Consider the following 57,671-nt stretch of genomic DNA (forward strand, 5'->3'; position numbering starts at 1 on the left):
AGAAATTACAATAGCCTCTTATAAACAAGAAAGTTTACAAGGCGATTCAGTCTTAGCAGATATTTATAAAAGTTTTGGGGTAAGCACGCAATTTAAAGGACATGCTATAACGTTAAAGAAGGAAAGCATTGTAGAGGCTAGCGTTAAAATAGAACGCGACCTTAAAAATGCACCAGATATTGCGCAAACTATTGCAGTTACAGCATTTGGCTTAGGTTTAGAATGTTTTATGGAAGGCCTACATACTTTAAAAATTAAAGAAACGGATCGTTTGGTGGCACTTAAAACGGAATTAGAAAAGTTAGGTGCAGACGTTATTATTACGGATAAAACCTTACATCTAAAAGCCTCTGAAAGTATCAACTCCAATGTAAAAATACCAACCTATAACGATCATAGAATGGCTATGGCTTTTGCCCCTTTAGGATTAAAAGTGCCATTAGTTATAGAGGATGCCAATGTGGTGAGTAAATCTTATCCTGAATTTTGGAAAGATTTAGAAACTATTGGCTTTCAATGGGCCAAAAAGGCATAAGAATTTGGGCCGCTTTTAGACCTTGCAATATCAGTAAGACCCTTGTTGTAAAGTAAAATAAACCTTTATTTACTTGACAAGGCCTATGTTGAGATTGTATATTTGCAGTTCGAGATAAAATTACAGATTTGAAACCTAAAGAAGGGAGAAGCAAAGTCTTCTTATATGCCTATTGAAGTTTCATTTTATTCAATTAATCTATTAAAACTAATACATGAAATTATCCCACTTTAATTTTGAGCTTCCAGATGAATTATTAGCAGAACACCCTGCAGAACACAGAGATGAAGCAAGATTGATGGTGTTAAATAGAGCAGAACAAACTATTGAACACAAACAATTTAAAGATATTATAGATTATTTTGATGAAGGTGATGTAATGATCATGAATGATACCAAGGTGTTTCCAGCACGTTTATTTGGTAACAAAGAAAAAACGGGTGCGCGTATTGAGGTTTTCTTACTGCGTGAGCTTAACCAAGAACAACGTCTTTGGGATGTGTTAGTAGATCCAGCACGTAAAATTAGAATAGGAAATAAACTTTACTTTGGTGATGACGAAACTTTAGTTGCTGAGGTTATAGATAACACAACCTCTAGAGGTAGAACTTTACGTTTCTTATACGATGGGTCTTATGCTGATTTTAGAGCAAAATTAACGGAACTTGGAGAAACACCATTACCTAAGTATATTAACAGAGAGGTAGAGCCAGAAGACGAAGAGCGCTACCAAACAATATATGCTAAAAATGAAGGTGCAGTAGCCGCGCCAACAGCAGGGATGCACTTCTCTAAACATTTATTAAAGCGTTTAGAAATTAAAGGTATAAAAACAGCAGAGGTAACTTTACATGTGGGATTAGGAACCTTTAATCCTGTTGAAGTAGAAGATTTGTCTAAACATAAAATGGACAGTGAAGAAATTATTATTAACAAGCAAGCTGCAGATATTGTTAATGATGCTATTGAAAATAAAAAACGTGTGTGTGCCGTGGGGACAACATCGATGCGAACCATAGAAAGTTCTGTATCTTCTAACGGGCGCTTAAATGAGTTTGAAGGATGGACCAACAAGTTTATCTTCCCGCCATACGATTTTAGCATTGCCAATTGTATGATTACTAATTTTCATACGCCAAAATCTACTTTATTGATGATGACTTCAGCCTTTGCAGGTCACGATTTTATAAAGAGAGCCTATGAAGAAGCGGTAAAAGAAAAATATAAATTCTACTCTTACGGTGATGCCATGTTAATCATCTAATCGTAGGTAATAGAATCATAAAAAAGTCTCTTCATTGAGGCTTTTTTTATTTATAACAAAATCAAAATTCATTTAAGTACTTTTGCATAAGATGGAAGTAAAAAAGAAAGATATACGCGCCTTAACAAAAGAACAACTCAGAGAATTCTTTGTAAAACAAGGAGATAAGGCTTTTAGAGGCAATCAGGTTTACGAGTGGCTATGGCAAAAATCGGCCTATAGTTTTGAAGATATGACTAACATATCTTTAGAAACACGGCAAATGCTAGAAGCTAATTTTGTAATTAATCATATTAAGGTAGATCAGATGCAACGTAGCGCTGATGGTACTATTAAAAATGCCGTTAGGTTACATGACGATTTAATTGTAGAATCTGTTTTAATTCCTACAGCAACAAGAACGACGGCTTGTGTGTCGTCTCAAGTGGGTTGTAGTTTAGATTGTAGGTTTTGTGCAACCTCACGTTTAAAGCGCATGCGAAACCTAAATCCAGATGAAATCTACGATCAGGTTGTCGCTATTGATAACGAGAGTCGTCTTTACCATAACAGGCCTTTGAGTAATATTGTATTTATGGGAATGGGAGAACCGTTAATGAACTACAATAATGTTCTTAAAGCCATAGATAAAATAACATCAGCAGAAGGCTTGGGGATGTCTCCAAAGCGTATTGTTGTTTCTACCTCTGGGGTGCCAAAGATGATAAGAAAGATGGCCGATGATAAGGTGAAATTTAAATTAGCCGTTTCCCTACACTCTGCTATCGATGAGATCCGTACATCTATTATGCCATTTAATGCAACGTTTCCGCTTAATGATTTAAGGGAAGCCCTACAATATTGGTATGCAGCCACTAAAAATAGAATTACTTATGAGTATGTGGTTTGGGATAAAATAAATGATAAACGTAAGGATGCAGAAGCCTTGGTAGAGTTTTGCAAGTTTGCACCAAGTAAAGTCAATTTAATAGAATACAATCCTATAGATGATGGGGAGTTTCAACAAGCTAATTCTAAAGCGATAGATATGTATGTGTCAGTGTTAGAGGCTCATAATATAACAGTTACCGTAAGGCGTAGTCGCGGTAAAGATATTGATGCCGCTTGTGGGCAGCTGGCTAATAAAAGTTAAAGTGTTTTTATTCTTTTTTCTTACAAAATATTTGCTATATCTTTCGCTTTAACTTAAAAAAAAAACGATTTATTATGAGAACAAAACTACTTTTTAGTTTTTTATTTGCAACTAGCCTAACGGCATTTTCTCAGACTTTTACGTCTGAAAATTTTGATGGTTTAACCATTGGTAACGTCTCAGAAGACCTTACAGGTGCTACTGCCGGACAAGGAGGGCTTTATATCTATGGAACAAATGGTGATGCGCCTTCAACAACAACTAATTCTGCTGCAACGAACTTTCAGGTAGTTGCTTCTGGATATAATGGAACTCAAGGAGTTCAATTTACTACTCCTAATGGAAATGGTGGTATTAATTACTTATTTGATGTTATTGCCACTGATTGGACATCGAGAACTGTTGGGAATGATATTGTTGAGGTTGAATTTGATTTTTATACAGGTAGTACAACGAGTTTAGCGCCTTTTAGGGCTTCTGTATTTGCGGATAGTGCAGGTTCGACTTACGAAGCCGTAGCCGTGGAGTTTGATCCATCTACGATGGTCCTTTCTGGTGTGGCAAATTTATCTGTAAATGGTGTTGTTGGGCTTTACGGGTTGAGCTTGGGGGCAAATAATTCTGATTTGGTTTTGCCAGCTAATACGTGGTTAACAATAGGGATGTCATATAATTCGGTAACAGGAGAATTAAGATGGAAGTCGAATTATAACAATGTTAATGTTAGTTTTGGTGATGCCGCTAATGTTATTACAGGAATGGTGCCAGGTGAATTTGATTTTTATAGTTTCGGTGTTGATTTAAATACTGTTGCAGCTTCTTATGTTATTGATAATTATTCTGTTAGAGCAACGGCTACAGATCAGTTACTAGGTTTAGATGATGTTGCTGAATTAGAACTTTCTAGTGTTTTTGTTTATCCGAATCCTGCAAAAGAGTCAATTACATTATCAACTGATGTTTCAGTAAGAAGCGTTGAAATTTATAATAACTTAGGGCAAGTTGTATTACAGAAGAACTCTAATTTTAGCAATACAAATACATTTGATATTTCTAACCTAACTTCAGGAGTTTATATTATGACTATTAACTCAACTGATGGAGCTTCACAAACGAAGAGATTTATAAAAGAATAATTTATCTACGTTAAGATATCCTATAACAGAGCGCTTAGATTTTAAGCGCTCTGTTTCGTTTATATCAATGGGACTTATACTTATTATTCACAGTGGAGGATATTTAAATACGAAGCATAAAAAAAAGCGGCAAGTGCCGCTTTTTATTTTTTGAAGGAATTAATTAGTGTTAATTCTTCGAGAATTTAATGGTCTCAGTAGATCCGTTAACACTAACCTTAGCTAAATACACTCCACTACTTAATTTAGAAACATCTATAGCTTCAGTTGTACTTGTTAATGATTTAGAAATTACCTTATTTCCTAAAAGTGAATATATTTCTACATTTGTAAATGGTGAATTTACAGTTTCAATATTAAAGGTTTTAGTTGTTTGATCATAAAAATGTGATACTTTATCTTTAGAATAATCTTCAACAGAAAGTTCTTCGTTATTGATTCTTATGTTATCAATATAGGCATCACCACCATAGTTGTCATGAATAAATCTTATACTAGTAAGGTTATAATTACTAATTAAAGTCGCTTGTCCTATTTCAACATCATCTAAATAGTAGGTCGCATTAGTTCCAGAGACTTCAACTCTAACGTTATACCATGTGTTAATTGCCCATGTTGAAAGATTTTCGTAGCCTGTAGCAGTAGAATTTACAACTCTAACATTGTTTTCCCAATCAAATTCAACTAGAAAGACATTAAAGAGATCTCCTACTGCATCTTCTCCAAGAGCTGAGAATCTAAAATTAGAAAGACCTGCTGCCGTGGCATATATATCAAAGGAAATAGTGGCATCTGAATAAGTTACAGGTGTCGCTAAATCATAAAACCCACCCAATATTGGGCCAGCTTGAGTACCATAATTCGTGTCAGGTGTAATTTTAAATGAATAGGTCCCGTCAGAAGCTTGTTCGTTTGAAATTAGTTGCGTACTAAGATTACAATCTGTTCCACATGGCGTAGAAATCCATCCACTTTGTCCATGTATATCTCCTAAGGTAAAGCCTTCTGCACTTTCAAAAGAAATAGTTTGTTGTGCTGAAAGCCCCAATGAGAGCAATGAGCAAATTGATAAAAAGGTAATTTTTTTCATTTGTTTTAAGTTTTAAGTTTGATTGGCCTAAAACTACATTATTTCTTAATAAATCAAAGCTAATGTGGCGAATTTGAATCCTATTATGCCTTGTGCTGAATTGGTTTTAAGAGTTAAAAATAAGATAAAAGTGATGTGTTAAGACTGTGAATGAGGACTTTAGATTTAATTGATTGCTGTTGATTCTTTGTGTAAAATATTTTATAAGAATGACGTTAGGAGTATTTTGAAAATGTCCATGCATTTTAAATTTTTCGGTGTTTAGATTAAAGGGTGACGTTGTGCCGTCTATAGTCTTAAGTTTTCCGCTTTACAGAAAGTTTAACAAGACGCTATAAGGCTTTGTGGTTTAGTAGCCAGTAGGAGTGTATAGTGCGCTCTGAAATTATTCTTGTTTTATTTTGAAGGGATATTGCGCCATGCCAGGCCTTATTCCTTTCTACGGTGTAATGACGTTGTCTGTTATAGGGCAAATTGGAGATCTAGGGTTAGTCTAATGGTATATCATATACTTGAGGTTTGGCTATCGCAAAGCGTAATTAAAGATAACAAGCTATAGTTTATTAGGAGGTGACGATTTTTAAAACAAATGGATTAAGAGGTAGTGTTAAACATAAAAAAAAGCGGCAAATTGCCGCTTTTTTCTATAATAGATTGTTTTATTAACTTTTAATAAACTTAATGGTCTTAGACTGACCGTTAATTTTAATCTCTGCTAAATAGATCCCATTTGTTAGGGCTGATAAGTTAATAGATTCATCAGCTTTTGATAATGATTTAGACATTACATTTTGTCCCAAAACAGAATGGATATCAAGACTTGTTAAAACACTTGTGCTAGACTTTAAATTTAACGTCGTAGAATTGTTGTCGTAATAATAAGTAAAGGTGTTACTATTAAATTCATCGACGCTTAAAGTCTCTGCTGTTACCGTTAGATCATCTATTGATATATAATCTTGGTCAACGCTATCCCAATGTCTAAAGGCAATATAAACTTCAGATTCACCTGCTAAACTGCTAATATCTAATGATTTATTTTCAGGCGTTCCTAGGTCGTCTTCCGTACCTAACGTTTCGGTCATTGAAGTTGTGGAAGTTAATAATGTAGCAATATCACTACTAGTACCAACATGTATACTGTACGTTTCTTGGTCCCAACTTGCTGAAGCAACCTGAGTGATCCATTCTACGGATATTGCACCGCTAGCAGCACTTAAATCTATAGCAGGAGATATAGCCCAGTTGTCAGGTGTTAACGCAACAGATTGCCACGATCGCGAAATCAGAGATACTGGAGTTGCAGCTTGGCCTAGCTCATTGGTAATAACAAAAGCATCCCCCCAATTGTTGGTGTCTCCATCAGAATCAATTAAGGTCCAATCGGATATATCTTCATCATTAAAATCATCTGACCAAACGACTTCTTGAGCATTTGCTGTGCTGTACAACGCGATAACGCAAAATAATAGAGTAATTTTTTTCATATAATTATAGTTTTAAGATTAATGCTATTAAATTACAAATATTTATTGGTTTTTAGTGTTAAAAAAGCATTATTCAGTTTTTACTAATTTGCAACCATGATAATTCGTAATATTGCAATAGCAGCGCGTATTTTAGAATAAAATGAAAATAACTGAACAAATAAAACAACCCATTGCTTATGAGATGGAGCTTTTTGAACAAAAGTTTCAGCTCTCTATGGCAAGTAAAGTGGCGCTACTCAATAGAATAACCCATTATATTGTTAACCGAAAAGGAAAACAAATGCGACCTATGTTTGTGTTTTTGGTCGCTAAAATGATGAATAACGGTGAGGTAAGTGAACGTACTTACAGAGGGGCTTCGGTTATTGAGCTTATTCATACGGCAACTTTGGTTCATGACGATGTGGTGGATGATAGTAACCGCAGGCGAGGTTTCTTTTCTATTAATGCGCTTTGGAAAAATAAAATTGCCGTTCTTATCGGTGATTTTTTATTGTCTAAAGGGCTGCTACTCTCCATTGATAATAATGATTTTGATCTTTTAAAAATTATTTCTGTTGCGGTAAGAGAAATGAGTGAAGGCGAATTACTTCAGATTGAAAAAGCCAGACAATTAGATATTACCGAAACTGTTTATTACGAAATTATCCGACAAAAAACAGCCACCTTAATTGCCGCTTGCTGTAGTTTGGGCGCCGCTTCTGTAAAGCCAAATTCGCCAGAAGTAGAAGCGATGCGAAAGTTTGGAGAATTGATAGGGATGGCTTTTCAGATTAAAGATGACCTCTTTGATTATGGAGATGATGCCATAGGGAAGCCTACCGGAATAGATATTAAAGAACAGAAAATGACCTTGCCGCTAATCTATGTGCTTAATCATTGCACAAAAAAGGAAAAGTCTTGGCTAATTAATTCCGTTAAAAACCATAATATGGATAAGAAGCGGGTTAAAGAAGTCATTGCTTTTGTAAAAGAAAAAGGAGGCTTAGAATATGCCGTTGCAAAAATGAAAGCATTTCAAAAAGAGGCTTTAGATATCTTGGCCACCTATACAGATTCAGCTTATAAAGCGTCACTAAAACTTATGGTGGACTACGTAATTGACAGAAAAAAATAAACTTTATACTACTGTATTATAGGGTTTTAATTTTTATTTTGATCTTTTTTTATTCCCCAGGCAACCTTTGGTCCTTAAATTGCGTCTTTATAAATAGAAGCGTAATTGTACTTACAGAAAATGAAAGTTATTCAACTTTATAAGGATGAAACTCAACTCTTAAAAAGGGCAGCGAAAAACAATCGTGAAGCGCAACACCTGCTTTTTGAGTTGCATGCTCCTAAAATGCTTAGTGTCTGTCGGTTTTATATTAAAGACGTACATCAGGCGGAAGAGGTCATGCTAAATGGTTTTTTTAAAGTGTTTCAATCTTTAAAAAAATTTAAGAATGCTGGAAGTTTTGAAGGTTGGGTGAGACGTATTATGGTCAGGGAAGCCATTTCGTACTTAAGGCAGAAAAATAATCTAGAGTTTCCTGTAGAGGCTGATCATTTAGAAACCGATCAAACTTCAAATAATATAAATACGAGCATTGAGTTGGCTGAAATTCAACAACTCATTGACAATTTACCTGAAGGGTATCGGATTGTGTTTGTAATGTACGCTATAGAGGGCTATAAGCATCAAGAAATTGCCAGCCTATTAGAAATTTCTTTAGGAACCTCTAAGTCGCAATTATTTAAAGCGCGACAAATGCTTCAAAAGCGAATTATTGAATTAAATAACCCCAATTATGGCACCCCTTAAGTTTGAAGATACTATAAAATCTAAGCTTGAAGAGCGTAGCTTAAGTCCTTCGGCTGAAGCATGGACAAAATTGTCTGATCGGCTCGATGCGGAAACTCAGTCCACTAAAAAATCGAAGTATTGGTGGTGGAGTATTGCTGCTAGCTTACTTATAATGCTTGCTGTTTCTGTGCAGTGGTTGCAAAAAGAGGAAACTAAAAAATTGGCTCCGGTAGTTGTGCAAGAAGCAATAGCGATACCAACACAAGAGTCGCCTAAGGCCTTAAGTTTTGAGCAAATTACAACAGATGTTATAGAGGATACTAAACCAAAGCAGGCTAATAAGGTGCGTATCAACCGTGAGCAACCTTCAAATTTAGAAACTAAGACTCCGGCAGCTCTAAAAGCGCCTTCGTCTTTAGAATTGACCTCGGAAACTCAAGCGTCTCCTGCTAACGATAGCTTACTTTACGATGAAGCAGAAGCTTTGTTAAGAGCAGCGCAAATAGAAATTGCTATAGGAAGCGCTAAGGAGGCTATAAAATTAGAGCATAGTGCGGTTTCAGATGCAGAAATAGATGCTTTGTTAAGTTTAGCCAGTCAAGAACTTTTTAAGGAGCAATTGGAACCTGAAAGGGTTCAAACAGCAGATGCAACCCGTTTATTAGAGCGTGTAGAAGCTGAAATGGGACAGTCGTTTAGAACCAAGGTTTTTGAAGCGTTAAAGGAAAGTTTTGAAACGGTACGTACGGCGGTGGCACAACGTAATCACTAAGGTTTTTCTTAAGAATCATAATAAGGAACTCGGACTGAAGTTCGATAAGGAATTCAATCAAAATTCATCATAATCATCATCATTAATCAAAAAACGAACATTTATGAACATCATTACAAAAGTTGTAGCCTACGTCATCTTAATAACCCTTTTTGGAAAATTACAGGCGCAAACCACCCCGTTAGATAGTATTGGATCGGCAGAAGTTGCTGTTAAAATTCAACATTTAAAACAGCAAAAATCGACGATAGAAGAAGAGGAACGAGAGATTTTAAAAGGCAAAATTGCAAAAATAAATAAGCAATTAGATCTTAAAGAAATTACCGCTGAAACTGCAGAAACATTAAAAAAAGAGGCAGCAAAGGTTGCCGTCTTAAATATTGAAAATCGCATTGATATTTTAGATAAAAGAATAGCCTTATTAGAACGCAATGGATACGGTGGAGAGCGCTCAGTTGAGACGATAGATGAAGGCTATACCCTGAGAATTGGAGGCAACGAGGAAATAAGTGATAGTTTTATTTATCTCGGCAAACCTTCAGGCGATGAAAACAGAAAATACGACAAGCGGACCTCTACAGATATTGTCTTTGCATTCGGATTTAATAATGCCTTAATTGAAGGCGAATCATTAAGCGATTCTCCCTACAAAATAGGTGGGTCTGGTTTTATAGAACTCGGCTATGCATGGAAAACAAGAATTTTTGAGAATACTAATTTTTGGCGTTTAAAGTATGGGTTTTCATTTCAGTGGAATAAATTAAATATTAAAAACAATAAGTATTTAGTGAACATGGATGGGGTTATTGCCTTGCAAGAGTATCCAACTGATGTTGATAAAGTGAAATTCAGAACTACAAACTTAGTGTTCCCAATGCACTTAGAATTTGGGCCTTCTACTAAGATTGAAAAAGATAATTACTTTAGATATTCTACCGGTGAACACTTAAAAATAGGTTTAGGAGGTTACGCCGGAGTTAATTTGGGGAACATGCAAAAAGTAAAATATAAGGATAATGGCAAGCGCGAGAAAGATAAGCAACGTAATAAATTTGAAGTGAATGAATTTGTTTACGGGGTCAGTGGCTATATCTCATTAGGTGGGGTTGCTTTATATGCTAAATACGACCTCAATCCCTTATTTAATAATCAAGCGGCAGATCAGAATAATGTTTCTGTAGGGTTACGCTTTGATATGGACTAAATCAATCAATCAATCAATCAATCAATCAATCAATCAATCAATCAATCAATCAATTTTTGAGTAGGAAAAGGCCTCTGTCTGTTTTAGATGAAGGTCTTTTTTGTGTTAATGTACTACCAGTTTTAAGACTATTATTGAAATACTAAGAGTAGACGTAAAGAAAAGACCTTAAAAGAGGTAAAGGATAGTTTAAATAATCCTGCTATAATGCGTGCAATTTAACTCATAATATTAAGAGCTTTTAGAAAATTGGCATTGAACAAATAAGTTCTAATTTTTTCCTTTAGGATAAAAATAGCGGTTTATTAAGAGGATAAATTTTTAAAACAATTTCTTTAGCTTAAATTTGTTTTTTACAAGTCTTTTAAGGGTGAAAAATCCTGAATAAGACATCGTTAAATTTCTGCTTCTAAAGGAATAACTAAACCTATGATATCACAAAATTCTATAGCCAAAGTATTTGAAACCGCTCGTGTGGAAGAGGTGATAGGCGATTTTGTTCAGCTTAAAAAAGCAGGGACAAACTTTAAAGGCTTAAGTCCGTTTAGTGAGGAGCGTTCTCCGAGTTTTGTGGTTTCTCCAGTAAAGCAAATTTGGAAGGATTTCTCAAGTGGAAAAGGGGGAAATGCAGTGACATTTTTAATGGAACACGAGCATTTTACCTATCCGGAGGCCATAAAATACCTCGCCAAAAAATACAATATTGAAATTGAAGAAACGGAGCGTACAGACCAAGAGAAAGCTCAAGCAGATACCCGCGAAAGTTTGTATTTGGTCAGTGAGTATGCCAGTAGTTATTTTCAAAATGTATTACATAAAACAAACCCTGGGAAAGCCATAGGTTTAAGCTATTTTAAAGAACGTGGTTTTACAGAAGAAACCATAAAAAAGTTTGATCTTGGTTATTCCTTAGATGAGTGGCAAGGCTTTACAGATGATGCTTTGGGTAAAGGGTATAAGCTTAAGTTTTTAGAACAAACGGGTTTAACGATTGTTAAAGGTGAAAAGCGTTTTGACCGTTTTAAAGGCCGTGTCATGTTTCCTATTCATAGTATGAGTGGACGTGTTCTTGGTTTTGGAGGACGAATTTTAACCAATGATAAAAAAGCGGCTAAATATTTAAACTCACCAGAGAGTGAAATTTACCATAAAAGTAAAATTCTTTATGGCTTGTACCATGCCAAACAAAGCATAGCAAAAGAAGATAATTGTTATTTGGTTGAAGGCTATACGGATGTTATTCAGTTTTCTCAAACTGGTATTACCAATGTGGTTTCTTCTTCGGGGACGGCCTTGTCTCCAGATCAAATACGATTAATCAATAGGTTAACCAACAATATTACCGTACTTTTTGATGGTGATGCCGCCGGAATTAGAGCCTCAATTCGTGGAATTGACTTAATCCTAGAGCAAGGGGTTAATGTGAAGATCTGTACATTTCCTGATGGTGAAGATCCTGATAGCTTTTCAAAATCGAATACCTTAGAGGAACTCAAAGCGTATTTAGAGGAGAACGCTAAAGATTTTATTCAGTTTAAAGCGTCTTTATTGGTCCGAGAGGCCAATAATGATCCTATTAAAAAAGCAGAGACCATACGCGAAATTGTAAATAGCATTGCTAAAATTCCAGATCAAATAAAACGTGAAATCTACATTCAAGAATGTGCGCGTATTATGGATATTAGTGAGAACGTACTATTCACCACTTTAGCGCAAATTAATAATAAAGGCGCGCAAGAGAGTTCTGGAAAATCAAGGTCTTTTAATCCTGAACAGCCACCACCATTTGAAGTGGTTAAAAACGAGCCGACTCGTAAACCCAAAATAGATGTTCAGTATGAACTTGAACGCAAAATAATTGAGATTCTGATGCTTTACGGCGATCGGGTAGAGCAGTTTGAAGATGTGGTCTTGCAGGTTGATGATGCCACTGGCGATTTAGTATCTAAACCAACCCAACATGAGGCTAGAGTTTTTGAAAAAATATACTTAGACCTCCAAGAGGATGAAATGCAATTTTCTAACCCACAGTTTAAGGCCCTTTATTACGCGATTATTGATAAATTAAATCAAGATGAAAATTTTTCAACTAAAAACTTTATCAATCAACTCGATCAAGATTCGGCCAGTGCTGTAACCAGTATTTTAATGGAAGATGAGCGCTATTACCTCCATGATTGGGAACGCAATCTCATTATTCCTAAGAATAAAAAAGACTCCGTAGCGCAATTGGTGAGTCAGACCATTTTAAGTTTACGTTGTCATCTAATTGACAAGAAGGTGATAGAGTATAAAAATGAGACTTTAAAAGAAAATGTAGACACACGGGCTATTATAGAAGATGTAAAAGACTACGTGGGTTTGAAGATGTTATTATCGCGTAAATTGGGGAAAGTAGTAGGTTAAATTCAGGTTTGGGCTTAAGCTAAATTATGATGTTTAGCTTGGTGTATTAAATCGACAATATTAGTGACATTTAATTTTTTGAATAAGCGCGCTTTATAGGTGCTTACCGTTTTTTCATTAATGTCTAACTCCTCGGCGATCTCTTTGTTTTTTCTACCAATAGAAAGCAGTTTTAAAACTTCAACTTCTCTCGTAGATAGTTTTTTAAACATACGGCTTCGGCTTTTCCTCGTGTCTTCATAACGGAAATGTTTATCCATTTTCTCGCTAAGTGACGTTTCGCCATTGCTAATTTTTCGGACAGCCGCTTCAATGTCTTCTACACTGGCTTCTTTGTTTAAGTAGCCTGAAGCTCCCGCTTTAATAGTGCTTATAGCATAAATTTCTTCAGGTTGATGACTGAACATCAAAACCTGGACGGATTTGTTCTCCTTCTTTATGGCTCTAAGAGCGGTTATTCCGTTAAGTTCTGGTAAATCTATTTCAGAAATAATAACGTCTACATTGTGGCGGCGTACAAATTCGAAAATTTCTATTCCACTACTTAGACTACCAATGACCTTGAGGTCTGGCTTACTATTTAAAAATAATTCTAATCCGGTTCTGACAATGGGGTGGTTGTCAACAATCAAAATCTGTATCATGACAATTGTATTATGGGTTTAAATGCTTAGGGTAATTTATAATCTCAATACAATGCAAGGGGATATGTATAAAAATAGTAATAAATTAACTAATTTTATTAAATTTACTCTTTTTATTAATAAAAAGCAATAATTATTTTAAATTTTTAGGAATATCGCAAACGGGGATCGCGACCATCTTGTGTTTATTAGCGGTATTGTAGCGTTTAAAAATCTCAAAAACCTCACGTTGACGTCCTTCAAAGTCGTCGGCAGTTTTGCCTTCGTCCTTCATTTGCATTGCCCATTCTAACTCTGGGTAGGTCGCGCCAATTTGGTCTTCGTCCGTTCTGTCATCACCCCAAAGTCCATCGGTAGGGGCAGCCTCTATAATTTCTTGATTAATGCCTAAGAACTTAGCGATTTCGTAAACTTCACTTTTTAGTAAATCGGCAATAGGGCTTAAATCTACACCGCCATCGCCGTATTTGGTGTAAAAACCAACACCGAAATCTTCAACCTTATTTCCGGTACCGGCAACAAGATATTTTTTTAAAGCTGCAAAATAATAAAGGGTGGTCATTCGTAATCGTGCTCTAGTATTCGCTAAGGCCATAAAACGACTCTCTTCATTATCTACTCTAGGTAATTCAGAAATTAACTGATCAAATACTGGGGTAAGATTCACGGGAGTCATGCTAACAGCAGGGTACTTGGCTTTTAACCATTCAATATGATTTAAAGCACGGTTAACCTGACTTGGAGCTTGGTGAATAGGCATTTCTAAACACAACAAGTCCAAACCTGTCATAGCACATAGGGCAGATGTTACAGCAGAATCTATCCCGCCAGATACACCTATTACAAATCCATTCATTTTTGCACTGTTTGCATAATCTTTTAGCCAACCTACAATATGTTCTACAACCTTTTCTGTCTGCATAATTTTTAATTTTTAATACAAAGAAGTGTACCTTTGCGTAACAAAAATAGCGGAAACGTATTAAGTTTAAAAATGTTTTACCAAATGAAAGTAAGAATTTACATTATTTTATGCCTGGCGTTTACTTTTATGGCTTGTGAAGAGGAATCTAAAGTAGAAGCAGCAATTGCTAACATTGAGGTTGATTTTAAGGTGGAGCGTTTTGATACTGATTTCTTTAAGGCTAAAGCCGAAGATTTACCACAATTAAAAACCGACTATCCGTTTCTGTTTTCTAAGCGTATCCCAGATTCTGTTTGGGTAGATCAGTTAAATGATACGCTACATGATGAAATTTTAACGGAGGTGAATGATAAGTATGCTAACTTTGATAAAACCACTTCGGAGCTTCTAAGTTTATTTCAGCATTTGAAGTACTATGATCCTGTATTCTCTGTGCCTCGAGTAGTCACCTTAACCAATTATGTACAGTACAGGGACAAGGTTGTTGTAACGGATACTATAGCGCTTATTGCTTTGGATAATTATTTAGGAGAAGATCACCGCTTTTATCGCGATGGTAACATCCCTGTATATTTATCTAAGAATTTTAAACAAGAACAGATTGTAGTGGATTTGGCAGAAGCCTATGCTGAAAAATACACCTTTCAGCAACAAAGAAGATTTTTGCTAGATGAAATGATCTACTATGGCAAATTACTCTACTTTAAAGATAAAATGATTCCGTTTAAATCTGATGCTGAAAAAATAGGTTATACCAACGATCAGCTGCGTTGGGCAGAAGCCAATGAAAGTCCTATGTGGAGTTATTTTATAGAAAAAGAATTGTTGTACAATACCGATAATAAACTTTTAAGTCGTTTTATAACGGATGCCCCTTTTTCTAAATTTTATTTAGAATTAGATAACGAATCTCCTGGTCAAGTGGGGCAATATATAGGCTGGCAAATTGTAAAAGCTTATGCCGATGCCACAGGTGAGAACCTCATGACCATTTTACAAAAAGAACCTGAAGAAATTTTTACAAAATCTAAATTTAAACCAAAGAAATAATGTCTAAAGTTATAAAATCTAAAATCGTACTCAACGTAGAACTTGATGAAAACCGAGTGCCAGAAAAATTAAATTGGTCGGCTCAAGATGGAGGCGTCAATAACGAAGAGGCGAAAGCCGTTATGTTATCCGTTTGGGATAGTAAGGCTCAAGAGACCTTAAAGATTGACTTGTGGACTAAAGATATGCCCGTAGATGAAATGAAATTATTTTTTCATCAAACCTTAGTAACTATGAGCGATTCGTTTTTTAGAGCAACCCAAGATCAGAAAATGACCGATACTATGAAGGATTTTTGTGATTATTTCGCGGAAAAATTAGAGCTTAAAAAGCAATAATTACTCTAATTTTTTACTTAACGCATTGGTCACCTTGTAATAAGGTTGAATATCAAAACTATCTGAATTTACATTCATATAGTTTTTTTTATGCCTTCTTTTATGGATGAAAAAATTAGTAGGGTCGTAAACTTGCCAAACGGTTAATTCATTATTGCGTCCTGTGGTCGTTTTCATGTCCGTTTCTATTTTGAGGATTAAACGATCTACCGTCTTTTGGTCAGCCATTTTAAGTAAGGTCTCCGAACTAGATCCGTTGTTCACTTTATAATGAATCCAATATTTAGCTGCGGATACCTTTGGTTTAGCAGGCCTTGCCATGTGTTTTGAATTTAGAACATTGGCTTTTTTTCCAGCTAACCTTAAATCACTCGCATACCTCGCATTTTCAGAGCCATAAACCTTGGTTTTAGGAGCTGTAAGATCATCAGGTAAGGCTGTTGTTGCCTTTGGTCCATGAGAAGTGTTCGGTGTATTTGGGTTAAAGGAGCTGTTGCTAGCTAAGAGATCCGGATTTTCTATTTGTAGCTCTGGTGCCGGTGGAATATTAGAGAAAATCTCGTGTCTTAATAAAGTGATGACAATCAGTTTGTCTCTTAAAACGGCTTCTATGGCATAACGTCCCACAGGAATATCTCCAATAAGTAGCTTTGCTTTAGAATCTTTAACTTTAATAATACGCTCAAAATCATCATTAAAAATCATGACCTCGTAAATGGTGCGTTCGCCCTCAAAAACGATACTGTCTTGTGTGGTATTTAAATAATGTCTTAATTCTAATGCTCTTGAATTGTTGTTTTTAAGCAATACCGATTTTTGACCATACAAAAATGTGGTCAAAAGTAGGAACACCGATGTATATAATAGTTTCATGAGTAGGATATTAAGTGTTTGGGTAACAAATGAATACTATGCCGTTATCTTTTGTAATTTTAATAGATTACAAAGGTAGTGGGTAAAGGGTTAAGCGCATTGTAAATCAGATGTGTAACCCCTTTTTATGGTTGAGTTGTTAGGTCTATCGATGTAAGTCAAAAATCCACGCGGAAATGTAAGTTGACCGTCTGTTTACATTATGTGATATCGCTTATAAAGCTGTTGTAATTATGGGGCACTACCGCCTACGAGCACTAAATTACATTGTGGATATTTAGGGTTTCTGAAATTATAAATTAATAGATTTTGTACGTGTTTTGTAATACGGGGTAGGGTTAAACACTTCAGTCGATTGGGAATACACAAAATTTGAATTAGACATTTGAGACTCTATAAATTTTCTCGTATTGTAAACTTCCCATACCGTCAATGTATTTTGTTTCCCGGTATAACATTTTATTTCTAGTTGATGCTTTAATATCAGTTTGTCTACGAGTTGTTGATCGGCGAGTCTCATGGTTTTGCTCGAGCCCACTTCATTTACCGTTAGGCTCTCAATCCAAAAATATTTTTTCGCTTTTGGCGCCTGAGGCGATTTTTTAGTCCGTGTTAATAGAAACTCTATACTTTTATGAGGTGAGGCTTTAACGATTTTCAGGTTCTCATCAATCATCATACCCATGCCTTCTGCTATGGGTTCAGATTTGAAAGCTGATAAAGGGCCTTCATTACCCCGTTTCACCAAATTCATGCTAATAATTTTATCCGGAAGTTGTACTTCAATTACAAATTTCCCAGAAGGAAGATCATTAAGGGGAATTTTAGTATTCGGGGTGTTTACGGTTATACTGCTATCGTAATCTTCATTGAAAATTTCCACCTTCGCTAAGGTGCTCGAGCAGCGTAATATTAAACTGTCTTTAGTGGCATTTAAAGTATGGTGCAATTCTTTAGCTTTAGGATTCGTGTTTTTTAATAAAATGGCGTTCTGGCTAAAGCTAAATACAGAACATAACAGAACAAGTAGCGTGCTTATGTTTTTAATCATAACGTTCACTTTTAGGGGTTAGAGAATAGAGATGTGAAACGCCCACTGTAGGGGTTCATATTAGTTTATATCCTAAGTTACAAAACAGTAGGCTAAATGTTAAATTTTAAAGATGTTCGGTTTATTTAATAGATAACCGACTGTTTATGACCTAATAATGACTAAAAAAGAGGGGTGTTTAGACTATTTTAAGAGAAATTCACTTCTAATTTTAGTACATTCGCTTATGCGAAAAATACTACTCGGTGTTGTTATTAGTCTCGTTGTTGTATTCACATTTAGATATTGTGAAAACAAACAAGAAGATGAAATTATGCTCAAAGAAAGCAGTGCGCTCATTCAAGAGCAAATAAAAAACGTTGGTAAACTGGTGGTTACTGAAGGTCACTTCAGTGAAGTGTTTACCTATAAGAATTCTAAAGGTGTTTTTGGAGATTTAATTTCAGCAGAAAAGAAAGCCGTTGTCATTGTCAATGCAGAGGTGACTATAGGTTACAATTTAAGTAAAATTGAATACCATATTGATGAGGTGAATAAAACACTTCAAATTCTAAGGATTCCTGAAGAAGAAATAAAAATTAGCCCAGATTTTGAATATTACGATATGCAGGCAGATTACCTTAATCCGTTTGAAGCTAAAGACTACAATAGTATTAAGAAGACCGTCCGAGAATCGTTAATGAAAAAGGTCGTAGCGTCCGAGTTAAAATCTAACGCTCAAAATCGGCTTATTAGTGAACTTTCCAAGTTTTTTATAGTAACACGTTCGCTGGGTTGGACGCTAGAATACAACCAAAAACCGATTTCTAGTTTAACTGAACTTAATAATATAGACGCTATACTTCAGTAAGAGTTAGGCTAATTTTCGTTGTAAGCTACCTATTCCTCCTCCGTTTATAGCATCAACAGCTTTAGATTTTAATAAACTAGCGGCACTAGCAGAACGCATACCACTAGCACAATAGGTAATCACGGGTTTGTTTAATTTTTTCACTTCGTTAATGCGCTGTCCTAACTCCTGAACCGGAATATGAATGGCATTCTTTATATGACCACCTTGGTATTCACTAGCCGTTCTTACATCTAATAACACTGCACCTTTCGCAACATATTCCGCAACGTTGTTTGTCGATTTTCCAAATAAAGCATTTAATAATCCCATAGTATTTATTTTTTGGCAAACTTCTGAAAAGTTCACGGAAACATTGGTAACCAAAGTTACATTATTATAACGTGGCACATAAAATTCTTGCTATTTTAGTGGTTTAAATACTTATGGAAAACGAAACACGACAAGAGGAAATTATAAGAGTCGCTGCGAAGCTTTTTAAAGAAAAGGGCTATAGTGCGGTGACCATGCGCGATTTAGCGACGACCATGAATATGAAAGCCGCGAGTCTTTATAATCATATCAGTTCTAAGCAAGAGATTTTAGAAAAGATTATCATGAGGATAGCGCGCAAATTTTCAGTCGGAATGACCGCTGTAAAATCTAGTAATGATTCGTGTATCGTAAAATTAAAGAAAATCATAGCACTTCATGTTGAAGTGTCGAGTCAGAATATCTATGGTATGGCAGCTCTAAATCACGATTGGATGCATCTCGAAGCCCAATTGGGACCTTATAAAAAGTTGCGTAGTGATTACGAAAATGATTTTAAAGAGATTTTAAAGGAAGGCATAGCGGCAGGAGAAATTAGCCCTATAAAACCTGATGTTATGATGTTCTCCATACTCACAACCCTACGTTCCTTATATCTGTGGATTCCTAAAAAGGAGGTGATTCATCTTGAAGAATTAACAAATAACCTGAGTAAAATTCTCATAAATGGCATCATAAAGGAGAATTAAATTTATTTCTTAACTTTGTCCAACAGACTAACAAGTGTTAGTTTCATGTTTTAAACATTCGTATGGCAGAGTTCTATAAACTAAAGATTAAAGAAATATATAAGGAAACCAATGACACTTCGGTGATTACTTTTGAGGTTCCGCAAGCATTACATGAGACTTTTAAGTTTCGTCAAGGGCAACATTTAACCTTAAAGGCAGACATTAATGGCGAAGATGTTCGTCGTTCGTACTCGCTTTGTTCAAGCCCTTATGAACAAGAATGGAAAGTCGCAGTAAAGGAGATTCCTGGTGGTAAATTTTCTACCTATATTAATGAAACCTTAACGGCAGGAGACGAACTAGAAGTGATGTCGCCAAGCGGAACTTTTGGTGTGGAATGCAATCCTAACAAAGCAAAAAACTATCTCTTTTTTGCAGCAGGAAGTGGTATTACACCTGTTTTATCCATGTTAAAAGCGCATTTACAAGCCGGATCGAATGCAACTTGTAAGTTGTTTTATGTCAATAAAACCGCAAAATCCATTATCTTTAAGGAAGAGCTAGAACAATTAAGAAATACTTATTTTGGAAGATTAGAAATCTATTATTTCTTAACCAAAGAGCGTAGAGATATCGAGTTGTTTAATGGAAGATTTGACGACGAAAAAATGCAAGTCCTCACAAAAACCTTTATCGATATTCCAGATACCAGTGAAGTGTTTTTATGTGGACCAGAAAAGATGGTCAACTACGTGAGCGAGTACCTTATAAATGAAGGATTGCCAAAAGAATTGGTGCATTTTGAGCTCTTTGTAACTGGGCTTTCAGAAGAAGACATTAAAAGAGCTGAGCGCTTATCGCAGCAAAATGTAGAAGGAACAGAAGTTGTTATTGTAGATGGTGGAAAAGAATTTGCGTTCACCATGACCAAAGCATATGATAATATTCTCGACGCAGCCTTAGGCGCAGGAGCAGACTTGCCATTTGCCTGTAAAGGCGGTGTGTGCAGTACCTGTAAATGTGAAGTCAAAGAAGGTAGCGTTGAAATGAAAATAAATTACGCACTAGATGATAAAGAAGTATCACAAAACCTAGTTCTCAGCTGTCAGGCTGTACCAACATCAGACAAAGTTATCGTTGATTTTGATGTATAATAAATTCCTTAGAAAAAAGGAATTTCAACAATTTGTCATTCCTGCGTAGGCAGGAATCCACTAATCACTAAATACGATTCACTAACAACTATATATTATGAGTGAAGAACAAATAAAAAATCTAGAAGCGCAATTCGAAGCACGTATTGCCAGAGACGAGAAGGTTGAACCAAAAGATTGGATGCCAGAAAAATATCGTAAAACGCATATTAGGCAAATGTCGCAACACGCACATTCCGAAATTGTAGGTATGCTTCCAGAAGGTAATTGGATTACAAGAGCACCTTCCTTACGTCGTAAAGTCGCCTTGTTGGCAAAAGTACAAGACGAAGCAGGACATGGTTTGTATCTGTATTCTGCATGCGAAACCTTAGGGGTTTCTCGTGAAGAACTTTATGAACAATTACACTCTGGTAAAGCTAAATACTCTTCTATATTTAACTACCCAACCATTACTTGGGCAGATATGGGAGCTATAGGTTGGTTAGTAGATGGTGCAGCAATTATCAACCAAGTGCCCTTGTGTAATACCTCTTACGGACCTTACGCTAGAGCCATGGTACGTGTGTGTAAAGAAGAAAGCTTTCACCAACGTCAAGGTTATGAAATCATGATAAAATTGGCAAACGGAACAGCAGAACAAAAGGAAATGGCACAAGATGCTCTAAACCGTTGGTGGTGGCCAAGTTTAATGATGCTAGGCCCAACAGATGCCGAGTCTATTCATACCGAACAATCCATGAAATGGAAATTAAAACGTAAGTCTAACGATGATTTACGTCAGCAATTTATAGATCAAACCGTACCACAAGCCGAGTTAATCGGACTTACCATTCCAGATCCCGATTTAAAATGGAACGAAGAAAAAGGCGTTTACGATTTTGGTGAAATCAATTGGGATGAGTTTTGGCAAGTAGTAAAAGGGCACGGACCAATGAATAAAGAACGTATGAAAGCAAGAGTTGATGCTTGGGAAGAAGGGCAATGGGTACGTGATGCCGCTATGGCTTATGCCGAAAAGAAACAAGCAAGAAAACAAAAACAAGTAGTTTAAAAGTGTTGTCAGTTCGAGTGAAATTGCCTCAAAGCAATTTTGTATCGAGAACAATATCTTATCATATAACAATAATATTATGTCAAACAAAAAAAACTGGCCACTTTGGGAGGTCTTCGTAAGAAGTAAAAACGGATTAGAACACAGGCACTGCGGAAGTTTACATGCCGCAGATGAAGAAATGGCATTAGAAAACGCACGCGATGTTTACACAAGACGTAGCGAAGGCGTTAGTATTTGGGTGGTAGAATCGAAACACATCACAGCATCCAATCCAGAACATAACGGCGAACTGTTTGAGCCCGCTCAAGACAAAGTCTATCGTCATCCCACGTTTTACGATTTACCAGATGAGGTGAAGCATATGTAACAAATTCCTACGAAAGTAGGAATCTCATCAACTGAAAGTAAATCATCAATTTAAAAACAAATTTTGATGTTTAGGATTGTCCCCTTGAGGATTAGTGAGAAACAAAATATTTTTTGTTTTAAAACTACCGAGCGAAGCTCATAAGGGTGTTAAAACAATAATAGTTCGATTTTGAAAATAAATCAGAAATAGAATCTAAATGTCACTCTAGCGCAGTCAAAGCGCCTCATCAGAACATCAAAACGTCACTTCGAGTGATTTGTGAGGAACGAGCAAATCGTATCGAGAAGTAATTAAAAAGTTACCCACTTTCGTGGGCCATTAAGATGAATAACAATTTATACAAATACATCCTTGGCATTGCCGATAATTCTCTAATCTTAGGACAAAGATTAGGAGAACTAACAGGGCATGGACCAAGCTTAGAAACAGATATTGCTTGTACCAATATATCATTAGATTTATTTGGTCAAGTACGAAGCTATTTTCAATACGCAGCAAAAATTGCAGGAGACCAGAGAACCGAAGATGATATTGCAATGCTTCGTAAAGAAAGAGAATATGTCAACGTTTTATTGGTAGAACAACCCAATAGAAATTTTGCCTATACCATGGCACGTCAGTTTTTATTTGATGTATATCACTTGCTTTTTTTACAAGAATTACAGAAAAGTAAAGATTTAACATTGGTAGCAATAGCTAATAAATCTATAAAAGAAGTGAGTTATCATTTGCGTTTTTCTACCGATTGGATCAAACGATTAGGTGATGGTACCGAAGAAAGCAAAGCAAAAATGCAAGACGCTATAGATGGTTTATGGACCTATACAGATGAATTGTTTCATCAAACCGAAGCTGATAAAGTTATGGTTCAAGAAGGGATTGGTGTAGATGTTACGGGGTTGAAAGAAGCCTATTATGAAAAAGTAAATGCTGTTTTAGAAGAAGCGACACTGGAGATACCAGAATCTAAATGGTTTCAAAAAGGTGGAAAACAAGGGATTCATACCGAACATTTAGGGTATTTGCTAGCGGAATTACAATACATGCAAAGCGCTTATCCTAATATGGAATGGTAAAATTCCTGCCAAGGCAGATAAACCTTTAGGTTCAGCGAAGCTAATCTCATGAATCAAAACTAAACGTCACTTCGAGTGATTCCGATTTTTTTATCGGAATCGTATCGAGAAGCAATAAAACAAGATTCCCGTTTTCAGGGGAAATGAATATGACAACAGAACAAAACATAGACGATATCTTAATTCCAATCCTGGAAAAAGTTTCCGATCCCGAAATTCCAGTATTATCCATCATGGATATGGGAGTTGTTCGTAAAGCTGTTATAGAAAATAAGATGGTGAAGGTGCAAATCACACCAACCTATAGTGGTTGTCCAGCAATGGATGTTATTGGTGACGATATCAAAGCAGCATTAAAAACAGCAGGATACGATTCTGAAATCGAATTAATTTTAGCACCAGCTTGGACAACCGATTGGATAACACCAAGAGGTAGAAAAGCATTAGAAGATTACGGTATTGCAGCACCTTTAGATGCCGAAGCAGATAAAAGTGTATTGTTAGAAGGAAAAAAAATGGTAAAGTGTCCACAATGCGGTTCCACAAATACCAGATTAGTAAGTCAGTTTGGGTCTACAGCATGCAAAGCACAATTTCAGTGCGACGATTGCCAGGAGCCATTCGACTATTTTAAATGTTTAAAGTAACAAATTCCTGCGTAGGCAGGAATCTATAATAAGATGTCATTCAGAGCAAAGCGAAGAATCTCAGCTTATAAAACATAGCGTAGGTTCAAGAGAAGTTCTTTTTTAGAATTTTGTATCGAGAACATATCAAAGCATTGTCATTCCTGCGAAAACAGGAATCTTATAAATAGAAATAAAATGTCACCTTGAGCGCAGTCGAAAGGTCTCAATGTAAAGAAATATGAACAAAAGTATTCAGCTTAAAATTGAAAACAAAGTAGCAACCATCACATTAAACCGACCAGAAGTATTCAACAGTTTCAATCGTGAAATGGCATTTTTACTGCACGACACTTTAGATGCCTGTGAGAAAAATGAAGACGTTAGAGCTATAGTGCTTACAGGAAACGGAAAAGCATTTTGTGCAGGTCAAGATTTAAAAGAAGTGACGGACCCCGAATTAAACCCTGGATTCAAGAAAATACTAGAAGAACACTACAATCCAATAATCACTAGAATTAGAAGTATTAAAAAACCTGTTATTGGTGCTATCAACGGTGTTGCTGCTGGAGCAGGAGCAAATATTGCTTTAGCATGTGATGTGGTTGTAGCGCATGAAAAAGTAAGTTTCATTCAAGCGTTTAGTCTCATAGGTTTGGTTCCAGACAGTGCAGGAACCTTCTTTTTACCAAGATTAATCGGATTTCAAAAAGCATTGGCATTAGCCATGTTAGGCGATAAGATTTCTGCAGAAGAGGCTGAGAAAATGGGCATGATTTATAAATGTGTTCCTACGGAAGAATTTGAAGAAACGATTTCGAAGCTTGCTGTAAAACTAGCAAATATGCCAACCAAAGCATTGGGTATGATTAAAGAACTATTTAATAAATCGATGACGAACGATTTAGAATCGCAATTAGCCTTAGAATCTAAATTACAAATCGAAGCCGCGCAAAGTGAAGATTACAAAGAAGGTGTTGCAGCCTTTATTGAAAAACGTCAACCAATTTTTAAAGGAAACTGATTAGCATTCAGAACGAAGCGTAAATTCTGATTACATTTAAATGAACGTCAGTTCGAGTGAAATTGCTTTTTCGCAATTTTGTATCGAGAACCATATGAACAAAGAAACCCTCATACAAACCCACAACCGAATAAAACCCTTTATTCACAAAACACCTGTCTTAAGCTCGAGCTTAATAAATGAAATGGTAGGTGCTAATATCGTGTTTAAATGCGAAAATTTTCAAAAAATGGGCGCCTTCAAAATGCGAGGCGCAGCGAACGCGATTCTTTCACTTTCTGAAGAAGAACGCCAACGAGGAGTCGTAACCCATTCCTCTGGAAATTTCGCTCAAGCGGTGTCATTGGCGGCTCAGACTTTAGGTGTGAAGGCCTATATCGTAATGCCTGAAAATGCACCACAAGTCAAGAAAAATGCCGTAAAAACCTATGGGGGTGAAATTATAGAATGTGAGGCGACCCCTCAAGCACGCGAAGCTACAGCCAACCAAATAAAAGAAGATAAAGGCGCAACATTTTTACATCCCTCGAATCAAGATGAGGTTATTTATGGCAACAGTACAGCAGCCATAGAATTTCTAGAAGAACAACCGAATTTGGATGTGATGATAACACCAGTTGGTGGTGGCGGACTCATTGCCGGAACAGCATTAGCAGCGCATCATTTTGCTAAAAACTGTAAGGTCATCGGAGCCGAACCCAAAGAGGTTGATGATGCCTATCGGTCGTTGATTTCGGGTCATATTGAAGCAAATACCAGCTTTAACACCGTTGCAGATGGTCTAAGAACCCATTTAGGAGATTGTAATTTTCCCATCATTCAAAAGCACGTTGAGAAGATTATTTGTGTTGAAGAAGATGAAATTATAACGGCAATGCAATTAATTTGGGAACGCATGAAGATTATTGTAGAACCCTCAAGTGCTGTGGCTTTAGCAGCCGTATTAAAACATAAAGAAGAATTTACAACTAAAAACGTCGGCATTATTTTGTCTGGCGGCAATGTAGATGTGAGAAATTTACCATTTTGATTAACGATTGAAGATTGTTGATTTATGATTATTGAACTTAAACAGAATAAAGATGAAACCTAATCAATTAGAAGAACGATTGATTCAATTTTCAATTGAGATTATTCTGTTGTGTAAAACAATAGATAAATCTTTTGCATCAGAACATTTAGCTAAACAATTAATACGTTCAGCAACGTCTTCAGCTTTAAATTATGGAGAAGCTAGAAGTGGAGAATCTACAAGAGATTTTCTTCATAAAATGAAAATTTGCTTAAAAGAATTAAGAGAGTCTTTTATAAACTTAAGAATACTAAAAGGAGCTAATCTTATCAAAGACTTTGAATTTTTAGAAAAAATATTAAAAGAAAATGATGAATTAATTTCAATTTTTGTTGTTAGTATTAAAACAGCTTCAAACAAGTTGAAATCATAAAATATAGATGGAATATCAGGTATGAGTGAAAATCAAAAATCAGAAATCGTTAATCCACAATCTCAAATCAATAGAGTTGGAATCATAGGCTCAGGAACCATGGGAAGTGGCATTGCACAAGTTGCTGCAACTTCGGGTTGTGAAGTGAAATTATACGATACCAATCAAACAGCTTTAGATAAAGCAAAAAGCGGTTTAGAGAAAATATTAAATCGTTTAATCGAAAAAGGACGCATAGATGCTACTGAAAAAAATAGAATTCAGTCAAACATCACTTACGTCAGCAACTTAAAAGAATTAGCAGATTCTAATCTTACTATTGAAGCAATCATTGAAAATCTGGAGATCAAGAAAAAAGTGTTTTCAGAATTAGAAAGTTATGTTGCTGAAGATTGTATTATCGCTTCAAATACCTCTAGTTTGTCCATTGCGTCTATTGCTGCATCGCTAAAAAAACCAGAACGTTGTGTAGGGATTCACTTTTTCAATCCAGCACCTTTAATGAAGTTGGTGGAAGTTATTCCTGCCATTCAAACGTCTAAAGCTGTGCTAGAAAAATCAATACAAACCATCAAGGATTGGAAAAAAGTAGTCGCAGTCGCTAAAGACACACCTGGTTTTATTGTAAACCGTGTAGCAAGACCTTTTTACGGCGAAGCATTACGTGTTTATGAAGAAGGTGTAGCCGATTTTGCTACCATCGATAACAGTTTAAAAAGCTTAGGTGGTTTCCGAATGGGACCTTTTGAATTGATGGATTTTATAGGGAACGATGTCAATTACACCGTTACCGAAACCGTCTTTACCGCTTTTTATTTCGACCCAAGATACAAACCAAGTTTTACGCAGAAACGATTAAGTGAAGCAGGTTATTTAGGACGAAAATCAGGAAAAGGCTTTTACGATTATGATGAAAATGGAAAGCGTGTCATTTCGAACGAAAGTGAGAAATCACATAACAGTGATTTAGCAGAAACCATTTTCAACCGCGTCCTCGTCATGCTAATCAACGAAGCAGCAGACGCCTTATTTTTAAACATCGCATCCGCTGAAGATATCGACAACGCCATGACCAAAGGCGTTAATTATCCAAAAGGCTTATTGGCTTGGGCAGATGAAAAAGGTATCGCTTGGTGTGTGTCTACATTAGATGCATTATATAACGAATATCATGAAGATAGATATAGATGTTCACCATTGCTACGCAAAATGAATAAAGAAAGTAAAACGTTTTTTTAATATAACGTCAGTTCGAGTGAAATTGCTTTTTCTGCAATTTTGTATCGAGAACAAATGAAACTTCTCGATACAATTTGCTCGAAACTCACAAATCACTCGTAGTGACGAAAGAATACATATGACAGCAGAACAAATCCCACATAAAATGTTAAGTCAAGACGCCTACAGCACGTGGCTAGGCATAGAAATCCTAGAATGTGAAATCGGACGCTGTAAAGTCGGAATGACCATTAGAAAGGAAATGCTAAACAGTATGGGTAAAGCCCATGGAGGCATCAGTTATTCTTTGGCAGATACCGCTTTTGGATTTGCTGCAAACACACATGGTAAATATGCCGTTTCTATTGAAACTAGTATTAATCATATTGAAGCGTTGAACGAAGGCGATTATATCGTTGCTGAATCGGTAATTGAAAGCGTTAAAAACAGATTAGGTTTTAATATTATTGAAGTCAAACGCGGAGAAGAATTAGTCGCACTTTTTAAAGGTGTGGTGTACAGAACACAAAAAGATTGGGAATAAAATAGTAAAACAATACATTATGAAATGGAAAGGTAGACGTCAAAGTGGTAATCTAGAAGACCAACGTGGTATGAGCAGCAAAGGAAAAGTTGTTGCTGGAGGTGGTGTCATTGCTGTAGTTGTAATTCTTTTACAATTATTTGGTGGTGAAACAGGGCAACAAATAGCGCCAATTATTGAGCAGGTTGCCAATAGTCAGACCACACAACAAGTGCAAGAACGAGAATTAACTAGCGAAGAAGTTGAAATGGGCGAATTTATGGGTACCGTTTTAGCCTATACTGAAGATGTTTGGAATGCCATATTTACAGAGTATAACTTAGGCGATTATAAAGAACCTAAAATGGTTTTATTTACCGATGCAGTGAATACGGCATGCGGAAGTGCAACTTCAGCTTCTGGACCTTTCTATTGTCCGGGAGACCAAAAATTATATATGGATTTGGCGTTTTTCGATGAATTAAAAACAAGATTCGGAGCCCAAGGTGGCGATTTTGCGATTGCTTACGTTACGGCGCATGAGGTTGGTCATCATATTCAAACCATTCTAGGCACTTCTAATAAAGTGCGACAATTACAAAGTCAGACCAATCAAACAGGAGCCAATAAATTATCAGTAGCTCAAGAGTTACAAGCCGATTTTTATGCTGGTGTTTGGGCACACCACAATAAAGAATATTTGCAAGAAGGCGATATAGAAGAGGCGCTAAGTGCAGCCAATGCTGTAGGAGACGATGCCATTCAAAAACGAATGAGCGGAAGCGTCAATTCAGACAGTTTCACACACGGAACTTCAGAGCAGCGTATGGAGTGGTTTATGAAAGGCTATAACACAGGTGATATTAGAAACGGAGATACATTTTCTGCTTTATTAAACTAACCATTTCTGCGAAGGCAGAAACCGCTTAGCAAATAGGAAATGAGTTTGGAATAAGAAACAAGATAGCAAGCAAGTGCGTTAGGGATAGTAACGGCATCCTTTTTTACGTCAGTTTGAGTGAAATTGCTTTTTGGCAATTTTGTATCGAGAACAAGTAAAAAAGATAGAGTGGATAGCCCGACCTTTAGGTAACGCCAAAATAAATAATTAGGAATTAATAAGATACCTGTTTGGCAGGCATTAATTATGAAAGAAGCATACATAATAGACGGCATAAGAACAGCAATAGGAAATTACAAAGGCACATTATCTGCGGTTCGTACAGACGATTTAGGAGCATTAGTAATTTCAGAAGTTGTAAAACGAAACCCAAACATCCCAAAGGAAGCATACGATGATGTTATTATGGGCTGTGCAAACCAAGCAGGAGAAGACAATCGTAATGTAGCGCGTATGTCATCGTTATTAGCAGGATTGCCATTTAGCGTTCCTGGAGAAACCGTAAATCGATTGTGTAGTTCAGGACTATCTGCAATCATTCATGCCAACAGAGCCATAAAAGCAGGAGATGGCGATGTGTTTATTTCTGGAGGTGTGGAGAACATGACACGCGGACCCTACGTTATGGCAAAACCGTCTACAGCATTTGGAGGCGATTCTAAGATGTACGATTCTACTTTTGGATGGCGTTTTATCAATCCGAAAATGCAGAAATTATATGGTACTGATGGTATGGGAATGACTGCCGAAAACCTGGTAGAAAAATATAATATCTCTCGCGAAGACCAAGATAAGTTTGCACTTTGGAGTCAGCAAAAAGCAAGCAAAGCACAAGAAAACGGACGTTTAGCAAAAGAAATTGTAACCGTAGAAATTCCACAACGTAAAAAAGACCCTATCCAATTTTCAAAAGATGAGTTCATAAAACCAACGTCTTCTTTAGAAGTTTTAGGAAAACTAAGAGCAGCCTTTAAAAAAGAAGGTGGAAGTGTAACCGCTGGAAATTCTTCTGGATTAAATGATGGTGCAGCAGCAACCATCATAGCATCCCAAGATGCAGTTGAAAATTACAACCTAAAACCATTGGCAAGAATAGTAAGTTCTGCAGTGGTTGGTGTAGAACCAAGAATCATGGGAATTGGACCTGTGCAAGCCTCTAATAAAGCATTAGAAAAAGCAGGTTTAACCATGGAAGATATCGATGTCATTGAGCTCAACGAAGCCTTTGCAGCACAAGCTTTGGCGTGCATTCGCGCTTGGGGATTGGCAGACAACGACCCAAGAATTAACCCGAATGGAGGCGCCATTGCTATTGGTCATCCGCTTGGTGTTACAGGTGCAAGAGTTGCTTATTCTGCGGCTTTAGAGTTGCAGGCACAGAACAAAAAATATGCATTGGTAACCATGTGTATTGGCGTTGGTCAAGGTTACGCTTGCGTTATTGAAAGAGTCTAATTCCTGCGTAGGCAGGAATCTCTTAACAAAAAGAAAATAAACTTTGGTTAAGAAATAAACATAGCAAATTAATGCGTTAGGGATTACTCATTTATTCTATTAAATAGGAATTTGTGAGTGTTGCACAATTAACGTGGCATCCTTTTTTACGTCAGTTCGAGTGAAATTGCTTTTTGGCAATTTTGTATCGAGAACAAGTAAAAAAGATATAGCGGAAAGCCCGACCTTTAGGTAACGCCATAAAAGAATAGAAGTCTAATTTAACAGATACCCACTTTCGTGGGCATTAAGATGAATAAAATACAACACTACGTCCAAGGTTCTTGGACCACAGGAAAAGAAGAAGGAACACCAATTCTAGATGCAATAACAGGTGAAGCATTCACCAGCGTTGCAATCGAAGGATTAGATGTTCCTGAAATTCTAAACTACGGAAGAACCAAAGGAGGAGAAGTTCTAAGAAAAATGACGTTTCAAGAACGTGGTAACATGCTCAAAAAATTAGCATTATATCTTACCAAAAGAAAAGATGCTTTTTACGATTTAAGCTACAGAACAGGAGCGACAAAAGTAGATAGTTGGATAGATATTGAAGGTGGTTTTGGAAACCTATTCGCTAATGCATCGTTGCGTAAATTATTCCCTAATCAACCTTATCATGTAGAAGGTGATGCTATCGATTTATCACGTGGCGGACGCTTCATGGCGCATCATATTATGGTGCCTAAAAAAGGAGTTGCAGTACATATTAACGCATTCAACTTCCCAGTTTGGGGAATGTTAGAAAAATGTGCGGTAAACTGGATGGCAGGAGTTCCTGCTGTGGTGTTACCTGCACCTTCGTCTTCGTATTTAGCAGAAGCCGTTGCAAGAACTATTATTGATTCTGGAATATTACCAGAAGGCGCTTTACAAATCATAAACGGAACGGTTAAAAATATTCTAGATACTGTAGAATCTCAAGATGTGGTAACCTTTACAGGTTCTGCACAAACAGGAAGATTGTTAAAAGCGCATCCAAGGTTAATTCAAGAATCGGTACCTTTTACTATGGAAGCCGATTCTTTAAACGCTTCCATTTTAGGAGAAGATGCGGTTCCTGGAACACCAGAATTCGACTTGTTCGTAAAAGAAGTTAGAAAAGAAATGACGGTTAAAGCTGGACAAAAATGTACAGCAATTAGACGCATCATTGTTCCTGAGAAATTAGTAGACGATGTGCAAACCGCATTAGCAAAACAATTGGATAAAGTAACTATTGGAGACCCAAGATTAAAAGAGGTCAGAATGGGTTCTTTAGTCAGTCATCAACAAGTGCAAGCCGTTCGAGATTCGGTAAACGATTTGTCAAAAGAAGCTCAAATTGTGTATGGTAATTTAGACGACATAAATACCATTGGAGCAGATGCCAAAAAAGGCGCATTTATTAGTCCAATTGTATTACGAGCAGATAACCCTTTTCAAAATACAGTCATTCACGAACGCGAAGCATTTGGTCCAGTAAGTACCATAATGCCTTATAAAAACTTAGATGAAGCGATTACTTTAGCTCAAATGGGTAAAGGTTCACTAGTTTCTTCCATCGCAACCAACGATGATAAAATTGCTAAAGACTATGTTATAAATGCAGCATCGCATCATGGTAGAATTTTAGTTCTAAATAGAGAAAGTGCAAAGCAAAGTACAGGACATGGTTCGCCATTACCATATTTAGTCCATGGTGGTCCAGGACGTGCTGGTGGAGGTGAAGAAATGGGAGGAATGCGTGGTATTAAACATTATTTACAACGTACAGCCATTCAAGGTTCGCCAACAACTATTACCGAAATTACTGGAGTTTACCAACAAAATGCAAAATACAAAGAAGCAGAACAGCATCCGTTTCAATACCATTGGGAAGATATTCAACCAGGAATGTCTCTAAAAACCCATAAGCGTACGTTAACAGATACGGATATCCAGAATTTTGCCAATTTAACTTGGGACCATTTTTATGCACATACGGATATTACATCCTTAGACGGAAGTATTTTTGAAAAAAGAACAGCACATGGTTATTTCATTATTTCGGCTGCAGCAGGATTATTTGTGTATCCAAATAAAGGACCTGTAGCAGCCAATTATGGCTTAGATAGTATTCGATTTTTAAGACCATTATATCATAACGATACTATTTATGTGCGTTTAACCTGTAAAGAAAAAGTAGATAGAGATGTAGCTTCTGCAGAACATCCTAGCGGAATTGTAAAATGGCATGTGGAGGTTTTTGATGCTAATTTTGAAAACCGTCCCGATAGTCAGAAAACCGAAAAAGATAGTCCGTTGGTCGCTGTTGCAACCATTTTGACGATGGTAGAGAAAAAACAAGAAACTTTTGTGGAAATGACAGAAGATAAAATAGATGCATGTCTTTCTGCATTACAAGAAGATGCTAAACCAAAATGGGGAATTATGACGCCTCAGCATATGATTGAGCATTTAGAATATACCTATAAGATTGCTTCCGGAGAGATTCAAGATTTTGAGATTGCAACACCGGAAAAAATCTTAGAAAAAGTACATCACAGTTTATATAATTACGATAAATTTCCGAAGAACAGTCAATTTCCACAATTAGAAAAAGATACTTTAGAACCTTTAAAACATGCTGATTTATCAACAGCTATTGAGAAGTTTAAGGAACAAAGAAAAAAATATATAGAATATTATAAAGAACATCCAGAAGCTAAATTGAAAAATTTGGTTTTCGGAGTATTGAATAAATATGAAGCGTATCTTTTAGAGCGAAAGCATTTGAATCATCACTTTGAACAGTTTGGATTGATATAATTATTAATAGAAAGTCACTGCGCACGTGTTGCGCAGTCGCATTAATGTTAACGAAAAGCTTTAATGCAGTGACTTTAATGTAAGTGCAATGTCTAAAAAATATTATACATACATTTTAACACATGAAAGAAATCACATCTTTTATGTTGGTGTAACAAATAATATAGAACGACGAATGAGTGAACATAAAGCAGCAACTTTTGGAACTCATGTTGGATATTATAACATTAAAAAATTAGTTTATTTTGAAGCGCATTCTGATATACGAATCGCCATCAAAAGAGAAAAGACCATTAAGAAATGGAAAAAAGTTTGGAAGAGAAACCTAATAACGAAAATGAATCCGGAATGGAAGGATTTGAGTTTAGGTTGGAATCTTTCTAAATATAATAAGAACAATGATTAATACGAATGCGCAACACGTGCGCATTGACATACTAAAAATAGATTCCTGCCTACGCAGGAATGACAGTAAAAAATAAAAATATGAGAGACCCTTATGTTAAGTTAGAAATAATAAACGAAGTAGGCTACATCGAATTTTTTCATCCTGCTCACAATTCCTTACCAGGAGATATATTAGCAGAACTAGCACAAACCATTACAGATGCAGGAACTAATGATGCAATTAAAGTAATCGTTCTTAAAAGTGGAGGCGATAGAACCTTTTGTGCAGGCGCAAGTTTTAATGAACTTATCAATATTAATGACGAAGCCACAGGTAAAGTATTCTTTTCCGGATTTGCTAATGTGATTAATGCGATGCGTAAATGTCCAAAATTCATCATCGGTCGCGTCCAAGGAAAAACCGTGGGAGGAGGTGTTGGATTAGCAGCTGCAACCGATTATTGTATGGCCACTAAATTTGCAGCCATTAAATTAAGTGAGCTAAATATTGGTATTGGGCCGTTTGTTGTCGGACCAGCCATTGAACGTAAAATGGGGTTAAGCGCCATGTCGCAAATTGCTATCGACGCGAATACGTTTTATACGCCAAAATTTGCTAAAGACAAAGGTTTATATACTCATGTTTTTGATAGTACAGAAGCTTTAGACGAAGCGGTAAAAACAACTGCAGAACATTTATGTACTTACAATACCGAAGCGATGCTAGAAATGAAAAAAGTATTCTGGCAAGGAACAGACCATTGGGATGCTTTATTAGCAGAACGCGCAGCGACTAGCGGAAGACTTGTACTTTCTGATTTTACAAAAGAGAAATTGAAAGGGTTTAAGTAATCTGTCATTCAGAGCAAAGCGAAGAATCTCATGATGAGATTGCCACGTCCTTCGTCCTCGCAATGACATAATTAAAAAATATGATTTACAGTTTCAAAAATTACACACCAGTCGTACACGAAAGCAGTTTCGTACATCCGCTTGCAGCAGTAACAGGCAATGTCATCATTGGCAAAAATTGTTATATAGGTCCAGGAGCAGCTATTCGTGGGGATTGGGGACAAATTATTTTAGAAGATGGTGTCAACGTACAAGAAAATTGTACCGTACATATGTTTCCTGGCAAGTCCATCACGTTAAAAGAAAGTGCTCATGTTGGCCATGGTGCTATAATTCATGGCGCTAATTTAGGACGTAATTGCCTTATTGGTATGAACACTGTAATCATGGATGATGCCGAAATTGGTGATGAATGTATCATCGGTGCCATGTCTTTTGTAAAAGCCGAAACTAAAATTCCATACAGAAGTTTAGTGGTTGGAAATCCTGCAAAAATCATCCGTGGTGTTACCGACGAAATGATTGCTTGGAAAACAAAAGGCACAGAACTGTATCAGCAATTACCAGCAGATTGCCATGAATCTCTAAAGGAAGTAGAACCACTTCGTGAAGTTCCTGAAAACATGAAAGTTCAAGATGAGGTATATAAAACCCTTCGAGAAACGTTTAAGAAATAGGGTTACGTCACTTCGAGTGATTCCGATTTTTTTATCGGAATTGTATCGAGAAGCCATAATTTAATTCTCAAAACGATAAAATGATAGCATGTTAACACAAAGGACAGAACGGTATCAGCAATTATCTTCAGATTGTCATGAATCATTAAAAGCAGTAGAGTCACTTCGTGAAGTTCCTGAAAACATGAAAGTTCAAGATGAGGTGTATAAAACACTTCGGGAAACTTTTAAGAAATAGCGTCACGTCACTTCGAGTGATTCCGATTTTTTTTATCGGAATTGTATCGAGAAGCCGTAATTTAATTCTCATACGATAAAATGATAATATGGAAAACAAAAGGCACAGAACTGTATCAGCAATTACCTTCAGATTGCCATGAATCATTAAAAGCGGTAGAACCACTTCGTGAAGTTCCTGAAAACATGAAAGTTCAAGATGAGGTATACAAAACGCTTCGAGAAACGTTTAAGAAATAGGGTCACGTCACTTCGAGTGATTCCGATTTTTTTATCGGAATTGTATCGAGAAGCCGTAACTCAATTCTCAAAAATAAAGACTATTAGGTTTTGAAAGCTTCCAAGACTACAACACCCGACTCAAATCAATAGCATTAGTTGCCTTACTGGTAGACATCGCAATCAAACTTTGCACATTGCCCAAATAAGGAAGTAAGGTTAGTTTCGAAATAATAAAAGTCTCATAAGCTTCAATATCTTCAACCACCAATTTTAGGAGATAATCAAAATTACCACTCACCCTATGACACTCTACAACCTCCGGAAAACCATTGATTTCTTTTACAAATTTTTCCAAATAACTTCGGGTATGCCCTTGTAAGGTAATCCCAATAAAAACGGTCAATTTTAGTCCAATTTTCTTAGGGTTTAAAACCGCCACATATTTTTCAATATAACCTTCTTTTTCCAATTTTTTAATGCGTTCAAATATTGGTGAAGTACTCATACCGAGTTCTTCAGCAATGCTTTTCGTCGTTCTATTGCTGTCTTTTTGAAGAATATCTAAGAGTTGCGTGTCTATTTTATCGAGGGTATGCGCCATGAGGAAATTATTTGGTTAACAGGGTAAATTTAAGAATTAAAAGTTATATTTTCTGCAGTTGTATTCTTTAAAAGAATATAATCCTTTTTAAAGTGATAAATATAGATTTTAACAATTGTTAATAGGGGTATGTATTATCTTTAATTCTTGAATTATAAATTTATATAGCCTAATGACTTTTGAATTAAAAATGCCTAAAATGGGCGAAAGTATAACTGAAGGTACCATCATCAATTGGTTAATTGCTGAAGGAGATACCTTTGAAGAAGGCGATATTATTCTAGAAGTGGCTACAGATAAAGTGGACAACGAAGTACCTGCACCAGCATCTGGAACATTGGTTAAAAACTTATTTCAAGCTAAAGATGTGGTTCCGGTGGGAGAAGTACTAGCAATTCTTGAAGTTTCAGAAGACGTTAAAACTTCAGAAAAGAAAGATGGCACTCTGAGCGCAGTCGAAGCGTCTAAGGTAAAGAAGAAAGATACTAAAAGACCAAAACCAGTTCAAAAGGTTTCAACTTTAACGTCTTTTTCAACGTCAAACACCAACACCTTCTTCTCGCCATTAATCATAAAAATCGCTAAAGAACATCATATTAGTTTTGAAGAACTCGCTCGTATTCCTGCAACAGGACACGAAGGCCGACTTCGTAAAAGTGATGTATTCAACTATATAGAAGACGGTAGACCATACAAATTCGCACAACCAGTTGCCGAAAAAGATCCAACAGCCTACCGAATTCCACAATTACAATTCGATAAAGGCAAAGGAAAAGTCATTGAAATGGATCGCATGCGTCAAATGATTGCAGACCATATGGTGTATTCTAAACACACCTCGCCACACGTTACCGCTTATGTAGAAGCCGATTTAACCAATATGGTCAATTGGCGTAATGCCAACAAAGTGGCCTTTCAAGAAAAGTATGGCGAACGTTTAACCTTTACGCCTTTATTTGTAGAGGCTGTTGCTAAAGCCGTAAAAGATTTTCCTAATATCAATGCCTCTGTAGATGGGAATAATATCATCGTAAAAGAAGACATCAATATTGGAATGGCAACGGCATTACCTAGCGGAAATTTAATTGTTCCTGTGGTAAAAAATGCAGATACTAAAGATTTAAAAACGATTGCTAGTAACGTCAATGAATTAGCAGGAAAAGCAAGAGAAAATAAATTAGCGGGAGACGATATTAAAGGAAGCACCTTCACCATTTCAAACGTAGGCACCTTTGGTAGTGTTATGGGAACGCCAATTATTAACCAACCCGAAGTTGCCATTTTAGCTTTAGGAATCATAAAGAAACGACCAGAAGTTATCGAAACCGAAAATGGCGATGAAATCGCTATTCGTAGTATGATGTATTTATCATTATCATTCGACCACAGAGTTGTTGATGGCTTTTTAGGTGGAAGTTTTGTGCGTCGTGTTGCTGATTATTTTGAGCAGTTTGATGTAAACCGAGAAATATAACATGTATCGTCACTTCGAGTGATTCCGATTTTTTCATCGGAATTGTATCGAGAAGCTCATGATAAACTTCGCGATATAAAATTGTAAAATAAACAATGCCACTCGAATCAATAAAATTAAAATAATACAGGCATTCCGCGCGTATTACGGAATCCAAAAAAATCAAATTAATAAAATAGATTCCTGCTTCTGCAAGAATGATATAGATTATGAAACACAACATTTCAATCACCAAAGTAACCGAATCACAAGTTAAAAGCTTAGACTTCAACAATATACCACTAGGAACAACATTCACCGATCACATGTTTATTTGCGATTATGATAATGGCGAATGGGTCAACCCACGGATTGTGCCTATGGGACCAATACCAACACATCCAGCAGCCATGGCCTTGCATTACGGACAAGCTATTTTTGAAGGGATGAAGGCGACGGTAGATGAAGAAGGAAACCCAATGTTGTTCAGAGCCGATAAGAACGCCGCACGATTAAATACCAGTGCAGACCGTATGGGAATGCCCCATTTTCCGGAAGATTTATTTGTAGAGGGCTTAAAACAGTTGGTCGATTTAGAGCGTCAGTGGATTCCGCCAACAGACGGAAGTGCACTTTATCTACGACCTTTTATGTACGCCGATGAGCCTTTTATTGGGATGCGTGCCGCCACCCATTATAAGTTTATAATCATGGCCTCACCAGCAGGACCCTTTTTTAGTAAGCGTATTAAATTATGGGCAGAGAAGCAGTATATCCGTGCCGTCAATGGTGGTACAGGTGAAGCTAAAGCAGCTGGGAATTATGCGGCAGCCATACGTCCAACAGAATTAGCAAAAGCGAAAGGTTTTGACCAAGTTTTATGGTTAGATGCTGTGGAGCACAAGTACATTCAAGAAGTGGGGACCATGAATATTTTCTTTAAAATTGATGGTAAATTTATCACGCCACAACGCGATGGTTCCATTTTAGATGGGATTACGCGTATGAGTGTTATTACCATTTTAAGGGATAAGGGTTACGAGGTTACAGAACGCGCCATTACGCTCGATGAGATTCAAGAAGCAGCCGAAAATAACACTTTAGAAGAAGCCTTCGGAACCGGTACAGCAGTCGGGATTGCCTATATTCAGGATATCGGTGTTGGTGAAACCATCATTCATGTGTCTGATGAGAGTCCGGTAGGATTAGACGTAAATGAGACTTTAAACGCCATTAAAACTGGAAAGATTGAAGATAAATTTAATTGGGTCACTAAAGTAGAAAGCGTTTTAGTTTAAAATAATTTGGGCGTTACCACAAGGGTCGCGCTTTCCGTTATATCTTTTTTGCTTTTAAGGGCAAAAAAGGATGCCACATCAATCGCTAACGCGGAAGTAACAATACAATAGTATATAAGGTCACTTCGAGTGATTCCGATTTTTGCATCGGAATTGTGTCGAGAAGCTTAAATAAAACCGTTCTCGATACACGATTTAATAAGAACATCTAGTAGATATTTTTATTAAATACAATACAAGAAAAAGCAATGTCTACTCGAACTGACGAGAGATTGTCATTCCTGCGAAGGCAGGAAGCCAGAATAGAAGAATAAGTATAATTAAAGAGATTCCCACTCTCGTGGGAAATGAATATGAAAAAAGAAACACTAAAAAAAGGATTTTCAAAACTCTGCACAGCAAAAGCGATGGCAGAATTATACGAAGCTAATTTTAAACAAGTCTCTAAATACGTACATGCCACCTCTCGTGGTCATGAAGCCATACAAATTGCTTTAGGGATGCAATTGCTACCTCAAGATTATGCATTTCCGTATTATAGAGACGATGCCATGTTATTATCGTTCGGCTTAGAACCTTACGATTTAATGTTGCAATTATTGGCCAAAAAAGACGATCCTTTTTCTGGTGGACGCACCTATTATTCACACCCAAGTTTAAAGGATGATGATAAGCCTAAAATTCCACATCAATCTTCGGCAACAGGTATGCAGGCTATTCCTGCAACAGGCGTTGCGATGGGGATGCAGTACAAAGAATTACAAGGTTTAGATGATTATAGTTTAGAATCAGATCCTGTCAGTTCGAGCGCAGTCGAGAACGCTCTAAAGCCAATAACGGTTTGTTCTCTAGGCGACGCCTCTGTAACCGAAGGTGAAATTGCAGAAGCATTTCAAATGGCCGCTTTAAAACAAATGCCAATTTTGTATTTGGTACAAGATAACGGTTGGGATATTTCTGCCAATGCCGCAGAAACAAGAGCGCAAAGTGCTTTTGAATATGCACAAGGTTTTAAAGGCCTTGAAGCGATTTCTATAGATGGTGCTAATTTTACAGAAAGCTATGAAGCCATAGAAAAAGTTATAGAAACTATTCGTACCGAACGCAGACCATTTTTAGTTCACGCTAAAGTGCCTTTACTAAATCATCATACGTCTGGTGTAAGAATGGAATGGTATCGTGATGATTTAGAGGAAGCACGCTCTCGTGATCCTTATCCTGTAATTAAACAACAATTGTTAGATGTTGGTTTCTCGGAGAGTGAAGTGAAAAAAATTGAGACTTCTGCCTACGCAGAAGTACAAGCACATTTCGAAAAAGCTTTACAAGCCGAAGACCCAAAACCGGAAGATTTATTTACTAACGATTTTGTACCAACACCCATAACCGAAGAACAAGGTACACGCGCGCCAGAAGGTGCCGAGAAAGTGGTGATGGTAGATTGCGCTTTATTTGCCGTTGAAGAATTGATGAAAAAGCATAAAGAATGCTTGTTGTACGGACAGGATGTTGGTGGAAGACTAGGAGGTGTTTTTAGAGAAGCTGCTACCTTAGCGCAAAAATTTGGAGACGATCGCGTTTTTAATACACCCATACAAGAAGCCTTTATAGTAGGTTCCACTGTTGGTATGTCTGCGGTAGGATTAAAACCAATTGTTGAGGTGCAATTTGCCGATTATATTTGGCCAGGTTTAAACCAGTTGTTTACCGAAGTGAGTAGAAGTTGCTATTTAAGTAACGGAAAATGGCCCGTTTCTATGATTCTTCGTGTACCAATTGGAGCTTATGGAAGTGGTGGACCTTACCATTCATCTTCTGTAGAATCTGTGATTACCAATATTAGAGGTATTAAAATTGCTTACCCAAGTAATGGAGCCGATTTAAAAGGTTTAATGAAAGCCGCTTATTATGACCCAAATCCGGTCGTGATTTTAGAGCACAAAGGTTTGTATTGGTCTAAAGTTCCAGGCACGCAGGGAGCAACCTCTGTAGAGCCAAGTGAAGATTATGTCTTGCCTTTTGGAAAAGCATGGGTTTTACAAGAAATATGGAAACAAGAAAATGTAGAAACCTTAACCATTGTTACTTATGGTATGGGTGTACATTGGGCTATGAATGCTTCTGAAGCCTTAGGGATGCAAGACCAAATTGAAGTCATTGATTTACGGACCTTATTTCCTTTAGATGAAGACACGATTATGACATCGGTGAAGAAAACAGGAAAATGTTTAGTGGTGACCGAAGAACCTTCTAATAATAGTTTTGCTAGGGCCTTATCAGGGAAAATTCAAGAAGAATGCTTTAAGTATTTAGACGCGCCAGTGATGACTATTGGTAGTGAAAATATGCCAGCCATTCCGTTGAATTCTACTTTAGAACAAACCATGATTCCTTCAACAGAAAAAGTAAAATCTAAAATTGAAACCTTGCTGAATTATTAATTGTCAATAGTATAACGGTTTTTAATTAAGAAATGCTAAAGGGCTTTATCACTGTGATTTACACTGATGAAACCCTTTTTTTTGTGCCCTAAATAATCAGAATTCTTACAGTCATAGCGGGGCCTTAAATTTCATTTTTCAAAAACCAACGATTTTAAAAATTAACTAAAAAGCATTTTAAAGTCCTAAATAATCTTCTATATTTGGAGTGTAAACTTTAGGAGTAGCTATTAAATTAGTTTGAGAAACATCCTTAGAACCTGATTTGGTTAATACCAACGTAGGAAAAAGTTATGTTCGATCTTATATCGAGATACTACCATTTTGGTTTACAGTAATATTTTATAAATATGATTGCTATAAAAGTAAACCAAGAAGTCCACCACATTTTAGAAAACACCACCTTACAAGCCTTTGTTGAAAATTTAAAAATTCAAACAAACGGAATCGCTATTGCTATAAATAATGCTGTAGTGAGAAAAACAGATTGGTCTTCAAGATTACTTCAGAATAACGATGATATTTTAATTATAAAATCTACTCAAGGAGGATGATTTTTATTTTAAAAAGAAACCACTTATCAAATGAAGAACAAAGACACTGCACCAAAACAAAACGGTATTACAAGACAGCCGTTTCCGAATTCTAAAAAAATCTATGTGAGCGGAAAAATTTATCCGCAAATTAAAGTGGCCATGCGCGAGATTAGCTTAAGCGATACGGTAGATGCCATGACCAAAAAGAAAACCCCAAATGAACCGGTTACCGTTTATGATACTTCCGGACCGTATACAGATCCTAACAAAACCATAGATGTACACAGTGGTATAGAGCGCATCCGTGAACCGTGGATTAAAGAGCGTGGGGATGTAGAAGAATTAGACTCCTTTTCTTCTCAGTATTGCAATGAGCGTTTAAACGATGCGAGCTTAGATCATATGCGATTTAAGCTTTTAAAAAAGCCATTACGTGCCAAAAAAGGTAAGAATGTAACCCAATTGCATTACGCCAAACAAGGGATTATTACACCAGAAATGGAATACATCGCTATTCGTGAAAACCAGCGTATCGATGAAATGACTGAAATACGAAAGCAACATAAAGGGGAACATTTTGGAGCGGCGATTCCAGAGAAAATAACACCAGAATTTGTTCGAGAAGAAGTCGCAAGAGGTCGTGCTGTAATTCCATCAAATATTAATCACCCCGAAGCAGAACCTATGATTTTAGGTCGTAATTTCTTGGTGAAAATAAACGCGAATATTGGTAATTCCGCCGTCACTTCGTCTATTGAAGAGGAAGTAGAAAAAGCTGTTTGGGCCTGCCGTTGGGGCGCTGATAATATTATGGATTTATCGACGGGAGAAAATATTCATGAAACACGCGAGTGGATTATCCGTAACTCACCTGTCCCTGTAGGAACGGTACCTATTTACCAAGCTTTAGAAAAAGTAAACGGAGTTGCTGAAGATTTAACTTGGGAAATTTTCCGTGATACCCTAATCGAGCAAGCCGAACAAGGTGTGGATTATTTTACGATTCACGCAGGAGTCTTGTTACGTTATGTGCCAATGACCGCGAATCGTGTTACCGGGATTGTATCTCGTGGGGGATCCATTATGGCGAAATGGTGTTTGGCGCATCATAAAGAAAGTTTCTTATATACCCATTTTGAAGATATTTGCGAAATCTTAAAATCTTATGATGTGGCATTTTCTTTAGGAGATGGTTTACGTCCAGGTTCTGTGGCCGATGCTAATGACGAAGCTCAATTTGCAGAATTAGAAACCTTAGGAGAATTAACGCAGATTGCACGTAAACATGAGGTACAGTGTTTTATAGAAGGTCCAGGTCACGTGCCAATGCACATGATTAAAGAAAACATGGAAAAGCAAATTGAAGTTTGTGATGAAGCGCCTTTTTACACTTTAGGGCCTTTAACCACAGATATTGCTCCGGGTTACGATCATATTACATCGGGAATTGGTGCTGCTATGATTGGTTGGTACGGTTGCGCTATGTTGTGCTACGTGACTCCAAAAGAGCATTTAGGTTTGCCTAATAAAGAAGATGTTCGTGTAGGTGTGGTGACGTATAAATTAGCAGCGCATGCCGCAGATTTGGCTAAAGGTCACCCTGGAGCACAACATAGAGACAACGCCTTAAGTATGGCGCGTTTTGAATTCCGTTGGGAAGATCAGTTCAACTTAGGTTTAGATCCCGAACGTGCACGTGAGTACCATGATGAAACCCTACCTGCAGCAGGAGCTAAAATTGCGCATTTCTGTTCTATGTGTGGTCCAAAATTCTGTTCCATGAAAATCTCTCAAGAGGTACGCGATTTTGCGGCTGTTAACAACATTGTGGATAACGAGGTTATTGCAAAAGGAATGGAGGAGAAATCTAAAGAGTTTAAAGAAAAAGGATCTGAAGTCTATTTGTAAAATGATAAGGAGGTTCCCACGCTTATAAAAAAGCGTGGGCGTCTTTCCTTGGTAGCACGATGTTGTTATCGGTGCTTTTAATAATAGAAATTATGATAATTCTTATTGCTCCAGAAAATGACATTCCCAATGAGATTGAAATGTTACACCAATTGTTTCAAGAGGGATTAACCTGCTATCATTTACGAAAACCGGGTAAAAAATTCAGCCAATTGTTGTCGTATTTAAATGATATTGATAGTGCTTACCACAATAGAATTGTAGTGCATCACTGTCATGAACTTATTAACGATTTCAATTTAAAAGGCATTCATTTTAAAGAACAAATAAGAAAAAATCATGGAGATCATCTCGATGCCTATTTAAAAAAATTAAACCTATTACAAAAAACCATCAGCGCTTCATTTCATGATCTAGAAGATTTAAAAACTTGCCCTTTTCAATTTGATTACCATCTGTTAAGTCCTGTTTTTTCATCCATTTCTAAAGAAGGGTATAAGGGAAGGCGTTTTGATGTTAAGACTATAGATAAAACCATCATAGGTCTTGGAGGTATCGTTCCAGAAACCATAGCTCCAACTTTAAAATTAGGCTATAAGGGGATTGCGGTTTTAGGTGGTGTTTGGAATACAGAAAATCCTGTTGAGAGCTTTAAAAGTATAAAACGTTCTTATCAAGCTTTTACAACCAAATAATAATTTCCGATTGTCAGTTCGAGCGCAGTCGAGAACTAAATAAATTAAAAATTTGAATCTAAAAAACTACATCTTAACAATAGCAGGTTTAGACCCATCGAGTGGTGCCGGAATTACTTCAGATATTAAAACCTTTGAAGCGCATGGTCTGTACGGTTTATCTGTTTGTACCGGAATAACGGTCCAAAATGATATCGAATTCAAGGACTGTATTTGGATTGAAAAGGAAACCATTTTAAGTCAGATAGCACTCTTGTTTCAACGGTTTAGCATTACTGCGGTAAAAATAGGAATCATTGAATCTTGGTCTGTGTTAAGGGAGGTTATTACAAGCTTAAAAACCTACAATCCTAGTATCAAAATTATATTAGATCCGGTGTTGAAAGCGAGTGCAGGCTTTAGTTTTCATAATGATCAAGATTTAGAGGCTTTAGAAGAGGTTTTAAAACACTGTGATTTTATCACACCAAATTATGAGGAGATTCAAGCTTTATTTCCGGAGAAATCTATTGAAGCGACTATTGAATTTATTTCAGAACGAACCAATATCTATTTGAAAGGAGGTCATAGAACCGATAAACAAGGATGGGATGAAGTTTATTACAGTAAAATCGTAAAACTAAATATTCCGCCTTTCGCTGAAACGGTCTATCAAAAACATGGAAGCGGTTGTGTTTTATCGGCAGCATTAGCTTCAAATCTACTTCAAGAACGTCCTATAGAGGAGGCTTGTAAAAATGTAAAATGGTATACCGAACAGTTTTTAAATTCAAACCAATCCTTGCTAGGAACACATAAATATACAGAAAATGCTCAGTAAATTACATTATATCTCTCAGGGAGAAACCCCAAAAGATCATTTAGAACACATACAAAAAGCATGTGAACACGGTGCTGAATGGGTACAGCTTCGTTTAAAAGAATTGCCAACGGAAAGCATTTTAGAAACCGCTAAAATAGCGAGAGACATGACGCGGAAATTTAAAGTAAAGCTTATTATAAATGATCATTATGAAATAGCGAAAGCGGTGGATGCCGATGGTGTGCATTTAGGAAAAACAGACGCATGTCCGCTAATTGCTAGAGCTTATTTAGGAAATGATTTTATCATAGGAGGAACGGCCAATACTTTAGAGGATTGTAGAATCTTAGTGAAAAAGAAGGTCGATTATATCGGCGTTGGGCCATTCCGATTTACGGAAACAAAAAAGAATTTAAGTCCCATTTTAGGCATTGAGGGGTATAAGAAGCTCCTCACTAATTTAAACGATACGACACCTATAATCGCTATTGGAGGTATTGGTTTAGAAGACGTGTCGGGCCTTCTTAAAACGGGTATTTATGGCGTGGCTGTTTCGGGGAGTATTACCAAGGATATGACTTGCATTTCTAAATTTAAAGCGCTGTTAAACTAAGTCACACATTAAGTAAGCTCCATTTCAAGTAAAGCTCAAAATTTATACGATACCCAGAGTAGTTGAGGCTGATTAGAGCATAATTATGAATCCGAATTCAAAAAATGGTGTCGGAATTCAGAACTAAAAATAAAATGAATAAGAGATTAAAAATAGCAGATAAAGAATTTACCTCACGGTTGTTTACAGGAACAGGGAAATTTAGCACTTCAGGCTTAATGAAGGATGCCTTATTGGCGTCTGAAAGTGAACTTGTAACCGTGGCTTTAAAACGGGTGGATGTTCAAAATAATGACGATGATATTTTAACCCATTTAAAACAACCTCATATCAATTTATTACCCAATACCTCTGGGGTTAGAACCGCTAAGGAAGCCATTTTTGCGGCAGAATTATCAAGAGAAGCTTTAGGAACCCAATGGGTAAAATTAGAAATTCATCCTGATCCTAGATACCTATTACCAGATCCTATAGAAACGCTAAAAGCCGCAGAAGCCTTAGTGAAATTAGGGTTTGTTGTGATGCCTTATATTCATGCAGATCCGGTATTATGTAAACGTTTAGAAGATGTGGGGACGCAATGTGTTATGCCTTTAGGGGCGCCTATAGGCAGTAATAAAGGTCTAAAAACACAAGACTTTTTAGAGATTATTATAGAACAGTCTAATGTGCCCGTGATTGTAGATGCGGGTATTGGGGCGCCATCACATGCGGCTTGTGCGATGGAATTAGGAGCCGATGCCGTTTTGGTAAACACCGCAATTGCTGTGTCTCAAGATCCAGTGGCTATGGCAAAAGCCTTTAAAATGGCCGTGGAAGCAGGGCGTATGGCTTATGAAGCTAAACTGGCACCGATTCAAAATAAAGCAGAGGCTAGTAGTCCTCTAACAAGTTTCTTAAACTAAAATTATGGCTCATTTTAAAACAGTTTTTGATACCTATAATTGGGATAATACCCTAGAATGTATCTTTAGTAAAACTACAGCTGAGGTAGAAAGTGCCTTGGCAAAAGAAAAGCTAGATTTAGAAGATTTTAAAGCCTTAATTTCTCCGGCTGCTCAGCCCTTTTTAGAGCAAATGGCACAGAAAAGTCGTAGGTTAACTAAAAAACGATTTGGTAATACCATACAAATGTATGCCCCAATGTACTTAAGTAATGAGTGTCAAAATATATGTACCTATTGTGGGTTTAGTATGACCAATAAAATACCTAGGCGCACGTTGACGGATGCTGAAATTTTAAAAGAAGTGGCGTTTCTAAAAGCAAAAGGCTATGATCATATTTTGTTGGTAACTGGGGAAGCAAATAGAACGGTTGGCGTGGAGTATATTAAGAATGCAATAGCATTAATTCGTGATCAGTTTTCGAATATTACTATAGAAGTGCAGCCTTTAGATCAGGAGGATTATGAGTTGTTAATAGAACATGGATTGTATGCGGTTTTGGTGTACCAAGAAACCTATCATAGAGACGAATATAAAAAACATCATCCTAAAGGAAAGAAATCTAATTTTAATTATCGTTTAGATACGCCAGATCGGTTAGGAAAAGCGGGAATTCATAAAATAGGTCTAGGCGCCTTGTTTGGTTTGGAAGATTGGCGTGCCGATAGCTTTTTTACCGCCTTACATTTAAAATATTTACAGAAAACCTATTGGAAGACAAAGTACTCCATTTCCTTTCCGAGATTACGACCGCATTCAGGTGGTCTAGACCCCAAAGTGGAAATGACGGATAAGGATTTGGTGCAGTTAATTTGTGCTTTTCGTCTTCTCGATGAGGATGTAGAGTTGTCTTTATCTACAAGGGAAAATGAAATATTTAGGAACAATGTGGTTCAATTGGGGGCGACTTCCATTAGTGCTGAATCTAAAACAAACCCAGGAGGTTATACGGTAGAACCTCAGTCATTAGAGCAGTTTGAAATTTCAGATGAACGCAGTACGGAAGCCATTGTTAACATGTTAAAAAATCAAGGTTTGGAAGTTGTTTGGAAAGATTGGGAACACTTTGAAAACATATAATGATCATGACGCTTAGTAGTGACGAACGAAAACAATACAACCGCCATCTTATTCTGAATGAAATCGGGGAATCTGGGCAATTAAAACTTAAACAAGCTAAGGTTTTAGTTATTGGAGCCGGTGGTTTAGGCTGTCCGGTATTGCAATATCTAACGGCTGCTGGTGTAGGCACCATTGGGATTATAGACCATGATGTTGTTGATCAAAGTAATTTACAACGGCAAATCCTATATACTATGGAGGATATTGGACGCTCCAAAGCAAAAACTGCAGCGAAACATTTATCGCTATTAAATCCTTTTGTACACTTTAATACCTATGCCAAAAAACTTAGTATTGACAATGCCTTGTCCTTATGTAGTGAATATGATATTATCGTAGACGGAAGTGATAATTTTGCAACACGTTATTTAGTCAATGATGCGGCAGTGCTAACCAATAGACCCTTGGTCTACGGCGCTATTTTTAAGTTTGAAGGGCAGGTGAGTGTCTTTAATTATTTAGGAAGTGCTACTTACCGATGTTTGTATCCAACACCACCAAAACCGGAAGATTCGCCTAACTGTTCAGAGATAGGGGTCTTAGGGGTGCTACCAGGGATTATAGGAAGTTTACAGGCTAATGAAGTCCTTAAAATGATTACAGGACTAGGTGCGGTAATGACCAATAAATTGTTGCTGTTTGACGCCTTAAGTATGCAGCAGCAGGCTTTAAATTTTGAAAAAGATACGACTATACACGTTACGGATTTAAAGCAAGATTATGAGGGGTTCTGCGGAATTGTCCCGGTACAGCATATCACGTATGGTGAATTAGAAAAAAATCGTGCGCACTATAATGTATTAGATGTAAGAGAAGATGCTGAAAGAGAAGCGCACCACATTGGCGGGCAACACATTCCTTTAGGCCATTTGCCACAACGGTATCAAGACATTAATACCGCTTTGCCTGTGGTGGTGTATTGTAAAACCGGAAAGCGAAGTGGTGCTGCCATTTCATATTTAAAAGATCGACTTAAAGATGCTGTCTTTTATAATCTACAGAATGGCCTGCCGTTGTAAATGAAAACGCTTCGTGGTCTTATAAACTAAAGCATAAAAAAAAGCCTATCTAAAATAGATAGGCTTTTATTCTTAAAAAGATTGTAAGATATATGCTTAGATAACTTTTACGTTAACTGCGTTTAAACCCTTTTTTCCTTCAGCTAAATCGAATTCTACATTATCACCTTCTCTAATCTCATCGACTAAACCAGAAATATGTACAAAATGCTCTTTTTTGTTTCCTTCTTCAGTTATGAATCCAAAACCTTTAGAGTCATTAAAAAATTTTACTGTACCAGTATTCATATTAAAATATATTAAATTAAGGCTCAAAGATAGTGTAATTAATTGAAATTCAATTGATTTAATAGGTTTATTTTAAATTTACAGAACCTGCACTCTAGCCTATTTAAAGGCGGTTTTAACCTTAAACGTTATATTCTGACAAGGGTTTTGTAAATTTTTCTGGGTTAGCGGCCAAATGATAACGCGGATCATCAATAGCTTCAACAATAACATCTTTGAATTTAGGATTGGCTTTATAGAGTAATATTTTACAATCTTCACTCAAGTGTTTTAATCGAATGGTTTTACCTTCAGCCTGATATTTTTCAACAATAATAAAGATCGCTTCAATAGCAGAGTGGTCGGAAACACGTGCTTCAACAAAATCGATCTCTACATTATCAGGATCATTTTTAATATCAAATTTCTCGTTAAACGCAGTAATACTTCCGAAGAATAAAGGCCCCCAGATTTCATAGGTTTTAGTGCCATCGTTTTGAATACGTTTACGCGCTCTAATCTTTTTAGCATTTTCCCAAGCGAAGGCTAATGCCGAGATGATAACCCCAACAAAAACAGCAATTGCTAAATCGAAAATTACGGTCACCACGGATACAATGACTAACACCACAGCATCTGAAACCGGTATTTTTTTCATGATACGGAAACTAGACCAAGCAAAAGTTTCAATCACCATCATAAACATCACCCCAACTAGGGCAGCAATAGGGACTTGCTCAATATATTTATCTGCGAATAAAATAAAGGTTAAAAGGGTTACGGCCATCATAACACCAGATAAACGGCCTCGGCCACCAGCGTTGATGTTAATAACGGTTTGTCCAATCATTCCACAACCACCAGTACCACCAAAAATACCACTAACCATGTTTCCTGCACCTTGAGCCACACACTCTCTGTTTCCATCACCTCTTGTATCGGTAAGTTCATCTACAAGATTCATAGTCATTAACGTTTCAATAAGTCCTACAGAAGCTGCTAAAAAGGCATAAGGAGCAATAAATTTTAAGGTATCTAAATTGAATGGAAGATGGCTCCAAAGTTCTCCGAGGTTAAGTTTGCTAGACAATTCATCAAAACCATTTAAACCAGCACCTCCACCATCTCTAATGAAATCACCAACATTAATGGATTCTAAACCACCAAAAATTGAAATTAAGGTCACAATTAAAATAGCGGTTAATGCCGCTGGCATTTTCTTAGTAAGTCGTGGTAGACCCCAAATAATAAGCATCGTTAAGAGTACTAAGCCTATCATAATATATAATTTCTTACCCTGCATTGTTGATTTTACAACGCCGCTGTCTTTTACAGAATAAAAGCCATTGTCTTCATAATTAAACACCACTTTTTTAGTGTTTACATCGTAGACTTGATGGTCTGAAATGATAAATACCGCTTCGCCGGTATTACTATTTTTTACAGTTTGGCCGTCAATAGAGAACAACTGTGTGTCTGAAATTAAATCGTTTACACTGTTGTTATTAACATTATAAATTAATTCTTGAGATTCGGTCTGACGCATGTTCTGACCAAAGAGGTCTTTGGTATTTTCTTTAAACATACCTAACTGTGCCATAAAGATGACGATAGCTAAACCATTAACAAAACCTAGCATTACGGGATGCGGAATTAAGCGTACAAATTTACCAAGCTTAAAAACACCGGCTAATATTTGAATGATTCCCATAAGGACAACGGCGGCAAGAAGGTAGAAGTAACCCATATTTTCCACAGGCGAATCAAATAATAAGCCTTTCGCATGGCCTTCTTGGATCATATGAACAAAAATAACAGCAACGGCTCCAGCCGCTCCAGAGATTAATCCAGGTCTTCCACCAAAAAGTGCAGAAATCATACCGATGATAAAGGCACCAAAAAGGGCAACAATAGGACTTATTTGCGCCACAAAGGCGAAGGCAACCACCTCAGGAATCATTGCTAAAGATACCGTGATACCCGCTAGAATATCGTTTTTAGGGTTTTTGGTGAAGGTTTTCAGGGTGTTTTGACCGAACATAATTTTTGCTTTTAAAAGTCGGCAAAGGTAGACTTTTTGAATTTAATCTAAAATAACTGATGTCTTCAAATGAACAAAGCATTGGAAGGTTCCAATGCTTTGTCTAAAAATAGTGTGTATCATTATTGTTTGTCTGGAGGGAAAAGGAGCATCATTTCTGAGACAAACTCTTTTATCCGTGCTTCCTTCTTTTCCATATTTCTGGTTTCAAGAGATCCTGTTCCAGAGCCTTGCCAGATTAATTCCTTTTTATCGGCGTCTATAAGATCTATAAAAAGCATGCCTTCCGTAGTTGTAGAAACTTGGTTGTTGTTCCAACCGGTACGCCAGCCCCAACCACCGTAACCACCCCAGCCCCAAGCTCCACGGCCCCAGGCGTTGTTGTAGATATCTACACGTTGGTTAGATTTGGTAAAAATACTAACTAGCATATCTGGATTTTGAGATTTGGTATACCCCTTTGCCATGAGTTCTGCTTCAATGGCTCTTAAGATGCGGCGTTTATCTAAATCATTTATTTCGGCCTTATCAATACCCGGTTTAAAAAAAGCAAAGGTCTTATAATTATCAAAATTAGCTTCTCGGTCGTAGTCTGCAGCCACTTTAACGGAGCTACACGAGGCTAATCCTATGAATAAAAGAAACATTGGAGTGAATTTGAGTAGTTTTTTCATAATGGGTTTGAATTTAATTATACTTAATTTAAGAGTCCATCATCAACGAAATTAGGCAAAGTAACTTTTAAGTTTGGTTCGATCTCCATGGCGCGTTTTATTGCAAAAAGAGCCCCTTCATTTCTAGCCCAACTTCGTCTAGAAATTCCGTTATTAACGTCCCAAAACAGCATTTGTTTTAATTTTTTTGATGCTTCCATAGTACCATCAAGAACCATACCAAAGCCTCCGTTAATGACCTCGCCCCAGCCGACACCACCACCGTTGTGAATACTCACCCAAGTCGCACCTCTAAAACTATCGCCTATCACATTTTGAATGGCCATATCTGCTGTAAAGCGCGAGCCATCATAAATGTTACTAGTTTCGCGATAAGGAGAGTCGGTTCCTGAGACATCGTGATGATCACGACCTAAAATAACCATGCCTATTTCACCTTTTTCAATAGCATCGTTAAAGGCTTGTGCGATTTTCATACGTCCCTCGGCATCAGCATAGAGAATTCTAGCTTGTGAGCCTACGACGAGCTTATTCTCTTGAGCGCCTTTAATCCACTGAATATTATCAGCCATTTGTTGCTGAATTTTTTCAGGTGAATTTTTCTTAATGTCTTCTAAAACGGCACAAGCAATAGCATCTGTTTTGGCTAGATCTTCAGGTTTTCCTGAAGCACATACCCAACGGAAGGGGCCAAAACCGTAATCAAAACACATTGGTCCCATAATATCTTGAACATAGCTTGGGTATTTAAAATCAATACCATTTTCAGCCATGATATCTGCACCTGCGCGCGAAGCTTCTAAGAGAAAAGCATTTCCATAATCGAAAAAATAGGTCCCCTTAGCGGTGTGCTTATTGATGGCATCCGTATGGCGGCGCAAAGAGTTTTGTACAGCTTCTTTAAATTGATCAGGGTCTTGCGCCATCATTTCATTGGCCGCTTCAAAAGAAAGACCAACCGGATAATAGCCACCGGCCCATGGATTGTGTAAAGAGGTTTGATCACTTCCTAAGTCGATATGAATCTCAGCCTCATCAAATTTTTCCCAAACTTCTACAACATTACCTAAGTAAGCAATAGAAATGGTTTCTTTTTGAACTTTCGCGGTTTTAACTCGGGCGACAAGCGCATCTAGATCTGTAATTTTTTCGTCTATCCAACCTTGATCCAGTCGTACTTGTGTGATTTTAGGATTCACTTCAGCACAAACCGTAATACAACCAGCAATGTTTCCGGCTTTGGGTTGTGCACCAGACATACCACCTAAACCAGAGGTAACAAAAAGATGACCTTTGGTGGGTTTTTTAATTTTTCTGAAACCATTTAGTACAGTAATGGTTGTTCCATGTACAATACCTTGCGGTCCAATATACATATAACTTCCGGCTGTCATTTGGCCGTATTGCGTAACGCCTAAGGCATTGAACTTTTCCCAATCATCGGGTTGCGAATAGTTAGGAATCATCATTCCGTTAGTGACCACAACTCTAGGCGCATCTTTATGCGATGGAAACAGTCCCATAGGATGACCAGAATACATCACTAAGGTTTGTTCGTCATTCATTTCCGCTAAATACTTCATCGTTAAGCGGTATTGCGCCCAATTTGAAAACACCGCACCGTTACCACCATAGGTAATCAATTCATGCGGGTGTTGTGCAACGGCATAATCCAGATTATTCTGAATCATAAGCATAATAGCTGCCGCTTGAGAGGATTGTGCAGGATATTCAGAAATAGGTCTCGCATACATTTTGTAATCCGGTCTTAAGCGGTACATGTAAATACGACCATAGGTCTCTAATTCTGCTTTAAATTCTGGTAATAAGGTTTTATGATCTTTCTTGTCAAAATAACGTAAGGCATTTTTAAGAGCTAATTTTTTCTCTTCAGCAGATAAAATAGCCTTGCGCTTAGGCGCGTGGTTCATAGCAGCGTCATAAGGTTTTGGTGCTGGTAAGATGTTAGGAATGCCTTCTAATATTTGGTCTTTAAAAGATAATTTGGTGCTTTGCATTACTTCTTTTTTATGGTATTTTTATTGGCCTTGAGTGTCGTCGATGGATTAAACCCGTACGGGCAATGTCTACAACCGCTTTCACAACAATACCCGCGTTTTAAGTGGTATTGTTCTGTAAAGCAACGGTAGCCTTCAGGGGTTAAATAATAGTCGCCGTCTTCAATAGGAACATATTTTTTCATAGGTAAACAAAGATACGCTAATTATAAGAAAAAATGGAGTGCGTCTAATACAGGTATTTACAGGGCTTTAGCTTGTTTTTTAGAGAATGGTTTAATTTTTGAAGTCTGAAGTGTATGATTGTAATTTCAAAATTTTTGGTGCCACGAGGGTATGTGGGGATTACACTATTTCCATTTATTGTTTTAAAAGATAGGAGCTTAAAACAGAATAAGGTTCTTCTTAATCATGAACGTATTCACCTTAGGCAACAATTGGAATTATTGGTATTGCCTTTTTATTTAATCTATGCGTTGGAATTTTTAATACGATTAATCCGTTATAAAAATTGGCAACGTGCTTATCAGAATTTAAGCTTTGAGCGCGAGGCTTATGCCCATGAAAAAGATTCGGAGTATCTAAAATCTAGACCTGTTTTCAAATTTAAATCTTATTTTTAAGGCGAAAAATAATAGAGGTTCAATCCTGAGGTTGTATTGGGTTCAGATGGTGTTACAAGGTCACAACATTGAAGATTCAAGTGCCGTAAAATACTAATAGTTTGTTTCACTTTCCCATTCAAAATCAAGCTTTAAAGCTTAAGCACTCGTCTATAGAACTTGTTATTAAACGTGAAGACTTAATTCACCCTTTTATATCTGGAAATAAATTTCGAAAATTAAAATACAATTTAGAGGCTCTAAAAGCTACAGGCGCAACAGCAATGCTCACTTTTGGCGGGGCCTTCTCTAATCATATTGCGGCCGTTGCCTATGCTGGTAAAACCTACGGCGTAAAAACCATAGGGATTATCCGTGGAGAGGAATTAGCGACCAAGCGTAAGTTAAATGCTACTTTAGAATTTGCACAATCTTGTGGAATGCATTTAAAGTATGTGACGCGTGAGGTCTATAAAAATAAAATGAATCCTGAGTTTTTACAGGAATTAGAACAAGAATTTAAAGGCGTGTATATTCTTCCTGAAGGCGGAACCAATAACTTGGCCGTAAAAGGATGCGAAGAAATTTTAACACCCGAAGATGCACAATTTGATTATATCTGTAGTGCGGTTGGTACTGGTGGTACGACAGCAGGACTGATAAATGCTTCTCAAAAGCATCAGAAAATATTGGGTTTTCCGGCTTTAAAAGGTGATTTTTTGCAAGAAGATATTCGTAAGTTTGCAACGCAAGAAAATTGGACCCTGATTAAGGATTATCATTTTGGAGGTTATGGTAAAATAAAGCCTGAATTGGTAACGTTTATTAATAACTTTAAGAAGGCCTATCAGTTGCCTTTAGATCCTATTTACACAGGTAAAATGCTCTTCGGTATTTTCGATTTAATAGATCGCGGATATTTCCCTGAGGATTCTAAAATATTGGCTATTCATACCGGAGGTTTACAAGGAATAGCTGGTGTTAATAACATGTTGAAACGTAAAAATCGCCCCTTAATTGAAGTATAAAATATGAAATTGAAGTCTGTAATCTTATTGATGGCTGTTTTAGCCATGAGTTGTGGTCCTAAGAAAGGAATTGTAACCAAAAAGAAACAAAGTAGCTCGTCTCAGCGAACCGTTGCTAAAGAAACGAATAAAACTGTGGAACCTACAGCGCCAAAAGAAACCGTTGTTACCACATCAAAACCACCAAGTAGTGTAGAGAAGTATATTAGTCTTTATGCCGAGATCGCTAAGTCTAAAATGCACAGTCATAAGATACCGGCAAGTATTACACTTGCTCAAGGAATTTTAGAGTCGGGTTCGGGTAGTGGGCGCTTGGCTGTAAAAGCAAATAACCATTTCGGAATTAAATGTCACGGATGGAAAGGAGCAAAAATTTACCATGATGATGATCGCTCTCAAGAGTGTTTTAGAAAATACGATAAAGCCGAAATGTCTTATGAGGATCATTCTTTATTTCTTACCGGGCGTAGTCGTTATGCTAAGCTTTTTCAATTAGATCAGGACGATTATAAAGGTTGGGCTAAAGGCTTAAGAGCGGCCGGATATGCTACCGATAGAAAATACCCAGAAAAGTTAATCAGTTTAATTGAACGCTATAAGTTATATCAATATGACCAAGAAGTGTTGAGTGGAACTAAGAGAACTTCAAGTCGGAAATCAACAACCCTTATTGAAGGGCCTAAAAAGGATAAAACGTCGAGTCATATTGTTGCCAAAGGCGATACCTTATATTCGCTTTCGCGTTTGTATAAGACAACAGTTGAGGCTTTAAAATCCAAAAACAATTTAAAATCAAATGACCTAACCATAGGTCAGAAACTTATTATTCCTAATTAATTTATGTTATATCAAAGAAGTAGTGCTTTATTTAAAGCGGCTCAAGAAGTTATTCCTGGAGGTGTGAATTCTCCGGTTCGAGCGTTTAATGCTGTTGGTGGAACTCCGATTTTTGCGAAGTCTGCAAAAGGGGCTTATGTTTACGATGAAGATGGTAACCGTTTTATAGATTATATAAACTCGTGGGGACCTATGTTATTAGGGCATGCGTTTCCACCTGTTGTCGATGCTGTTGTAGAAAAAACAAAACAAGGAACTTCTTTTGGCATGCCTACAGCAATAGAAACTGAAATTGCTGAATTAGCGGTTTCTATGGTTCCTAATATTGATAAAATTCGCTTTGTAAATTCGGGTACAGAGGCTTGTATGAGTGCTATTCGATTGGCACGTGGCTATACGAAAAGAGATAAAATTATAAAATTTTCAGGTTGTTATCATGGGCATAGCGATTCGTTCTTAATTGCTGCCGGAAGTGGTGCGGTAACCTTTGGGACACCTAATAGTCCTGGAGTAACTGAAGGTACAGCTAAAGATACGTTATTAGCAAGATATAATGATCTGGATAATGTAAAGACACTTGTAGAAGGAAATAAAGATGAAATTGCAGCCATTATTATAGAACCTGTTGCGGGTAATATGGGTTGTATTCCACCTGTAGATGGCTTTTTAGAAGGCTTAAGAGCCCTTTGTGATGCTCATAATATCTTATTGATTTTTGATGAAGTCATGACCGGTTTTAGATTGGCTAAAGGTGGGGTGCAAGAATTAATGCAAGTAGATGCCGATATCGTTTGTTTTGGTAAAGTTGTTGGTGGTGGCTTACCAGTAGGAGCTTTTGCTGCTAGGAATGAAATTATGAATCATTTGGCGCCTTTAGGTCCGGTGTACCAAGCAGGAACATTAAGTGGTAACCCATTGGCTATGGCAGCCGGATTAGCAATGCTAAAATCGATTCATGCAGATGCTGATTTAATGACAAGGCTAGAAGCAAAAACCAAATACCTTCATGAAGGAATGGCTCAGGCCTTAGATAAAAATAATATTACCTATACCATTAACCGTATAGGTTCAATGATCTCTGTTCACTTTGCTGAAACGGCAGTCACGGATTTTGACACCGCAGCAGAAGGTAATAATGAGACGTTTAAAGCTTTCTTTCATGGAATGCTTGATCGTGGTATTTATATTG

Annotated in this window: 58 protein-coding genes, 1 pseudogene and 1 riboswitch (2 of these 60 only partly in view); of the genes and pseudogenes, 46 read left to right on the forward strand and 13 right to left on the reverse strand. The window is 36.9% G+C overall.

All coding sequences use genetic code 11. The features are described from left to right. From ACFQ13_RS16370 to ACFQ13_RS16385, 4 genes are all read left to right on the forward strand, one after another. On the forward strand, positions 1-535 hold the end of the coding sequence (locus tag ACFQ13_RS16370; RefSeq protein ID WP_386119254.1) for a 3-phosphoshikimate 1-carboxyvinyltransferase. It extends 701 nt beyond the left edge of the window; only the last 535 of its 1,236 coding nucleotides appear in the window; its start codon lies off the left edge, out of view; the stop codon is at positions 533-535. Positions 536-749: 214 nt separating this feature from the next. Next, the gene (queA, locus tag ACFQ13_RS16375; RefSeq protein ID WP_386119256.1) at positions 750-1,799 is read left to right on the forward strand and encodes a tRNA preQ1(34) S-adenosylmethionine ribosyltransferase-isomerase QueA; all 1,050 of its coding nucleotides are present in this window, start codon (positions 750-752) and stop codon (positions 1,797-1,799) included. 91 nt (positions 1,800-1,890) lie between these two features. Further along, positions 1,891-2,931: a 23S rRNA (adenine(2503)-C(2))-methyltransferase RlmN gene (gene rlmN / locus ACFQ13_RS16380; RefSeq protein WP_386119258.1), complete on the forward strand. Its 1,041-nt coding sequence runs from the start codon at positions 1,891-1,893 to the stop codon at positions 2,929-2,931. Positions 2,932-3,005: 74 nt separating this feature from the next. Then, the gene (locus tag ACFQ13_RS16385; protein ID WP_386119260.1) at positions 3,006-4,067 is read left to right on the forward strand and encodes a T9SS type A sorting domain-containing protein; all 1,062 of its coding nucleotides are present in this window, start codon (positions 3,006-3,008) and stop codon (positions 4,065-4,067) included. Between the two features lie 169 nt (positions 4,068-4,236). Here ACFQ13_RS16385 and ACFQ13_RS16390 read toward each other — a convergent pair whose 3' ends face one another. Together ACFQ13_RS16390 and ACFQ13_RS16395 are read right to left on the reverse strand one after the other, a co-directional pair. Continuing rightward, positions 4,237-5,157 carry a T9SS type A sorting domain-containing protein gene (locus tag ACFQ13_RS16390; protein ID WP_386119262.1) on the reverse strand — a complete coding sequence of 307 codons (921 nt, stop codon included), beginning with the start codon at positions 5,155-5,157 and terminating at the stop codon, positions 4,237-4,239. A 662-nt stretch (positions 5,158-5,819) separates the two neighbouring features. After that, complete coding sequence (locus ACFQ13_RS16395) at positions 5,820-6,644, reverse strand: T9SS type A sorting domain-containing protein (RefSeq protein WP_386119264.1); 825 nt, start codon at positions 6,642-6,644, stop codon at positions 5,820-5,822. A 142-nt stretch (positions 6,645-6,786) separates the two neighbouring features. Here ACFQ13_RS16395 and ACFQ13_RS16400 point away from each other — a divergent pair, with 142 nt between their 5' ends. The 5 genes from ACFQ13_RS16400 (at position 6,787) to dnaG (ending at position 12,815) form a co-directional block, all read left to right on the forward strand. Beyond that, on the forward strand, positions 6,787-7,764 hold the full coding sequence (locus tag ACFQ13_RS16400; RefSeq protein ID WP_386119266.1) for a polyprenyl synthetase family protein: 978 nt from the start codon (positions 6,787-6,789) through the stop codon (positions 7,762-7,764). Positions 7,765-7,884: 120 nt separating this feature from the next. Further along, on the forward strand, positions 7,885-8,451 hold the full coding sequence (locus ACFQ13_RS16405) for an RNA polymerase sigma factor (RefSeq protein WP_386119268.1): 567 nt from the start codon (positions 7,885-7,887) through the stop codon (positions 8,449-8,451). Then, a complete protein-coding gene (locus tag ACFQ13_RS16410; RefSeq protein WP_386119270.1) occupies positions 8,438-9,205 on the forward strand; it encodes a hypothetical protein in 768 nt (255 codons plus the stop codon). The genes ACFQ13_RS16405 and ACFQ13_RS16410 overlap by 14 nt, the downstream gene beginning before the upstream one ends. Before the next feature lie 103 nt (positions 9,206-9,308). Further along, positions 9,309-10,409 carry a hypothetical protein gene (locus ACFQ13_RS16415; RefSeq protein WP_386119273.1) on the forward strand — a complete coding sequence of 367 codons (1,101 nt, stop codon included), beginning with the start codon at positions 9,309-9,311 and terminating at the stop codon, positions 10,407-10,409. 429 nt (positions 10,410-10,838) lie between these two features. After that, complete coding sequence (dnaG, locus tag ACFQ13_RS16420; protein ID WP_386119275.1) at positions 10,839-12,815, forward strand: DNA primase; 1,977 nt, start codon at positions 10,839-10,841, stop codon at positions 12,813-12,815. A gap of 14 nt (positions 12,816-12,829) precedes the next feature. Here the strand turns inward: dnaG and ACFQ13_RS16425 are convergent, their stop codons facing one another. Both ACFQ13_RS16425 and nadE read right to left on the reverse strand, forming a co-directional pair. Further along, a complete protein-coding gene (locus ACFQ13_RS16425) occupies positions 12,830-13,459 on the reverse strand; it encodes a response regulator (protein ID WP_386119277.1) in 630 nt (209 codons plus the stop codon). A gap of 133 nt (positions 13,460-13,592) precedes the next feature. Continuing rightward, on the reverse strand, positions 13,593-14,381 hold the full coding sequence (nadE, locus tag ACFQ13_RS16430) for an NAD(+) synthase (protein ID WP_386119279.1): 789 nt from the start codon (positions 14,379-14,381) through the stop codon (positions 13,593-13,595). Between the two features lie 84 nt (positions 14,382-14,465). Between nadE and gldB the strand changes: the two genes are divergently transcribed. Beyond that, positions 14,466-15,434, forward strand: coding sequence for a gliding motility lipoprotein GldB (gene gldB / locus ACFQ13_RS16435; RefSeq protein ID WP_386119281.1), 969 nt, complete (start codon positions 14,466-14,468; stop codon positions 15,432-15,434). Then, the gene (gene gldC / locus ACFQ13_RS16440; RefSeq protein ID WP_114308569.1) at positions 15,434-15,772 is read left to right on the forward strand and encodes a gliding motility protein GldC; all 339 of its coding nucleotides are present in this window, start codon (positions 15,434-15,436) and stop codon (positions 15,770-15,772) included. Before gldB ends, gldC begins: the two co-directional genes overlap by 1 nt. On the opposite strand, the gene ACFQ13_RS16445 is transcribed toward gldC, so the two are convergent. Both ACFQ13_RS16445 and ACFQ13_RS16450 read right to left on the reverse strand, forming a co-directional pair. After that, the gene (locus ACFQ13_RS16445; RefSeq protein ID WP_386119283.1) at positions 15,773-16,645 is read right to left on the reverse strand and encodes a hypothetical protein; all 873 of its coding nucleotides are present in this window, start codon (positions 16,643-16,645) and stop codon (positions 15,773-15,775) included. Between the two features lie 292 nt (positions 16,646-16,937). After that, entirely contained in the window at positions 16,938-17,696 is a 759-nt protein-coding gene (locus ACFQ13_RS16450; RefSeq protein ID WP_386119285.1) for a hypothetical protein, read from the reverse strand. Positions 17,697-17,922: 226 nt separating this feature from the next. Here ACFQ13_RS16450 and ACFQ13_RS16455 point away from each other — a divergent pair, with 226 nt between their 5' ends. Beyond that, entirely contained in the window at positions 17,923-18,546 is a 624-nt protein-coding gene (locus ACFQ13_RS16455) for a DUF4230 domain-containing protein (protein WP_386119287.1), read from the forward strand. 3 nt (positions 18,547-18,549) lie between these two features. Here ACFQ13_RS16455 and ACFQ13_RS16460 read toward each other — a convergent pair whose 3' ends face one another. Next, positions 18,550-18,858 carry a rhodanese-like domain-containing protein gene (locus ACFQ13_RS16460; protein ID WP_114308572.1) on the reverse strand — a complete coding sequence of 103 codons (309 nt, stop codon included), beginning with the start codon at positions 18,856-18,858 and terminating at the stop codon, positions 18,550-18,552. A gap of 113 nt (positions 18,859-18,971) precedes the next feature. Between ACFQ13_RS16460 and ACFQ13_RS16465 the strand changes: the two genes are divergently transcribed. The 19 genes and pseudogenes from ACFQ13_RS16465 to ACFQ13_RS16555 form a co-directional block, all read left to right on the forward strand. Further along, on the forward strand, positions 18,972-19,547 hold the full coding sequence (locus ACFQ13_RS16465) for a TetR/AcrR family transcriptional regulator (protein WP_386119289.1): 576 nt from the start codon (positions 18,972-18,974) through the stop codon (positions 19,545-19,547). Between the two features lie 62 nt (positions 19,548-19,609). After that, positions 19,610-20,683, forward strand: coding sequence for an FAD-binding oxidoreductase (locus ACFQ13_RS16470; protein WP_386119291.1), 1,074 nt, complete (start codon positions 19,610-19,612; stop codon positions 20,681-20,683). 97 nt (positions 20,684-20,780) lie between these two features. Beyond that, complete coding sequence (gene paaA, locus ACFQ13_RS16475) at positions 20,781-21,737, forward strand: 1,2-phenylacetyl-CoA epoxidase subunit PaaA (RefSeq protein ID WP_386119293.1); 957 nt, start codon at positions 20,781-20,783, stop codon at positions 21,735-21,737. 79 nt (positions 21,738-21,816) lie between these two features. Beyond that, the gene (gene paaB / locus ACFQ13_RS16480) at positions 21,817-22,107 is read left to right on the forward strand and encodes a 1,2-phenylacetyl-CoA epoxidase subunit PaaB (protein ID WP_114308576.1); all 291 of its coding nucleotides are present in this window, start codon (positions 21,817-21,819) and stop codon (positions 22,105-22,107) included. Positions 22,108-22,433: 326 nt separating this feature from the next. Continuing rightward, entirely contained in the window at positions 22,434-23,186 is a 753-nt protein-coding gene (gene paaC, locus ACFQ13_RS16485; RefSeq protein WP_386119297.1) for a 1,2-phenylacetyl-CoA epoxidase subunit PaaC, read from the forward strand. 149 nt (positions 23,187-23,335) lie between these two features. Then, complete coding sequence (gene paaD / locus ACFQ13_RS16490; protein WP_386119299.1) at positions 23,336-23,833, forward strand: 1,2-phenylacetyl-CoA epoxidase subunit PaaD; 498 nt, start codon at positions 23,336-23,338, stop codon at positions 23,831-23,833. A 220-nt stretch (positions 23,834-24,053) separates the two neighbouring features. Next, positions 24,054-24,836: an enoyl-CoA hydratase-related protein gene (locus tag ACFQ13_RS16495; RefSeq protein WP_386119302.1), complete on the forward strand. Its 783-nt coding sequence runs from the start codon at positions 24,054-24,056 to the stop codon at positions 24,834-24,836. A gap of 94 nt (positions 24,837-24,930) precedes the next feature. After that, a complete protein-coding gene (locus tag ACFQ13_RS16500) occupies positions 24,931-25,866 on the forward strand; it encodes a pyridoxal-phosphate dependent enzyme (RefSeq protein ID WP_386119304.1) in 936 nt (311 codons plus the stop codon). Between the two features lie 52 nt (positions 25,867-25,918). Then, positions 25,919-26,281: a four helix bundle protein gene (locus tag ACFQ13_RS16505; RefSeq protein ID WP_386119306.1), complete on the forward strand. Its 363-nt coding sequence runs from the start codon at positions 25,919-25,921 to the stop codon at positions 26,279-26,281. A gap of 21 nt (positions 26,282-26,302) precedes the next feature. Next, positions 26,303-27,520 (forward strand): 3-hydroxyacyl-CoA dehydrogenase NAD-binding domain-containing protein, encoded by a 1,218-nt coding sequence (locus tag ACFQ13_RS16510; RefSeq protein WP_386119308.1) that lies wholly within the window; start codon positions 26,303-26,305, stop codon positions 27,518-27,520. Between the two features lie 118 nt (positions 27,521-27,638). Further along, complete coding sequence (locus ACFQ13_RS16515; protein ID WP_386119311.1) at positions 27,639-28,043, forward strand: PaaI family thioesterase; 405 nt, start codon at positions 27,639-27,641, stop codon at positions 28,041-28,043. A 19-nt stretch (positions 28,044-28,062) separates the two neighbouring features. Further along, complete coding sequence (ypfJ, locus tag ACFQ13_RS16520; protein ID WP_386119313.1) at positions 28,063-28,923, forward strand: KPN_02809 family neutral zinc metallopeptidase; 861 nt, start codon at positions 28,063-28,065, stop codon at positions 28,921-28,923. A 246-nt stretch (positions 28,924-29,169) separates the two neighbouring features. Further along, entirely contained in the window at positions 29,170-30,378 is a 1,209-nt protein-coding gene (pcaF, locus tag ACFQ13_RS16525) for a 3-oxoadipyl-CoA thiolase (RefSeq protein WP_386119316.1), read from the forward strand. Positions 30,379-30,669: 291 nt separating this feature from the next. Beyond that, positions 30,670-33,207, forward strand: coding sequence for a phenylacetic acid degradation bifunctional protein PaaZ (paaZ, locus tag ACFQ13_RS16530; RefSeq protein WP_386119318.1), 2,538 nt, complete (start codon positions 30,670-30,672; stop codon positions 33,205-33,207). Positions 33,208-33,295: 88 nt separating this feature from the next. Further along, positions 33,296-33,613 (forward strand): GIY-YIG nuclease family protein, encoded by a 318-nt coding sequence (locus ACFQ13_RS16535; protein WP_386119321.1) that lies wholly within the window; start codon positions 33,296-33,298, stop codon positions 33,611-33,613. 80 nt (positions 33,614-33,693) lie between these two features. Beyond that, positions 33,694-34,446, forward strand: a complete 753-nt coding sequence (locus tag ACFQ13_RS16540) for an enoyl-CoA hydratase/isomerase family protein (RefSeq protein ID WP_386119324.1) — start codon at positions 33,694-33,696, stop codon at positions 34,444-34,446. A gap of 80 nt (positions 34,447-34,526) precedes the next feature. After that, a complete protein-coding gene (locus ACFQ13_RS16545; RefSeq protein WP_386119326.1) occupies positions 34,527-35,123 on the forward strand; it encodes an acyltransferase in 597 nt (198 codons plus the stop codon). Between the two features lie 88 nt (positions 35,124-35,211). Next, positions 35,212-35,361 (forward strand): hypothetical protein, encoded by a 150-nt coding sequence (locus tag ACFQ13_RS16550; RefSeq protein ID WP_386119328.1) that lies wholly within the window; start codon positions 35,212-35,214, stop codon positions 35,359-35,361. A gap of 74 nt (positions 35,362-35,435) precedes the next feature. Next, positions 35,436-35,600 (forward strand): annotated as a pseudogene (locus ACFQ13_RS16555) (gamma carbonic anhydrase family protein); the annotation flags it as partial. A gap of 106 nt (positions 35,601-35,706) precedes the next feature. Here the strand turns inward: ACFQ13_RS16555 and ACFQ13_RS16560 are convergent. After that, complete coding sequence (locus ACFQ13_RS16560) at positions 35,707-36,183, reverse strand: Lrp/AsnC family transcriptional regulator (protein ID WP_386119332.1); 477 nt, start codon at positions 36,181-36,183, stop codon at positions 35,707-35,709. 172 nt (positions 36,184-36,355) lie between these two features. Between ACFQ13_RS16560 and ACFQ13_RS16565 the strand changes: the two genes are divergently transcribed. The 11 genes from ACFQ13_RS16565 to moeB all read left to right on the forward strand — a co-directional run bounded on the left by ACFQ13_RS16565 (position 36,356) and on the right by moeB (position 49,015). Continuing rightward, entirely contained in the window at positions 36,356-37,657 is a 1,302-nt protein-coding gene (locus ACFQ13_RS16565) for a dihydrolipoamide acetyltransferase family protein (protein WP_386119334.1), read from the forward strand. A 209-nt stretch (positions 37,658-37,866) separates the two neighbouring features. Beyond that, positions 37,867-38,934, forward strand: coding sequence for a branched-chain amino acid aminotransferase (locus ACFQ13_RS16570; RefSeq protein WP_386119336.1), 1,068 nt, complete (start codon positions 37,867-37,869; stop codon positions 38,932-38,934). 347 nt (positions 38,935-39,281) lie between these two features. After that, complete coding sequence (locus tag ACFQ13_RS16575; RefSeq protein ID WP_386119338.1) at positions 39,282-41,375, forward strand: alpha-ketoacid dehydrogenase subunit alpha/beta; 2,094 nt, start codon at positions 39,282-39,284, stop codon at positions 41,373-41,375. Positions 41,376-41,584: 209 nt separating this feature from the next. Further along, positions 41,585-41,679, forward strand: a riboswitch (TPP riboswitch). A gap of 46 nt (positions 41,680-41,725) precedes the next feature. After that, on the forward strand, positions 41,726-41,929 hold the full coding sequence (gene thiS / locus ACFQ13_RS16580; protein WP_114308594.1) for a sulfur carrier protein ThiS: 204 nt from the start codon (positions 41,726-41,728) through the stop codon (positions 41,927-41,929). 30 nt (positions 41,930-41,959) lie between these two features. After that, positions 41,960-43,819, forward strand: a complete 1,860-nt coding sequence (thiC, locus tag ACFQ13_RS16585; RefSeq protein WP_386119340.1) for a phosphomethylpyrimidine synthase ThiC — start codon at positions 41,960-41,962, stop codon at positions 43,817-43,819. 92 nt (positions 43,820-43,911) lie between these two features. Then, entirely contained in the window at positions 43,912-44,514 is a 603-nt protein-coding gene (locus ACFQ13_RS16590; protein WP_386119342.1) for a thiamine phosphate synthase, read from the forward strand. 52 nt (positions 44,515-44,566) lie between these two features. After that, positions 44,567-45,334 (forward strand): hydroxymethylpyrimidine/phosphomethylpyrimidine kinase, encoded by a 768-nt coding sequence (locus ACFQ13_RS16595; protein WP_386119344.1) that lies wholly within the window; start codon positions 44,567-44,569, stop codon positions 45,332-45,334. Beyond that, entirely contained in the window at positions 45,324-45,929 is a 606-nt protein-coding gene (thiE, locus tag ACFQ13_RS16600) for a thiamine phosphate synthase (protein WP_386119346.1), read from the forward strand. Before ACFQ13_RS16595 ends, thiE begins: the two co-directional genes overlap by 11 nt. Positions 45,930-46,063: 134 nt before the next feature. Then, positions 46,064-46,834: a thiazole synthase gene (locus tag ACFQ13_RS16605; RefSeq protein ID WP_386119348.1), complete on the forward strand. Its 771-nt coding sequence runs from the start codon at positions 46,064-46,066 to the stop codon at positions 46,832-46,834. A gap of 4 nt (positions 46,835-46,838) precedes the next feature. Continuing rightward, on the forward strand, positions 46,839-47,954 hold the full coding sequence (gene thiH, locus ACFQ13_RS16610; protein WP_386119350.1) for a 2-iminoacetate synthase ThiH: 1,116 nt from the start codon (positions 46,839-46,841) through the stop codon (positions 47,952-47,954). A gap of 5 nt (positions 47,955-47,959) precedes the next feature. Further along, on the forward strand, positions 47,960-49,015 hold the full coding sequence (gene moeB / locus ACFQ13_RS16615) for a molybdopterin-synthase adenylyltransferase MoeB (RefSeq protein WP_386119352.1): 1,056 nt from the start codon (positions 47,960-47,962) through the stop codon (positions 49,013-49,015). A gap of 96 nt (positions 49,016-49,111) precedes the next feature. On the opposite strand, the gene ACFQ13_RS16620 is transcribed toward moeB, so the two are convergent. From ACFQ13_RS16620 to ACFQ13_RS16640, 5 genes are all read right to left on the reverse strand, one after another. After that, entirely contained in the window at positions 49,112-49,303 is a 192-nt protein-coding gene (locus ACFQ13_RS16620) for a cold-shock protein (RefSeq protein ID WP_386119354.1), read from the reverse strand. 121 nt (positions 49,304-49,424) lie between these two features. Next, positions 49,425-51,323, reverse strand: a complete 1,899-nt coding sequence (locus tag ACFQ13_RS16625; RefSeq protein ID WP_386119356.1) for a SulP family inorganic anion transporter — start codon at positions 51,321-51,323, stop codon at positions 49,425-49,427. A gap of 122 nt (positions 51,324-51,445) precedes the next feature. Then, positions 51,446-51,997: a DUF4136 domain-containing protein gene (locus ACFQ13_RS16630; protein ID WP_386119358.1), complete on the reverse strand. Its 552-nt coding sequence runs from the start codon at positions 51,995-51,997 to the stop codon at positions 51,446-51,448. Positions 51,998-52,020: 23 nt separating this feature from the next. Continuing rightward, positions 52,021-54,015, reverse strand: coding sequence for a urocanate hydratase (locus ACFQ13_RS16635; protein ID WP_386119360.1), 1,995 nt, complete (start codon positions 54,013-54,015; stop codon positions 52,021-52,023). Further along, positions 54,015-54,200, reverse strand: coding sequence for a DUF5522 domain-containing protein (locus tag ACFQ13_RS16640; protein WP_114308605.1), 186 nt, complete (start codon positions 54,198-54,200; stop codon positions 54,015-54,017). Before ACFQ13_RS16640 ends, ACFQ13_RS16635 begins: the two co-directional genes overlap by 1 nt. A 114-nt stretch (positions 54,201-54,314) precedes the next feature. Here ACFQ13_RS16640 and ACFQ13_RS16645 point away from each other — a divergent pair, with 114 nt between their 5' ends. The 4 genes from ACFQ13_RS16645 to hemL form a co-directional block, all read left to right on the forward strand. Continuing rightward, the gene (locus tag ACFQ13_RS16645; protein ID WP_386119362.1) at positions 54,315-54,638 is read left to right on the forward strand and encodes a hypothetical protein; all 324 of its coding nucleotides are present in this window, start codon (positions 54,315-54,317) and stop codon (positions 54,636-54,638) included. Positions 54,639-54,739: 101 nt separating this feature from the next. Beyond that, positions 54,740-55,645, forward strand: coding sequence for a 1-aminocyclopropane-1-carboxylate deaminase/D-cysteine desulfhydrase (locus tag ACFQ13_RS16650; protein WP_386119364.1), 906 nt, complete (start codon positions 54,740-54,742; stop codon positions 55,643-55,645). Between the two features lie 3 nt (positions 55,646-55,648). Next, entirely contained in the window at positions 55,649-56,482 is an 834-nt protein-coding gene (locus tag ACFQ13_RS16655; protein WP_386119366.1) for a glucosaminidase domain-containing protein, read from the forward strand. Positions 56,483-56,485: 3 nt separating this feature from the next. Beyond that, positions 56,486-57,671, forward strand: the 5' portion of a protein-coding gene (gene hemL, locus ACFQ13_RS16660; RefSeq protein ID WP_386119368.1) for a glutamate-1-semialdehyde 2,1-aminomutase. 101 nt of this gene lie beyond the right edge of the window; only the first 1,186 of its 1,287 coding nucleotides appear in the window; it begins with the start codon at positions 56,486-56,488; the stop codon falls past the right edge of the window.

This window comes from Winogradskyella rapida (assembly GCF_042675845.1).
Classification (GTDB): Bacteria; Bacteroidota; Bacteroidia; order Flavobacteriales; family Flavobacteriaceae; genus Winogradskyella; species Winogradskyella rapida.

Excerpts from the sequence above, each read along its gene's own strand:
- ACFQ13_RS16565 (WP_386119334.1), top strand. The coding sequence starts at position 36,356 with ATGACTTTTGAATTAAAAATGCCTAAAATGGGCGAAAGTATAACTGAA.
- ACFQ13_RS16390 (WP_386119262.1), bottom strand. The coding sequence starts at position 5,157 with ATGAAAAAAATTACCTTTTTATCAATTTGCTCATTGCTCTCATTGGGG.
- thiH (WP_386119350.1), top strand. The coding sequence starts at position 46,839 with ATGGCTCATTTTAAAACAGTTTTTGATACCTATAATTGGGATAATACC.
- paaA (WP_386119293.1), top strand. The coding sequence starts at position 20,781 with ATGAGTGAAGAACAAATAAAAAATCTAGAAGCGCAATTCGAAGCACGT.
- ACFQ13_RS16590 (WP_386119342.1), top strand. The coding sequence starts at position 43,912 with ATGATAATTCTTATTGCTCCAGAAAATGACATTCCCAATGAGATTGAA.
- ACFQ13_RS16470 (WP_386119291.1), top strand. The coding sequence starts at position 19,610 with ATGGCAGAGTTCTATAAACTAAAGATTAAAGAAATATATAAGGAAACC.
- ACFQ13_RS16540 (WP_386119324.1), top strand. The coding sequence starts at position 33,694 with ATGAGAGACCCTTATGTTAAGTTAGAAATAATAAACGAAGTAGGCTAC.
- ACFQ13_RS16405 (WP_386119268.1), top strand. The coding sequence starts at position 7,885 with ATGAAAGTTATTCAACTTTATAAGGATGAAACTCAACTCTTAAAAAGG.
- ACFQ13_RS16605 (WP_386119348.1), top strand. The coding sequence starts at position 46,064 with ATGAATAAGAGATTAAAAATAGCAGATAAAGAATTTACCTCACGGTTG.
- ACFQ13_RS16460 (WP_114308572.1), bottom strand. The coding sequence starts at position 18,858 with ATGGGATTATTAAATGCTTTATTTGGAAAATCGACAAACAACGTTGCG.
- thiC (WP_386119340.1), top strand. The coding sequence starts at position 41,960 with ATGAAGAACAAAGACACTGCACCAAAACAAAACGGTATTACAAGACAG.
- thiE (WP_386119346.1), top strand. The coding sequence starts at position 45,324 with ATGCTCAGTAAATTACATTATATCTCTCAGGGAGAAACCCCAAAAGAT.
- ACFQ13_RS16505 (WP_386119306.1), top strand. The coding sequence starts at position 25,919 with ATGAAACCTAATCAATTAGAAGAACGATTGATTCAATTTTCAATTGAG.
- ACFQ13_RS16400 (WP_386119266.1), top strand. The coding sequence starts at position 6,787 with ATGAAAATAACTGAACAAATAAAACAACCCATTGCTTATGAGATGGAG.
- queA (WP_386119256.1), top strand. The coding sequence starts at position 750 with ATGAAATTATCCCACTTTAATTTTGAGCTTCCAGATGAATTATTAGCA.
- ACFQ13_RS16630 (WP_386119358.1), bottom strand. The coding sequence starts at position 51,997 with ATGAAAAAACTACTCAAATTCACTCCAATGTTTCTTTTATTCATAGGA.
- ACFQ13_RS16425 (WP_386119277.1), bottom strand. The coding sequence starts at position 13,459 with ATGATACAGATTTTGATTGTTGACAACCACCCCATTGTCAGAACCGGA.
- ACFQ13_RS16395 (WP_386119264.1), bottom strand. The coding sequence starts at position 6,644 with ATGAAAAAAATTACTCTATTATTTTGCGTTATCGCGTTGTACAGCACA.
- ACFQ13_RS16500 (WP_386119304.1), top strand. The coding sequence starts at position 24,931 with ATGAACAAAGAAACCCTCATACAAACCCACAACCGAATAAAACCCTTT.
- ACFQ13_RS16655 (WP_386119366.1), top strand. The coding sequence starts at position 55,649 with ATGAAATTGAAGTCTGTAATCTTATTGATGGCTGTTTTAGCCATGAGT.
- dnaG (WP_386119275.1), top strand. The coding sequence starts at position 10,839 with ATGATATCACAAAATTCTATAGCCAAAGTATTTGAAACCGCTCGTGTG.
- ACFQ13_RS16625 (WP_386119356.1), bottom strand. The coding sequence starts at position 51,323 with ATGTTCGGTCAAAACACCCTGAAAACCTTCACCAAAAACCCTAAAAAC.
- ACFQ13_RS16550 (WP_386119328.1), top strand. The coding sequence starts at position 35,212 with ATGTTAACACAAAGGACAGAACGGTATCAGCAATTATCTTCAGATTGT.
- ACFQ13_RS16560 (WP_386119332.1), bottom strand. The coding sequence starts at position 36,183 with ATGGCGCATACCCTCGATAAAATAGACACGCAACTCTTAGATATTCTT.
- ACFQ13_RS16535 (WP_386119321.1), top strand. The coding sequence starts at position 33,296 with ATGTCTAAAAAATATTATACATACATTTTAACACATGAAAGAAATCAC.
- nadE (WP_386119279.1), bottom strand. The coding sequence starts at position 14,381 with ATGCAGACAGAAAAGGTTGTAGAACATATTGTAGGTTGGCTAAAAGAT.
- pcaF (WP_386119316.1), top strand. The coding sequence starts at position 29,170 with ATGAAAGAAGCATACATAATAGACGGCATAAGAACAGCAATAGGAAAT.
- rlmN (WP_386119258.1), top strand. The coding sequence starts at position 1,891 with ATGGAAGTAAAAAAGAAAGATATACGCGCCTTAACAAAAGAACAACTC.
- paaD (WP_386119299.1), top strand. The coding sequence starts at position 23,336 with ATGACAACAGAACAAAACATAGACGATATCTTAATTCCAATCCTGGAA.
- ACFQ13_RS16575 (WP_386119338.1), top strand. The coding sequence starts at position 39,282 with ATGAATATGAAAAAAGAAACACTAAAAAAAGGATTTTCAAAACTCTGC.
- ACFQ13_RS16645 (WP_386119362.1), top strand. The coding sequence starts at position 54,315 with ATGATTGTAATTTCAAAATTTTTGGTGCCACGAGGGTATGTGGGGATT.
- ACFQ13_RS16635 (WP_386119360.1), bottom strand. The coding sequence starts at position 54,015 with ATGCAAAGCACCAAATTATCTTTTAAAGACCAAATATTAGAAGGCATT.
- ACFQ13_RS16515 (WP_386119311.1), top strand. The coding sequence starts at position 27,639 with ATGACAGCAGAACAAATCCCACATAAAATGTTAAGTCAAGACGCCTAC.
- ACFQ13_RS16415 (WP_386119273.1), top strand. The coding sequence starts at position 9,309 with ATGAACATCATTACAAAAGTTGTAGCCTACGTCATCTTAATAACCCTT.
- ACFQ13_RS16570 (WP_386119336.1), top strand. The coding sequence starts at position 37,867 with ATGAAACACAACATTTCAATCACCAAAGTAACCGAATCACAAGTTAAA.
- ACFQ13_RS16450 (WP_386119285.1), bottom strand. The coding sequence starts at position 17,696 with ATGATTAAAAACATAAGCACGCTACTTGTTCTGTTATGTTCTGTATTT.
- paaZ (WP_386119318.1), top strand. The coding sequence starts at position 30,670 with ATGAATAAAATACAACACTACGTCCAAGGTTCTTGGACCACAGGAAAA.
- ACFQ13_RS16445 (WP_386119283.1), bottom strand. The coding sequence starts at position 16,645 with ATGAAACTATTATATACATCGGTGTTCCTACTTTTGACCACATTTTTG.
- ACFQ13_RS16545 (WP_386119326.1), top strand. The coding sequence starts at position 34,527 with ATGATTTACAGTTTCAAAAATTACACACCAGTCGTACACGAAAGCAGT.
- ypfJ (WP_386119313.1), top strand. The coding sequence starts at position 28,063 with ATGAAATGGAAAGGTAGACGTCAAAGTGGTAATCTAGAAGACCAACGT.
- gldB (WP_386119281.1), top strand. The coding sequence starts at position 14,466 with ATGAAAGTAAGAATTTACATTATTTTATGCCTGGCGTTTACTTTTATG.
- thiS (WP_114308594.1), top strand. The coding sequence starts at position 41,726 with ATGATTGCTATAAAAGTAAACCAAGAAGTCCACCACATTTTAGAAAAC.
- ACFQ13_RS16495 (WP_386119302.1), top strand. The coding sequence starts at position 24,054 with ATGAACAAAAGTATTCAGCTTAAAATTGAAAACAAAGTAGCAACCATC.
- ACFQ13_RS16410 (WP_386119270.1), top strand. The coding sequence starts at position 8,438 with ATGGCACCCCTTAAGTTTGAAGATACTATAAAATCTAAGCTTGAAGAG.
- gldC (WP_114308569.1), top strand. The coding sequence starts at position 15,434 with ATGTCTAAAGTTATAAAATCTAAAATCGTACTCAACGTAGAACTTGAT.
- ACFQ13_RS16465 (WP_386119289.1), top strand. The coding sequence starts at position 18,972 with ATGGAAAACGAAACACGACAAGAGGAAATTATAAGAGTCGCTGCGAAG.
- ACFQ13_RS16455 (WP_386119287.1), top strand. The coding sequence starts at position 17,923 with ATGCGAAAAATACTACTCGGTGTTGTTATTAGTCTCGTTGTTGTATTC.
- ACFQ13_RS16385 (WP_386119260.1), top strand. The coding sequence starts at position 3,006 with ATGAGAACAAAACTACTTTTTAGTTTTTTATTTGCAACTAGCCTAACG.
- ACFQ13_RS16640 (WP_114308605.1), bottom strand. The coding sequence starts at position 54,200 with ATGAAAAAATATGTTCCTATTGAAGACGGCGACTATTATTTAACCCCT.
- ACFQ13_RS16510 (WP_386119308.1), top strand. The coding sequence starts at position 26,303 with ATGAGTGAAAATCAAAAATCAGAAATCGTTAATCCACAATCTCAAATC.
- moeB (WP_386119352.1), top strand. The coding sequence starts at position 47,960 with ATGACGCTTAGTAGTGACGAACGAAAACAATACAACCGCCATCTTATT.
- paaC (WP_386119297.1), top strand. The coding sequence starts at position 22,434 with ATGAATAACAATTTATACAAATACATCCTTGGCATTGCCGATAATTCT.
- paaB (WP_114308576.1), top strand. The coding sequence starts at position 21,817 with ATGTCAAACAAAAAAAACTGGCCACTTTGGGAGGTCTTCGTAAGAAGT.
- ACFQ13_RS16620 (WP_386119354.1), bottom strand. The coding sequence starts at position 49,303 with ATGAATACTGGTACAGTAAAATTTTTTAATGACTCTAAAGGTTTTGGA.